Below are 57,671 nucleotides of genomic sequence, written 5' to 3' on the forward strand. Positions count from 1 at the left end.
GGTTAAGGAATATGGCTACAATGCTATCAGTATTACTTAACTCATATTTCTCCACAGCGTAATTGTCAATGCCATTTCTATGTAAAATTTGTTCAATGCTATTAACTTTTGCTTCGCAGAAGCCATAGTTTATAGCTTCTGAAGTAGAGAAGGTTATAACTTGTCCTGCTTTGGTTACGCTATCAATTTCAATGTTTTGATCTACCATGGCTTCTGCTATTGCCGGATCTCTACCATTTTCTTCAGCTATAGATCGCATTGTACTCCGCATATATGACTGGTATTTATCTGGGGCTGCTTCTCCATTTCCGACCACTACAGTTGCTGCCCCAATACTTGCTGCAGGGGCCATGTATATGCTATCACAGGCTATGGAAATTAGTGCACCTGCAGAAGCCGCATCCTTGTTGATGAATACCCACACAGGCTTCTCAAAATTCATGATATTCTCCACTATATCTTTCGCGTCCGTCACCGCTCCCCCGTAAGTGTCCATCTCTATGATCACATAGTCGGCCTCCATCTTTTTTGCATGTGACAGAGCAAGCTCCACATAGCGATTCATCCGAGGATCAATTTCGGCTTTAATATCCATTACCATTACCTTAGACACCAGGCTGTCCTGAGCCTGAAGCTGAGAGCTGTTATAGCCTGCCAGAATCATTAGTAGACCAAAAACAAACAAGAACTTTTTATATATCACTTTTATAGACTTATGAATGCTGTATTTTTGCCTAAAATACTAAATATTAAGAAGGTGGGAAAACTCAAACTGAACTTTGTAAATACATTAAATAGCAGTGTGTGGAATATGCTGATGGCTGTAGATGAAGAGCAAATATTAGTAGAGTGTAGAGACAAATCTAAATTTCAGGTCACTTTTACATTAATAGACTTAACCACAGGCGAGGAAATATTAAAAGATATACGGTTTGATGAAAGGTGGTGGATTAGCGCTAGCTATATATTTGGCCACAAAGTACTGTTTTATACCTTCTCTGAAGAAGATAACCCCGACTTTAAAAATTATTTTTGCTATGATATAGATGCTAAATCCATTGGATGGGAAAAGCATAATTGCAGATTAATTGAAATGAACGACAACTGTTTGTTGTTTCAAATGGAAGATGAAGAAGTCCAAACTGTAGATTTGCTTTCAGGTCTAATTACTGATAATAAAAAGGTAGCCAACGAAAATAAATCTGTTATTAAGCCGTTTTTTTACCCAGAAGGATCTGATCATTTTACCACCGTTAAAAATTTTTTAATCGATCAACAGCATATTCATATCAGTAGGGGAGCTCACTATTTAGAATATGCAGGGTTAATTATAATCTCCTTTTATTATAAGAGCAGCCAAGAGAAATTGGCAAATAATTTGTTAATTTTGACTAAAACAGGGAATCAGGTTATACAAGAGGTTATAGGAGAGGATTTGCCAGGAGTGGCGGATGATACTTTTTTCATTTTTAAGAATAAACTGATTTTCGTTAAACAAAATACAGATTTAACAGTATATCAATTAAGTGATGCATAACGCATGCACACATGATAACTCATTGAACACAAAACATTAAAAATATAAATGAAATATTTGTTGCTGCTTTTTTTGGCTTGTAACAGCTTATTGGTTTTAGGAAATTCATACCCGGCAGATTCTGTGGGCGTTGAAAAGGATAAAGGAAAGCTTTTTATACTTCATAAGGTAGAGGATAAAGAAACATTGTATTCCCTTTCTAGGCGCTATGATGTTTCAATATATAATATCGTTCAGAATAACCCACCGGTAGAGTTTGGGCTAGAAGTGGGCCAAGTGATACGAATACCTTACGAAAAGAAGAAGAAAAAGGAAAAGGGTAGCCAGCCTGCGGCCAAAGAAACACAATTGGCTCAGAATACTACTAAAGAGCTCCCTGAAGATATGGGTGTTAGCAGTAAACAAAGTGCGCCATCTGAAACAATTCATGTAGTAAAAGCTAAAGAAACTATATTTTCTATCTCTAGAATGTACAATGTTACTATCGCTGATCTTAAGAAATGGAATAGCTTAGAAGGTAATATACTAAATATTGGACAAAAGCTGATAATAAAAAAGTCAACACAAGGAGTTAGGCAGGTAGAAGATAAACAGGCTACTACTAATAGAAATACTAACATTACTCACGAAGTAAAATCAGGAGAAACACTTTATGCAATCAGTAGGCAGTACAATGTCTCTGTAAGCGAAATTAAAAAATGGAATAACCTGAATGGCAATGAAATTAGTATTGGACAGCCTCTAATTGTGGGTAAGAAGAAAAATTCGGCAAGTGATGATACTACTACAGAAGCCTCACCTGCTGCTGATAACAGTACTCAAAAAGAAAGCATTAAAAACCCAGAAAGTGAATCTGCTGTAGGTGGAAGTACAGCTCAAAATACAGATAATAGGTCCAGCACTTTTGAAGAAATTGTAGAATCTGGAAATGCGGAGTTAATACCGGGTACTGATGATACAAGAAAATACCTTGCATTACATAAGAAAGCTAAAGTAGGCACTATTCTACGTGTAAGAAATGAAATGAATGGGCAAGAGGTTTTTGTTAGGGTAATGGGTAAGTTGCCTGATACCGGGGTAAATGACAATTTGCTAATTAAGATAAGTAAATCTGCATATGACAGGTTAGGAGCTATTGATGCAAAGTTTAGAGTTACTGTTTCTTATATTCCTTAGAATCCTTTAAATAATCATTATAAAGTAGTGAAAGGATGGCTTTGGCCATCCTTTTTTATTTAATGTGCGCTTTGAATAGATCGTTTAAATGCATAGCTGCATGGTTAGCTCCATCATAAACAGACTCCACTTTTTTGCGAAAATTCCAGATGGTATTTCTTCGTAGATCTAGCATTTGACTCAGCTCATCTAGCGTAAATTGCTGTTCCGCATTTACCGTGATATAGAGGATGTAAAAAGCCTTTTCTATAGGAAATTTGATCCGATGAAAAACAGTATTGCTGGTCACAGATTCATCATATCCACACTTAGTGCATCTTCGCGAATATTTAGAATGACCATCAGAGTACTTATTATTGCCGCACTTAACACATATATAGCCATCTCCCCACTTTAACTTATCCAAAAATCTATAGCAGCTGATCTGATCTGGGAAAATTTTATTAAACTCATCAAGAGTCAGCTTTTTATTGATTAATCGGTCTTGTAGTATTTCTTTTATGTTATTTTTCAACTTCCAATTGTCTAAATCTAGCAATGAATTAATCTTGCTGATCTCCTGAGTCTGCTGATTGAGCTTGGCGTTGGTTTCTTCTAATAGCAAGTTTTTTTCCTCTATCTGTTGAGTCCTTTTTGCTACTAATGATTCCAGTTCTTTATTTACTTTATCTTTTAGTTTTACATTTTCTTGATGCTGATAAATGATCCTTTCTAAGGCTCTATCTCGGTTAGCCTTAAGTATTCTCACTCTATCGCTCAAGGCAAAAGTGAGTAGGAGCATTTCTGCCAAGAAACTGATATGCAGGCTGTAATAAGATGATATAGCAAATGGGATAAAAGAGAGTGTAAGCAATGCTTTCATTAAAAAGCCGAGAAATAGAATGCCATATGCTAGCACAAAAAAACGAGCAGGTTTATAGCCTCGATACCAAACCAATATTCCCATGTAAAAGATTAATGATAAGGGAATGATCTCCATATTTCTCCATTCAAATATGCTGTTATCAAAGACAATAGCGTATATGAACATGGCTACACGCAACCACAAAATAACATTGAGAGCTTTATGAAGCTTTGGCGCTGTATATTTAGAATTCAAAAATTTCTGACCAAAGGTCAAGGCCCAGAATATTATTGAAAATAGCGCTGTTCCATGAGCTATCTGATTCCAGTTTGGTGCATTGGGCCATAGATATTGATAAGCGATTCCATCCACACACATAGCATATACACCCACACTTAATATGTAGAAGGTGTAATAAAGATATTTTATTTCCCTGATGGCAGTATATATTAAGAGATTATAAAGGCTAATAATCAGTATCATGCCATAAAAAATGCCATACAGAAAGTACTCATTAAGAGAATAATACACAAAACGGTTGATGGTTCGAACGGCTATGCGAACATCTGCTTTAGTTTTAGAGCGCAGCATAAAATAACACTCATGCTCGCCAACTAGCACAGGGTCTATCGGTACTTCAAAGTTTTTATGCATAAAAAGCTTATGCTTAAATGGGTAAGTATCGCCAATCACGTGCTTATCATAGCTGCCATTATGGTTAGGGACATAGGCTTCTATATGGTCAATTGTTTGATCGTAAAACTCAATCAACCAATTGGATTGGTTATCCTTATCTACATCAATAACCATTTTTACCCAATACGTTGAATTGGGATCATAATCTTTAATAGCATAGGTGGGTTTATTCTTAAAAAGCTTAGGCTTGTTCTTAATATCCTGAAGGGTTTGTATGCCTGTGGTATCTCTGTAGAACTGTAGTTGGCTCAGTGTAATAATGTGCTCAGAAGTTTCATTGTTTAGATGAACTTCCTGACTTAATGATACGCTGAAACTGCACAAAAATAATATTAAGCTAAAAAAATATCTCCGAACCATACCTTTACCCATGCATAAATGAAGAAGATAGCAATTTTATGAATTTAAACACAGTTATTATTAGCATAAGAATAAATTATTTAGACTAAAGTGCTCACTATTACGGCTATATTAGTATACACGTAAAAAGATCATTGTGTCTATAGTCTATTTTTTAAGATTTGAATCTATCACTTTCCGGGTAGTACTCACCTTTTTATTGGCCTACTTTTCAGTAAATGTACTAGCTGCAGCTCATACTTTTGATATTCCTGAGTCTGATCAGGGCATTAGCATGACTCCCCATTTACATATTCATCAATCATCTACGCATGAAGTCTTGGATATTATAACAGCAGAAAAGAAAGACAATCATACCTTGTTTAATCATATAGATGAATTTGAAAAAACACAATGGCTGGCGTTAACATTGAAAAATAGTAGCGAAATAGATACTAGCTTTAAACTCAATTTCATATTTACAGATATCATTGATTTTTATGTATTTGATGAGCAATATAAACTCATTAAGCATTCGAAAACAGGTGATCTTACTCCATTAAGAGAAAGGGAAGTTTTTTCTGGCATTATGGTTTTTAATACAGTAAATATTCCCGCTAATCAAACCATGCACATCTATGTGAGATTAGAAAGTGTAACGGACATATCTTACCAGTTTAAGACATTTACCTTAAAGTCTATTAATTTATTTCCAGAGCATGTATTTGAACAGAGGTTTAATAAAGAACGCCTTTTTCAAGCCCTATTTTACGGAGCATTGCTCATTATGCTGTTCTACAATATTTTCCTTTATATATCTTTAAAGGTTAAGAGTTACCTCTATTATAACTTATTTTTAGCGTCATTAATCGTTTTTTTAAGTTCTAATTCGGGCTATTTGGCTGAAATATTTTTTTATGATACTCCTCGTATAGATCTGTATATTAGGTTTATTAGTCCAGCCTGTGTTATAATATTTTTCATTTTGTTTAGTGTCGTTTTCTTAGATGTTAAGAAGCAAAATCGAATGCTCAGGCGGATTGGTGACTACTTAATATATGCACTTATAACTGCAGCATTATGCATGGCAGTGGGCATGTGGAAGGCAGGAAGAACTACCATCATTATTATAGCCTTGTTAAGTTTTGGGTATATATTATTTCTATCCATTAGGAGTTTGAAGCGTGGTTATAAGCCTGCTAGGTACTTTTTGGCAGCCAATATACTTCTTATTATAGGCGGAGTGTTTTTTGCGTATGAGCGCCTTAGCGAAAGTGTTCAGAATGAGCTCACTCAGCATGCTATTCAAATTGCTTTAGCCTTTGAAGTAGCATTATTTTCAATAGGTTTGGCCAGCAGGATCAATCAAATAAGAAAAGAATTAGCAGCATCTATATTGGAAAATGAGATACTAGAAAGGAGTAGGGTAGAAGAAAGAAGATTGCTGATTGAAGACAAAAATAAAGCTTTGGAGAAATCTAATCAGGAGTTAGATACTTTTATTTACAAAACAGCTCATGATATAAAAGGGCCATTGGCTAGGCTGCTAGGCTTGAGTTATACTGCTTTGATGGAAGTAAACGACCCTATATCAAGAGAGTATTTTGAGCGATTCTATTATGATTCTAATCACTTAAATACTATTCTTACTCGCCTATCTAAATTGCATGAAATTAGTAATGCTGCAGTAGAGCTAGAGGAAGTGGACTTGATACAAGTCATAGATAAAGTTTTGGATAAGCATAAATCCCAAATTAATAACACCAAGGTTTATTATGAGATAGAAAGGAAACAGGCTAAAATCATGACAGATGCTGTTTTAATAGAATTTGTAATTAACGATTTAGTAGATAATGCCCTTAAATTTAAAAAAGACAATGGTGAAGCGTCTATACTAAGTTTTGTTTTAGGTAAAGAAGATAATCATCTCCAACTGTCAGTTATAGATAATGGAATAGGTATTAAAGATGAAGATAAAGATCATCTTTTTGACATGTTTACAAAGTCAGCCGGTATACATAAATCAATTGGGCTAGGGCTTTATATGGTAAACCTTGTTATGCAAAAGTTAGAAGGCGATATTGTGCTTAAAGATAATGCTGAGGGCTTCACAGAATTCGTAATAAAACTACCCACCAACAGGGGGAAATAAGTTCTGGGAACTAATATCCCAGAACTTGATTAGGTTATTTATAGTTTACACTGATCGTTTTATCCCCAACCATTAGTTGGAATTCACCCGGCTCAGTAACTCTTTTGCCTTCAGCATTAATGAAGCTTAAATCATCAGCCGTAATTTCAAATGTCACTTCTTTTTCCTCTCCAGGCTTAAGGTTTATTTTACTAAACTTTCTTAATCTTCTAAAGTTAGGCGTAAGGGATGCATATACATCTCTAGAGTAAAGCTCTACAGATTTCATACCTTCCATCTTACCTGTGTTTTTAACTTTCACTGAAATAGCAATTTTGTCACTGCCACTAAATGCGCTTTTTTCCACTTTTAAATCATTAAAACTGAAAGTAGTATAGCTCAACCCATGGCCAAATTCCCATTGAGGTTGGTATGTTCCACTGGTGTACTCATTAGGAACATGCTCTCTAATACCTTCAGTAAATTTGAAGTCATATTTTACCAAGTCACCAGTGTATTTAGGGTAGGAGTAAGGCAATATTCCATTAGGATTGTATTCACCCGTCAATACTTGCGCTATAGCTTCAGCGCCTTCGGTAGATGGCCTGTAGGCTTGTATAACCGCTTTAGTACCTTCTTCAAAAGCCGATACTATTCTAGGTCTACCCTCTACTAATATCACTATTACAGGCTTTCCTGTTGCAATGGCTGCTTGTGCCAGCGCTATTTGCCTTTCGTCTATAGTGAGATCATCTATACTTCCAGGGCTTTCGGCATACGGCTTTTCACCCAAACATAGTACAATGTAATCCGCTTTGGCTGCATTACTTTTTAAAGTATTTATGTCATAATTAGCCTCGTCATTATAATCTGCTTTAGATGTGCACATAATGTTTTCCTTCCCGAGCTTTTCAGCCAAAGTGCTCAAAATAGTCTTTGAGTTAGATGGGTATACAGAAGCTTCACTTCCTTGCCACACATACGACCAACTGCTATGTAAAGAAGTTACATTATTGGCTGCCGGACCTGCCAAAAGAACTTTTGTTCCTTTTTTTAGGGGTAATACGTCATTGTTGTTTTTAAGAAGTGTGATAGATTCTAAGGCTGCTTTTAAAGCCACTTCATGCTCTTTTTTGTGATCAATTAATTTAACCGCTGCCTTTTCAGGATATGCATTTTCAAAAAGCCCTAAATCGTATTTCAAATTAAGAATACGTTTAACGGATAAGTCAAGCCTTTCTTCACTAATAGAACCCTCTTTTACTAATTCCAACAAAAGGTCATAAAACGAATAATCTACAGGGACCATACTCATGTCTAAGCCGGCTTCCACAGCAAGCCTAACGGCTTCTTTTGGAGTATCGGCCACTTTGTGCCTAGTGTGCAAACGGATAACATCTTCCCAGTCTGATACGGCTACGCCTTTAAATCCTAGTTCACCTCTAAGAATGTCTGTTAAATAGTATTTACTAGCATGAACCGGTGAGCCATTAATGTCACCAGAATTAATCATGACCGTAGCTACATTAGCATCTACAGCGTGCTTAAAAGGCGGTAATAAATACTCTCTTAAGGTTGTTTCAGGAATGTAAGCTGGAGTTCTGTCCTTGCCACTAGCCGGAAGCGAATAACCGATGAAATGTTTCATACACGCAGCTACAGCTTCGGGTGTATTAAGATCGTTGTTTTGGTAAGCCTTTATAGCAGCTACGCCCATTTGTGATACTAAATAACCATCTTCACCATATGTCTCTTCAAAGCGCGACCACAAAGGCTGACGTCCTAATCCTAATACGGGATCAAAATTCCATCTAATACCACTGGCTCTGGTTTCAATGGCGGTTAGCTTAGCTGATTCAGTAACTAGAGATGGATTACGAGTAGCACCCATACCAATATTATGCGGGTATAGCACAGCATCTTCTATGTAATTAGCTCCATGAATAGCATCTATACCATACAGTACTGGTATTTTGCTTCCTGTTTTTAAAGCTACATCCTGAATGGCCTTCTGTATCTTATGCCACGTCTCTAATGAGTAGGCACTTCCTTTTACATTAAGGATTGATCCAACATGTTTTGTTTCTAAAGCATACTTTAGTTTTTTGGTATCGATTTCGGTATTAGAACTGTTTTTTAATATTAAATCGATAGTCACCTGAGTCATTTGTCCTACTTTTTCTTCCACGGACATTTTCGCTAATAGCTCATTAACCGTTTTCTCTTTTTTAGGATCATTAACCTGGGCTGAAACATGATTTACTCTTATACAAAGAATAAAACTCATGAGTATAGCTATATACATTGAGGGTGCAAATAGCGAATGGTAGCGTTTCATATGATATTATTTTTTAATTTATGTTTTTGTAAATTTTCTGAAATAAATGCAGTTGCGTAGCGGTTAAATTTATCATTTAGCAAGGGTAATTTTAACACCTAATTGACAATAACCAGCTTATAGTGCTAATTTCACCATATGAATAAATATGTAATATTTACCATACTCATATTGCTTGCGACCATAAACGGTTCTCACGCACAATTTTCACCTACAGTGCATAGTATCTCTAATGGCTTGCCACAGCATACCATTACTTCTATTATTAAAGATAATAAAGGTTTTATTTGGGTAGGTACTAAGCACGGGTTAAATAGATATGATGGATTGCACTATAAAACTTTTCATTATACTGATAGTTCGGGAGTAAATAATAGTAGTATACAGTGCTTACTTCAAGACAACAATGGCGACATATGGATTGGCACATACGGAGGCGGTGTCCATATTTATAACTATAAGGATGATACATTTACCATTTATAAGCATCAGGCGGGTGATCCGCACAGTATTAGCGACAACCATATAACTGCATTATTTCAAGACTATGATGGCAACGTATGGATAGGCACCGAAAAAGGAGGGTTGAATAGATTTATTCCTGAAACTAAAAAGTTCGTAAATTATTTATCAAATAATATTGACCCTCGAAGTCTTGCTAACAATACTATCACTTCCATTAATCAAGACCGTAGGGGTAATTTATGGATTGGAACATTTGGTGGCGGCATCAACCTTTACAATAATACAAACGATAATTTTTTAACATTCAACGTAGAAAATACAGCTACGTTACCAAGTAATGTTATCCGCTTTATTTATCAATCTAAAAACAAAGGGTTACTAATTGGTACACATCAAGGGGTGAATCAGTTGGTATATCAAAATGGACAGTACTTTTTTGAAAAAATCACTTTTGTTAATGATGAAATAAGTCATAAGCTGGAAAATAGCCGTGTTATTAGTATGTGTGAAGACATGAATAACAACTTATGGATTGGCACTGAAAACTCAGGATTGTTTTATACCAACAGCGCAAGGAATTTACTTAATCATTATCCACGGATTCCTGTAGCAGAGACGCTGAGCAGCAGCAGCTCTATATGGTCTTTATATGCGAGTGACGACAATATTATATGGATAGGCACATTTAACCAAGGGCTGATGAAGATTGATCCTAATGAACAGAAATTTAAATATAAATATCAACAGTCGCCCTATCCTGGTGAAGGGCTTAGTTATAACCTTGTTAGTTCTTTTGCAGAAGATTCATCTGGCAATATATGGATAGGTACTGATGGGGGAGGTTTAAATTATTACAATAAGCATAATCATAAGTTTACTTCTTATACTACTGCTAATAGTTCTTTGAGTAGCAATGCTATTGTAAGCTTGTTAAAAGATAAAAAAGGCAGTTTATGGATTGGCACTTGGAATGGAGGTATTAACATAAAGAAGCAAGGGAGTGATAAATTTGAACAAGTAAAAAAAGACTCGCCACAAGGTACTTCAGGTAAAGACATCTTTAAAATATATGAAGATTACAACGGTTATATCTGGATTGCCTCTTTTAGGGATGGGCTGGATATTTATAACCCTAAAACTAATGAATTTCATCACTTGCCAGATATAAAAATCAATCCTATCGGCATAAGCGATTATAAAGTAAGAACCATTATTCAAGATAAGAAAGGCAATTATTGGATTGGAACAGAAGGTGCAGGTATCAATAAATTTACTATCAATGCATCTTTTGAAATGGTATCAAATGAATACTATTCTGCAGGAGATAAGACTAATAGTGGCTTGCCCAATAATACTATTACATATTTATTTGAAGATAGTGAAGGAACGATATATGCTGGCACGGAAGGCGGTGGCTTGTATTACTATGACGAGCGAGATAATGCCTTCGCTCCAATAAAGATCAATGATCAGTTGAAAAATAAGGTGGTGTATGGCATTCTTGAAGATGACCATAATACCTTATGGGTTAGCACTAACGATGGACTAGTACGCTATAATAGGACCAGTGAAATGGTACATATATTCCATGAAGGCGATGGTTTACAGTCTAATGAGTTTTATAAATCAGCTTGCTATAAACTAAAAAACGGCAATTTGTTATTTGGTGGAATCAACGGATACAATGAATTTACCCCATCTGATATAAGACTCAATCCCAATAGACCTGAGGTTGTTATAACAGACTTCCAGTTATATCGCCAGCATGATGATCAGCGTATAATTCCCCAACCTTTTAATGGGAATATACTCAACACATCAACGATTAGTCTTCATCCAGACCAAAATGATTTTTCAATAGAATTTTCAGCTTTAAATTTCTCTCAGGCGTCTAAAAATGAATTTGAATACCAGTTGGTTGATTATGATAAAACATGGCAAAAGGTAGGTAATAGAAGGCAGGCATATTATACTAATGTGCCTCCAGGAGATTATGTCTTTAAGGTGAGAGCTTCTAACAATGATGGTTTATGGAGTAAGGAAAGTGCTGAAATAAAGCTTCGCATAGACAAACCATGGTACTTTACTAACTGGGCTTATGGCATATACTTATTAATAGTTGCTGCGCTACTGTTCTGGGCTAGGCAGTCTATAATTAATAAAGAAAGGTTAAGGGCACAATTAACCATGGAGCATGTAGAACTAACCAAGGCACAAGAGGTTAGCCAGCTGAAAAGTCGCTTTTTCGCTAATATATCGCACGAATTCAGAACTCCACTTACGCTGATCATTAGTCCATTAAAATCTATGTACTTAGATGAGACAAAAGCTAAGTATAAAAAGCAAATTAAGATGATGATAAGCAATGCGGAAAAACTTCTTGATTTGATTAATCAAATATTGGATCTATCTAAGCTGGAGTCCGGCAATATGAAACTGATGAGTAAAAAGGAGGATATAACTCAATTTGTTAAAACTGTGGCTTTTTCCTTTTCAGATTATGCTGACAAAAAGTATATCACGTTCAAGTTAGATACTCCATCAGAACCATTATATGCAGATGTTGACAAGAACAAATTAGAGCGTGTACTTAGTAACTTAATCTCTAATGCCATAAAGTATACACCCGAATTTGGCGTTATTACTGTTTCGTTATCCGATAGAAAAAGTGATATAGAATTGACTGTCAGTGATACTGGTATAGGTATGGATCAAGATGAAATACCACATATTTTTAATCGGTTTCATACGCAACATGGCAGTGCCACTAGTGGTACGGGCATTGGCCTTTCACTGTCCAAAGAGTTAATTGAATTACATAATGGTGCTATAGAGGTCAAGAGTAAAGAAGGAAAAGGGAGTAGTTTTATCATCAGTCTCCCTAAGCAACAAAAGAATATAGATGGAAATGAAGTAGTCCATTCAATGCCTCTACGGCACGAAGAGCATATTGAAAGCGAAAATAAGTTAGACCATGAGGACAATGAGCTACTAGATAATGAAACTCCAGAGCGAGAAGTACCACTAATTTTAGTAGTAGAAGACAATGATGAAATGAGAGACTTTATTCGCGACTGTTTGAATAATAACTATCGAATAAACACTGCTAAACACGGAAAAGAAGGTTTAAAAATGGCACAGCATTTAATACCAGATATGATTATATCGGATGTGATGATGCCTGAAGTAGATGGCTTTGAGCTGAGTAAAAGACTTAAAACAGACATCAGGACAAGCCATATACCTTTAATTTTACTAACAGCAAAGGCGTCTACGGACAGTCTGCAGAAAGGACTTGAGGCAGGTGCTAATTACTACATCACTAAGCCGTTTAACCCTGAGATATTGCAGTTACAGATCAAAAATCTATTGGATATACGTGAGGGGTTCAAACAAAGGATTTTATCCAATAAGAATATTAACCTGGAGCCAAAGCAAAAGATCATTACTACGAAAGATGAGAAGTTCATTGAAAAGGCTGTAAGCTATGTAGAAAAGCATATGGAAAACAATCAGCTGCAAGTTGAAGATTTAGCTAAGCATTTGGGCATGAGTAAAATTCAGCTTTACAGAAAATTAAAAGGACTAATTGGACAAAGTGCAAATGAATTTATACGCACACTGAGACTAAAACGTGCAGCTCAGCTATTATTAGAACAAAAACTTACTGTTGCTGAAATAACTTACCAAGTGGGATTCAATGACTTACAATATTTTCGTCAATGTTTTAAAAAACAATATGGAATTACCCCTTCATCATATGCTCAGCGCGGTCAATAACGCACCTAAATCGTAAGAAAAATTGTAGGTAATTAATTTTCAACGATAGAATTAGCTATTTTATTACATATTAGTTTGAAATTCAGTACATAATTCATATTTTGCAAACGTTTGAAATTTAATTGTAACGATTGCAGTATTAATGCAGTTGAATTTAAGTTCTCAAACAAAGACTAGACGGTATTTCTTTCCCTCATGAATGAAATACAATAAATAGCTACTGGATTAAGTGTTCAATCGCTAATTGATATTTAATCGTTTGACAAACTGTGTATACTGTTTACTAACACTCGTGAACAGGGGAGAAGCTCTACCCAAGTTTCTCTTATTTTGGATTTGATGACTTCGAGAGGAAACTCTCAACCTAGACCCAATGAAAGAGACTGTGACAAACACAGTCTCTTCTGGTATATTGCAGGTGCTAGCAGTAATATTTCACTTCCATTCTATTTTATTAACTACCTTTTTTAAAGTAAAACAGTAATTATATCCTTTTATAGGCAATAGAGCTTGCTTATTCTGATTTGATACAGCGTTAATCAATTTAAATTTTATAATTAGTGAAACCTTTATCGTAATATTACGATAATATAATTATTAAACTATTAACTTTAAAACTCCATCATATGAGAATCTCTGAATTAAAATCTATTCTAGAAAAATCAACAAATATTAGTTTTGTGCTTCCAAACGGTGGTCTTGTGCCTAGTCACTTTCATGTAACTGAGGTTGGCAAGATTGAAAAAAACTACATTGACTGCGGAGGAACGGTAAGGCATGAAACAAAGATAGGGATGCAATTATGGGAAGAGAATGATTACGACCACCGCTTGCACCCTGAAAAATTATTGCATATACTTTCACTATCGGAGGAAATATTAGGTTTACCCGATGAGGAAATTGAAGTGGAATATCAGGGGGATACTATCAATAAATTTTCATTGGAATTTGACGGCAGTCAATTTTTATTGACATCTACGTTTACTACTTGTTTGGCCAAGGAAAGCTGTGGCGTTACGCCTAAAAAGAAAGTAAATCTGGCTGACTTAAAAGAAGAGAACCAATGCACCCCGGGAGGATCTTGTTGTTAAGCCCCTGTTAAAATATGTTGAGTATTCTTAATCCATTGATCGATTAAAACGTTTAGTTGTATAGAAATATACTACAACTAAATCATATAATAATGGCTATACAAAAGACCTTTAGATTAGGTGGAGAAATAGAAATTAATAGACTAGGTTATGGTGCTATGCAACTAACAGGCGAGGGAGTTTGGGGAGATACACCAAGACGAGAACTGGCAAAACAAGTATTGCAAAAAGCAGTAGCTAGTGGAGTTAATTTTATTGACACGGCTGACGCTTATGGACCTGAAACCAACGAAATACTAATAAAGGAAGCATTGGAGGATCAATACAAAGACGTGTTGATAGCTACCAAAGGAGGCTTTGAGCGTACAGGGCCTAATGAATGGGTAATGAATGGCAACCCTGAGCACATTAGAAAGGCTATTGACCAAAGTTTACAACGTTTAAATAAAGAACAAATAGAGCTTTGGCAGTTGCACAGGATTGATCCCAAATACGCTTTGGAAGACACTTTGAGGCCTGTAGAAGAGGCTGTAAAAGCGGGTAAAATAAAATATGTTGGTCTCTCTGAAGTTGGTGTGGATGAAATAAAGCAAGCACAAGGAATATTGCCCATAGTTAGTGTTCAGAATTTGTATAATTTGGGTGAGCGAAAATGGGAAGAAGTAGTAAAATATACTGCTGAACACAACATAGCTTTCATACCTTGGTTCCCTCTAGCCAGTGGCCCAGAAGGTCTTCAAGAAAAAGTAGGAGAAATAGCAGCCAAACATGGGGCAACTACGGCACAAATAGCTCTAGCATGGCTCATGAGAAAATCAGAGAATATATTATTAATACCTGGTACACACTCGCTAGAGCACTTAGATGAGAATTTGGCTGCCGGTAATATTACTTTGACAGATGAGGATTTTGATACCTTGGACAGGTAAATACGCAGCGATTAAATGCGTACTAATTAGTAAATTATAACTCGGATCCGTTTATAACTAATTAATAAAGTTATAAGCGGATTTGGTATTTAAACGATTTCAATAAGCTAATTTGATGTTCATAACTGAATACTATGAGCCATATAACTATTATAATATTAGCAGCAGGATCTTCCAGTAGGATGGGAAGTACGATTAAACAATTGCTTCCATTTAATGAGAACTCCTTTCTGGGTAATACCATAAACCTGGCTGTAGAAAGTGATGCTAATGATATTTTATGTGTCTTAGGAGCTTATGAAGAAGAGATAAAATCCTCTGTTGATTTTCAGCAATGCAAAACCATTATTAATCGCAATTATAAAGAGGGGATAGGGAGTTCTATTGCGTACGCAATGAAGCATGTTAATAAGACAGATGCGGTATTGTTTCTTTTGGCTGATCAGCCTTTATTAACTGTTGACCTAGTTAATCAATTAATTAATAGCTTTAAGTCAAACACTGACTTTATCACGGCAACACAATATGAAGCTAACAATATTGGAGTTCCAGCTATATTTCCGGCAGCATTCTTTCCTAGTTTAGCGCAACTCACGGGAGATAAAGGCGCTAAGAAAATCATCATGAGCAATAAGGATAAGGTTAAACTTGTAACTGCAGCTAATGATAGTATGCTTATGGATGTGGATACATTGGAAGTTTATGATCAATTAGAAAATAAAAAAAAGCCGAGAACTTAATCTCGGCTTCTCAATAAATTAATTGATATTATTTTACTTTCAGTGATCTTACCATTTGTTTGTCATTACCTTGAGCTTTTAGTAAATAAATACCTGGCTTAAGGTTAGCAACAGAAATGGTTATTTGATTAGCTCCACTTAGTGATTGCTGCTGCATCACCTGACCTGATAAAGACATAATTGTTAAATGGTCAAAATCAGAAGCACCTTTAATGGTAATTTCATTTGAGGTTGGATTCGGGAATACATCGAAGGCTGTACTTACTTCATGGGCCTTGCGAGCAGATGAAGCACTGTTAATTTCAGCGTGAGACCAGCCAAACGGGCCTACATAATGAATGTAATAATATCCATCGATCTTGGCTGGCATAGTGTTAGACCATGTATTAGTGAAGTCCACTCCATTGATTGTCAGCTCATCCAAGTTCCATGAATTTACAAAGCTTATGTCATCTGAAGTAACATAGCAAAATTCTCCAACACCATCTTGAGCTAATGGTAAAGAAACTTCCGTAGGGTTTTCACAATCGCCAGTGTTGGTGCTTTCTATAAAGTTAGCAATTACCTCCATGTCTGCTGTAACTGTTACCACAATAGGGTTAGTACTTGTTGCAACATCTCCAGTCCAGTTATCAAATAAGAATCCTGCTGCTGCAGTAGCTGTAATGGTTACTAAAGTACCCTCATCGTAAGTGCCTCCAGCAGGGTTGAGCGAAATGCTACCGCTACCTGTTACAGATGTAGTGATGGTAAATTGCTCGGCTACTTCATCCGTAACTATAATGGACGCAGTAGAGGTGTAACCACCATCATTAGTTGTAACGGTTATTTCTGCGCTACCTGCACTGATACCAGAAACAAGGCCTGCACTATTTACAGTAGCCACGGCAGGGTTGCTCGATGTCCAAGTTACAGATTTGTCAGATGCATTAGCTGGCATTACTGACGCAGTTAACTGTATGTTCTCATTAATTTTAATCTCTCCTGATAGAGGCGATAGCTGTACACCAGTAACATCAACGGGTTCTCCTGCAGTTGGCTCAGAACCAAACGCCAATTCTCCATCAACATAAAGCGGAATGTGAGGTGTCTGTATTAATGAAGAACCTAAATCTTGATAAGACCAATCGTTAGTAGGATCCCAAGCGCTTGTTGGTGCCTCATAAGGCAATCTCACTCTCATTTGAACTTCTTTACGTGATTCTCCTTGACCTCCAGGCCACAAGAATATATCAGAGTTAAGAGTTACTTCTGTATAATAGATATTACTACTTGCATCCCAAGGTTGTAAATCTGTAAATGATGCTACTCCGGCATTATTAGTGCTGACTACATAATCAGATGCAGAATAACCTGCGGCAATACCTTCTGAGATATCGATGAATAAACGGAATGCATAACTATCTGCAATACGGGCAGGCCAAGCACTATGGTTGTATACCCAAACAGCGTATTCGGAGTGTGTACCTCCTTCAGCATTTAATTTGGCTTCTGTAAAAAATTCGTCTGTTGGCGTTTCTGCTACAGGGAAGTTACTAAGTGCGCTACCTCCAATATCTGATGATAGCTTTGACATTACACCTGAAAAAGCTGCGTTATAGTCTGTAGCTACTTCATTATTTACATAGTTAGAACGTTCGTCCTCATAAGTATCATCACTGTTTGGTCCACCTACTAAGGCTCCATATAATGTATGTCTTGTTACTTCTGGTGGTCCATTCTGATTGTTAGACCAGCAACCATGAGCCGTTCTGTGGTGTGGATTTAGTGGAGGATTGGTTCCAAAACCACAAACATAACTGCTGTTTCTTGGGTTGTCCCCTAGGGCATAATTAGCTTGTGCAATGGCAAAGTTATAATACTTATCTCCTTTTGATGATGTAGTAGCATCGTTATAATAGTATAACGCTAAAAAGCTAGTGTTTATACTATAGCGTAGAGCTCCCCAAACATCCAAATATGCAAGTCCGCCAGGAGTATAGTTTATTCTTTCACCATTATAACCGTCAGTCCAGTAGTCCAAGTGTCTCTCGATATCTGTCTTGTATTCAGCTTCTCCTGTTATCTTAGCCATCAAAGCATAACAACCGTAAGCTTTATCATCCCAAGCAATACCCCATTTATAAGATTTGGCACCACTTTGTCCTTCATTACTTAAGTTGGCATAGTATGTTTTTGCTTTAGTAAGGTAAGCTTCATCACCTGTGGCTCTGTACAACCAAATGGCTCCCCAAACTAATTCATCATTATAACCACTAAAAGAGCGGTAATAACCACCGGCATCCGTTATAGCATCAGAGTATACACCTCTGTAGTTATCAGCGAAATCATAAAGCTGAGTAGCATGAGATAACAATGTAGCTGCATATGCAGGGTCACTGTCAGCAAATACCATACTTGAGGCAGCCATAGCAGCAGCTGTTTCAGCAGCCAGGTCAGAACCAGGGTTGGCTGCATCGATCTTATAACTAGGTCTGGCCATCTGCATCACTTCTGCAGAACCCCACCAAGCATGGTCGGCACCACCATTACCTACTTGACCATAAAATTCATTAGGGGCGGTATGACATTTGATGAAATAGTCATTCACCCATTTTAGGTTATTTTTTAAGTGCTCCATCTGGCCGTTATCCTCATAGCCTTCTGGAAAATCTACTCCTCCCCATGCCAGCATAGTAGCAGAAAAGGCCATCGGGAAACCGAATTTCACATGGTCTCCAGCATCATACCATCCACCAGTCAGATCTAGCCCCACATCAGAGCCATCGTCAAGTGCAGAGTTAGCGCGCCATGTTACACGGTTGGTGCTATTAAGCTCTCCCGACTGTTGAACTTCATAAAAAAACATCGATTTTTGCAAGGCTTCAGCATAATTATACTGTGCCTTTACCAAGGGGCAGCTCATCAGGTAGACGAGCATAAACAAAGTTAAAATTCGCATAAAATAGTTGGTTTATTAAAGTGATTAATTAACATTCGTTTTATTGATCACCTATGATTGTATGCTGGCTTTGGGTTTCACCAGTATGCAATTCACCCATTACCATTATAAATATGGATATCTAATTGTCCGAAACTGGCCCGCACAATCATTAACATATTAATATATTGATAATCAAAGATTAATGCTGTGCTTGCTAGTTGAATGAAGCATCAAGAAGTGTAAATAGCAGCGTTTGAGTGCATTTGATATTAGATTAATCATTGGTAGCTGGGTATAGGTTGAACATATATTCAAGAGTTGAATATAAGTATTTTTGCCTAAAAGTGTCAATTTTACACTCAAAAAAATAGGGTTTCTTAACGTATGTAATTATTACTTAGTCATGAGAATTTAAACTCTTTATTTCATAATATTTTGGGCGCCAATGTCTTAGGTCGTAGGCCTGATAATGTGGTTACCTGCTTAAACCCCTGTTTCTAAATTAACTATAAATGGTCATGATATTTTGTCTTCATTAAACCTAGTTATGTTCCATAACCAGTTCAGCTTTTCATGAACTTCATTAAATATAATTAAGGAAATTGGGTGCTGCATTTCTCAGTTAAAATAGTTATATTAATATATAACCTTCACCCCCAAGTTATGAGGCTCACTACTAATTACATATTATTAATTGAAGACGATACTGATGATATAGAAATGAGTAGGTGGATTTTAGATGAAGCAGATGAAGAGATTCTTATTGCAAATACAGGCAAAGAAGGATTGGATTATATCTTTCCACCGCATCAAAATCCATTGGTATCTATTTCATGCGTGCTTCTAGATCTAAATTTACCTAAAATGAAGGGCGAAGAGGTGCTCGAAATCATTAGATCCAAATTCACAAAGCAAGACTTGCCAGTATATGTTTTTATAGCAAGTCATCATGAAATAGATTATATGCGTGATCGATTAAAAGAGGCCAATGGCTACATTATTAAGCCTCTTACCCGAAGAGTATGGAATAACATTTACCAAAGCCTTTGACTTGCTCAAACTGCCTTTTGCCCTTCTGATCTTAAGGCATAATATGCTAGGCCTTTATCTGTAAGAATGTATTCTGTTGACAAAGTATTAAGATTATTTACTTCTACAAAGCCGTGCTCTTCACAATATTGAATAGTGTCTCTGGTAGTAAGTGTGTAATAATCAGAAGTAATGTTATCAACCTGAATCTTCTTTTTACTATCTGGTTGCGATGTATTAGACATAGCAAGCACTTGTAAAAACTCGAATACGGTCAAGTTCTCCTTTAATTTTGATTCTGTAATAGTCATGTCAAGAGTTCGAAGGTGCGAAGTTATACTTTTTCGATTAAATGAAAAACGTGTCGATAACTAACATTGAAATATTTTCATAAAATAGATATTAATAATATTTCAATGAATCTACATATTAAAGCATGTAAGTTGTCTATTAAGACTTATAAGTTTTCATGTCTGTACTCACTATGAATGTAAAATAAAATATATAAAATTAAAATTAGTATTATATTATTTATTTAATATATTGTAAAAACATTTGCGGCTTAAGTAAACTCAAATAGGTTTAAGCTGTTATTTTTTAATTTATTTCAATATTCATTAATATGGAAGAACAAAATTCATACACAGAAGTATCGACAGAGGGCTGGGGATCAAGAATCATGGGCTCAATAAAGTCGGTATTGATAGGTATACTTTTATTTTTAGTATCATTCGTGGTTTTATGGTGGAATGAAGGCAGAGCTGTAAAAACTGCCAAAGGTTTAGAAGAGGGGGCCAGTAGTGTAGTGTCAATTAATTCTGATCCGGTAACTAGTGATCACTCTGGGCAATTGGTTCATATGTCAGGAGTTGTAAATACACCACAAAACCTAAAAGACCCAGACTTTAATGTAGATGTTAATGCCATTAAGCTTAGAAGGAGAACTGAGATGTACCAATGGGTGGAGGAAAAAGAATCTAAAAAAGAAAAACAAATAGGTGGTAGCGAAAAAACCACAACTACATATAATTACAAAAAGGAGTGGAGTTCTCAGCTTAATAACTCTGGTGATTTTAAAATTCAGGAAGGGCATATTAATCCGGATGCATTTAGGTTTAATGGATATGAACAAAGTGCATCAGCAGCTACCATTGGAGCGTATAGCTTGTCAGAATCTTTGGTTAGCAGACTAGGAGCCTACACTGCATATAATGATTACATAGTGGATACAACCAAAATAGCCGGAGCCAAAGTGATCAACGGAGGCGACCCAAATAGCGCAAAGAAGGTTTACATCGGTTATGGTAATTCTAATGCACCTGAAATAGGAGACCAGAGAGTATGGTTTGAAGTAATAAAACCAGGGGAGACATATAGCTTAATAGCCCAACAAAATAATGAAACATTTGAGCCATACCGTACTTCTACGGGTACCAGCATTCAAATTATTTCTAAAGGTAATATCTCTGCTCAAAATATGTTTGAAACTGCTCAGTCTAAAAATACAGTTATGACATGGATACTACGAATAGTGGGCCTAGCCATGATGTTTTTTGGGTTGAGACAAATATTTGCGCCATTGGTTGTAATTGCTGATGTACTACCGTTTTTAGGCAACTTATTAGGTATGGGACTGTCACTATGCTGTGGAGTTATTTCATTCACATTATCATTCATAACTATAGCTATAGCTTGGATTTATTACAGACCGATACTAGGCATATCTCTACTTTTAATTGGAGGGGGAGCTTTTGCTTATTTTTATATAAAATCTACCAAAAAGGAAAAGGCTGCTACAGCGGCTGGTTGAAATAGTAAATTGTATTTGTAGTTAAGCGTAAAAAAGCTCAGAAGTTACTCTGAGCTTTTTTCGTTTAAATGTTTATGCACTTCAAAGTTGGGGTTTACCCATAGGGTGCTATATTGGTGGCTGCTGGACCTTTACTAATCAGTACTGTATCAAAGTCATGATTTAACTGCTTTAATAAGTTAGAGATATCAAAATCAGGTAGATGATCGAGGCAAGTAATTACTAAATTTTTGTTTATTGTAATGTGAGGATGGTCAGCTAAGTCACTGTCCAAGGCATAGCATAACAATTGAGGATCTAGTGCAGCAGTTCTAAAATCCCCCTGAAATTTGTTGGTAACATTGGTTTCAGCTTCATTACCAATGAGTTTAACGGCAGTGTTACTACTCATTGGCCCATTGCCATGCCTAGTTTGATAACACCTGCTGACAAAGTAAATGTTTACATCCAAATTACTACTTTCCCAATAAGTCTTTAATATTTCGAAAGCGTTTAGCGAGGTAGTGTTACTCCATGTGGTATGAGGATATATGCCATGTTTAGTATCTAGCAAAATACCCTGACTACCTTCAAAAATCATGTGATCATAATCATTACTTATCTGATCAAATTTCTTTACCGTATAAAAAGGCTTTATTTTCTCACACGCCTCAGAGAATTCAACATCATTATAATGCTCTAATTCTTGTAAAAATATACTCTTAAGGTCAGAGGACTTATCTTTAAGAAGATCGAGGTAGTAATTTTTTATACTTAACAATCGGTTTTCCAGCACCCAACTGTATGCGAGGTCTTTAGCAAAAAAGTATACTTCATTTCTATTGCGCATGATAGTAGCGCCAAAACCTAGCCCACATGAGCCATGTTGATTAACTTTCTCTATCGCCCTATTGTAGGCTATGTCATAAGCGGTAGTGACCATAGCCAGCGGATCTAAGATTATCTGGGGTCTATATTGTTTTAAAAAGTTTCCTTCCAGCAGAATGGCAGGAGGGAAGAGCGTACAATAAGATGAATAAAATGTAGGCACACCTCTTAAGGTACCAGAACCGAAGTTGCTAAAAGTGTGCGTAAATCCATTAAGTGAAACGGTATGCCCCACTTGGTGTCCTCCTGAAAATCGTACAACCAAACTTGATTCAGGGTTAAAAGATGCCAAATAATCAGTGGTTAAACCTTTTCCAGCATCTCCAAACCCTAAGTCTATTACTATGCTACATGTAGTCATTATAACATGTCTTCTATTTCAATATCGTCAATACTATTGCTAGTATCCGTGCTACCATAATTAGGTTTAGAGTGGCTAATTACTACATCTGCTATTCTTTTGGCTACAGTTCTAAAATCTGGTATTTCCATAAAGTTTTCACCTAACAATTCCTTCCAATTTCCCTTTCGCACGTCAGATTTAGAATATTCATTATGTTCTAAGTGAAGGTGAAAAATATTGTACTTTTCTTGGGCTTCTTTAATAATCTCGCTGGTGCTTACAGTTCTGGCTTCTTCAGCAGGTGTATATCTCTTAATGATATCAGCAGGTATTTCTTGTGCCACAGGCTCGTCACCTATAGTGAATAAAAACCCTTTTTGTCCTCTTTTTTCAAAGCAATCAATGGCAGTATGTCTGGCTGCAAATAAGTGAGCCATATTGTAACTTTCGCAGTTGTTACCTCCGCCACCGCCTTCAATAAACACTTTGGTCAACCACCTATCGAGTAATTCTGCTGATGATTCAAATTGACCAACTTGCAATGGAGCTGAATCGTAAACGAAATCACCAATACCGAGAAATAGTACTTGGGGGTGTTCTATGCCTGCTTCCATCAATGAGCCTATAAGATCGGGCAGCGTTTCTTTAACTATGAGCTCAGGCAGTACGCCCATGCTACCGGTTACATCTAATGCCACTATAATAGAAAGTGTTTCCGGGTGCTCTTCAGAGTCCCTTGATTCTCTTAATGAAATAGACGCTGGATCCATTTCAGGATCTATTTTTACTGAAGTAAAGATTTCACTTCTACTTTTATTGCTGTATCCTTTTGAAGCACTCAACTTTCGAAATGCTTCATAACTGAATCTTCCTCCTCCCATTATTATAGTATGTTTAAATCTTGTCCAAATAAATATTTATATCGTTTCGCAGCCAAATCAAGCTTTATCTCCAAATTTCTGATTTTAACAGCCATTTCAAGATCTTTATTTACGTATTGTTGAGCATCAAAATCAGAAGCTAGTACTAGGCTGTTAGCATCAACCGGGCTTAGATCTAGCATATTTTCCTGGTCTCTTTTTAATCTTTTTAAAAGCAACGATAGGTCTTCTACCTTGCGCCTGTACATCAACTGAGCATCTTCAACTATGGCATTTGCTCGATCGTCTCGTATTTTGTCATTATTGCGTTTTAGAGAACCTAAAAACGCTCCATTATCAAGGTTGTCATCCATAACTTTTTTGATTTATTCTTTCAACAAATTTATGGCATGTATGAAATAAAGCAATCACTGTATTCAGGTATTTTGCCAGATTAAATCAAATAAAATCACTTAATTGCCTGAAGTCAACAAAAGGTCGGCTTTGTACAGAATATAATTATTTTCTGAATAGATAAGAATGCAAAAAAAACTCCCAATCTTCTCAGCTTAGATTGGGAGTCAATACCTTTCAGATCAAAAAAAGAGTATTTATAGCTATAGAGCATGAACAATATAAATACTCACCATTTTGCAATATGTATTTGTATTTATTCTTTTCCTATGGTGTCTTCAAACATCTCATATATGCGTCTATACTCATCCGCCCAACTAGTGGCTTCAATAAAACCATGCCTTTCTAGAGGGAAAACTGCTAAATCCCAGTTTTTCTTTCTCAACTCAATCAACCTTTGTGACAAACGAACAACATCTTGAAACTGCACATTTTGATCTATCATACCATGTAGCATCAGCAATCTTCCCTGTAAACCTTCTGCATAATTGATAGGTGAACTGCGCGCATAAGCAATGCTATCTGCAGTAGGAGTGTTGAGAATATTGGCCGTATAGTCGTAGTTATAGTGCGCCCAGTCTGTAACAGATCGTAAGGCAGCACCAGACTGAAAAGTTTCTGGAGCCGTAAACATGGCCATAAGTGTAATGAAACCTCCATAAGAACCACCATAAATACCAATTCGGTTTTTGTCGATCCCTAGGTTTTCTACAAGGTATTGTGCGCCATCTATTTGGTCTGATAGATCTTTACCGCCCATATGCCTATAAATTCCAGTTCTCCAATCACGACCATAGCCATCACTGCCTCTATAGTCAATATCCAAAACGGTGTACCCTTGGTCAGATAATAAATTATGGAACATATACTCTCTGTAATACAAACTCCACCAATAATGCACATTCTGAAGATACCCCGCACCGTGCACAAAGATTACAGCCGCACCGTTGCTTTTGTTTGGCTTATAAAGTCTGGCAGACACATCAGCACTATCACTAGCTTTAAAACGAATTACATCAGGTGCCTTCCAATTATAAGCCTTAAAGTCATCAGTTACCGAATTAGTGATTTGAGTCATGGTTGCCCCTGGCTGATTTTTCATAATGAATAGCTCCCAAGGTCGATTACTATAAGAATGAAGTACAGCCAAAGATTTCTCATCAGGAGAAGTATAGGCTCTATTACCACCTTTTTTTGTAGTAATCTGGATCATTTTTCCTCCACCGACTGATAGTTTATAAAAGTGGTTTTCATGAGGTGATTTGGCGTTACTTTGAATATAAAACCATTTTTTATCTTTTGATAGCTGGGCACTTCTAATTTCAAATTGCCCCTCAGTTAAAGGTTTCTTCTCATGGTTGTTGATGGAATAGGTGTAAATATGAGAATAACCTGTTGCTTCTGACTGAAACCAAATGGTCTCTTTGTTTAACCACCCATAGTTCCCAGGGTGAAAATTCCATGAACTAATACCTGGGCCACCAATCCACGCATCATCATGCTGACGGTCTATCAATTCTAATTTGCCAGTGTTTAAACTTAACAACATCAACCATCTGTCTTTATTGTCCAGTGCTCTAATATCTACCAAAGCCCGACCATCTGGCGAGTAAACCGGGCCATGAATCACCACATTTCTTGGTGTTTTATAGTATGAGGAGTCAGCACTATTATATTCTTTGATGTATTCAGGTTTATCGTATATGCCTTCTATTTGTTTGGTGTCTACTGTGAAAACCGTATCATTTTTAATGTCATATATGGCCATTTCATAGGTATCTTGGGGTGAGGAAACCTTAGGCCTAGAATGCCGCTGAGAAGTATATCCGCTTTCAGTGACAAAGTCTGTAACATTGGTCGATGGAGTATGTACATTATGCTTTAAGCGATAAGTCACATAATTCAAGTCAGGACTTATTGCAATGTTTGATATCTCTCTATCTCCCAAGTATATTTCTTTGGGTCTTTTTTGCTTCAATGAATCCCTTAAAACCTCATATGCTTCTGACCTTTGCTTTCTTTCGTTTAGCACGCCAAATAATCCCATTTGTTGATTTTCCAGCCATTTGTCTTCATTGCCTTTGATGGCAGTTTTTAATTTTTCATGATTGATAAAATTAGTAAGCTGTACTGTTTCCCCATTTTTCAGATTCCAACTAAATAGATTATTTGATCTTTGATAAACCAATGTCTGATCATTTTTATCAAAAGAAATAACACTTTCCTTTTCGATTGTATTAGTAACAAGCCTCGCTTTTTTGTCTTTAATGTCCCATAGATACAAGTCTCCTTGCTTATCATATGCCATCAAATTGCCCGAGTGATTGTAAAGGCCATCCGGTATTATGTTGCGCTGCTCATCAAATGTAACTTCGCTAATTTCACCAGAAGCAATCTCTACCTTATATAAACTTCTTATGGTTTCCATTTTAGGATTCCAAGAGAAGTAAACATACTTGCCATCTTTACTCCATTGTATATCTTCAGGAAGATATCCTACATAACGTTCACCTTTCATTATCTCATTGAGCTGAAGTGAAGACGGCTGTTGAGCCAGAGCAACGGTAGTGCTAAACAATAAAAACAATAGTAATTTTTGCATAATATGAATTTAAGCTATAAAGATAGTTAATGGCCATGATGTCATTAAAGGATGTTCTTTAAGCGGGTAATTGCTAATGCTAATTGGCTAGACACTAGTTATATAATAGACTTTATATTTAAAATCAAATCACTTATATTTGTATTAAATAAAATTATATAAAAATAATCACACTAATAATGTTTATTTGGTCTAATTATTCATGAATTAAATAGTCATAATTATGGAAGAGCACATTCGCAAAACACAGTATCAGATTAATGATGTTTCACAAAAAAAGGCATCATTAGAGGCAAAAGGCGGACTTTCCAAATTCTTTTCTTATAGCAAGATTTGTAAAAAGTTGTCTGTTTTAGAAGAAGAGCAATTTAACTCTATTGACAATTATTTAATTCAAACTGACAAGGATTATTCAAACACCGTAAATGATATATATGATTTACTTGCCACCGATTATATAGAATTTAATGTATATACTACTCCCGTTAGCTTTTTCGGGTCACACGCTAAAGCCTTAGAAGGCACCATATTTCCTAATGGGTATAGTTATACAGAGTCGTTAAATTCAGACTTTCCAATAACAGCTTGGGAAATATATTCATTTGCGCAGTCATTTTTAGGTAGCGTAAACCACTGGGGCAAAGTACAAATGAAGAAATCCGAAACTTCATATGATTTTTTAGGCAAGACACTTCCTCAAAAACTTGCTGGGCATGTAAGTTCGAATGGCACCATTGAAATTAAAACCATTAAGACAAAAAGAGAATTAACAAATTCATATATGATTGGAAAAATTATAGCTAATCATTTCAATTATGATGAAAGTAAAAATGAACGCTTTCAGGAAAAGAGAGCAATTATTAATCAAAAATTGTATTCCTATTGGAATCAGCTTAAAAAAGAAGCAAAATAAGCATAATATAACTTTCAACCTAAATAACCATTTTTAATAATTATGAGAGGGACTCTACCTTCAGACGTTAGTACTTTATTTGATTTTTTTAATAGTGTATCGCCTCTATCCAGTGAAATTCATAATGATGTAATTGAGGTTCTTCACCGGAGAGCTTACTCCAAAGGAGAAACTATTTTAAGTGTAGGGCAAGTAGATAATAAATCTCAATTTGTAATTAGAGGGGTGGTTTTACAATCAGTATTTGATGAAGATGCTCCTGTGACTGTAAATATTACCCCCGCTGGTTTACCATTCAACAGTTTGAAAAGCTATATAGAAGGTTCTCCTTCCATAGAAACACATGAAGCGCTTACAGAGGTAGAGGTATTCTATATTCTCAAAAAAGATCTTGAAGCGCTTACTAAAAAACATCATGAATTTTGCTTATTCATGTTCAAGCTGCATGAGGGTATTTTAATGGACCGTGAAAATAGAATGTTTCTTTTGCAATATCGCCAACCCAGCAAGAGGCTAAGATTATTTATGGAAAATGTAGACCGAGCCAACGCTATATTGCAACACACACAAGACAAACATATCGCAAGCTACCTCAATATGACCCCGCAGCAATATAGTAGAGAAAAAAAGAAATATTACCGTGAGGTAGTGGTGTAACCATGAGTAAGTTACTTCCTGGCAACTTTTCATAAAACAAATAAGTGTTGTTTTGCAGATTTAACGATTATCTCACACATGAAACAACTATTGATTTTATCACTATTACTTTTTAGGCTAACAATTTCTGTTGCTTTTGCGCAATCAGATACTTTATACATGGATTATCGCTACAGTATTACGGACTCTAAATCCAGTGCTGAATACTATATAACTAAACCCATAGAAAATAAATCAGGCTGGTTAACGCAAATGTATTATAAGGGTGGTCGATTGATGACTGAAGGCCTTTCAACTAGCAAATCGTTGATAAAATATGATGGTACAGTAAAAAGATATTATGCAAATGGAGCGATACAGGAAAAATCAGAATACAGTAATGGATTAGCTGTACAATCCACTTTCTATGATGACGCTGGTCGAAAAATAGGCAGTGGTACTTACTCGGGATTAAACCCTAATAATGGAACTTTTCTCTTAGCGCGTGAAGAAAGTAACGTAGTTATTAATGTAGAAAATGGAAATTTAAAAAAAGCTATAAAACACATGAAGGCTCCTAACAAAGGAGCTAAAGAGATTACTACCATTATACCCCATAAAAGCAGCCAAGAGCAATGGTACAGAGTAATTAGTTACGGAAAGAATGGTATGTTAATTAGCAATGGCACCATTCACAACCAATCACCATGGGAAGGTACTTTTTCTCAGATGAGGCATGATCCATATAGCATTTATAGCAAAGAGTACTTTCACAACGGTAAGCTGAAATCAAAAAAAATCTATTATTCCAATGGAAAGCTTCAGGAAGAAAACCTATACAGTAATAATAAGCAAACGTTAAAGGTTTTTTATTCCGCTAAAGGAGACGTTATAGACACTCTATTCTATAGAGAGGGTTTTCCATATGTTGGCCTAGAAAGAGAATTCTTTTATAAAGAGCCATACCCCAAAACAGAATACACATTATACAAAGGAGAAAAACATGGAGTTTATAGGAAATATTATAATAATGGTAGATTAAGAGAGAAAGGCCAGATGTCTCATGGTCAAATTCAAAATTGGGTAAACTATTATTCGCCAAATGGAAAACATTTTTGCAAAGGTTATTATAAAGAGGGCAGACCCTATGAAGGTGGGTTTGTTGTAGATGTTCAAGTGGATATAGAAGATGAAACACACGCCTACATACATAGGATGGAACAATACCACGAGGGTAAAGTCACTAAGGATATAGAGTATTTCTCTAATGGGAATCATTTCATCAATGATAAAACACTGAATTTAGAAACATTTTTGAATGCAAAAGGTGATACCATTAGCTCTGTTAGCTATAAGGGTTATTACAATATTGAAAATGGTGTTCGCTTTAGGTGTCACCCCAGCGGTGTGGTGAAAGAAAAGGTAACATACAGTAATGGAAATTGGGTTTTGGAGGAAAAATTTAATGAACAAGGTTTATTAATAGAGGTTACGGAAAGATCTGAAGACAGTAAACCGACTAAGAGACTTTTATATTATACGAATGGAAAGCTAAAGGACCAGGTCACTTACACCGATTACTCTGGAGGCACGCGTCATACTTATTATGATAAAAACGGAAAAGAACTAGCTCAATTTTATGACAAATATGGTGATGAAGACGGGACTGAAATCTTCTTTAATGAAGACAGAATATATAAAATGGCTTATCATGAAAATGGAAAACTTGTCAGAAATAAAGAATTTGGTTTAAACGGGATCATATTATATGATAGAACTGATAATGGTAAAGCGTATTTTTATAACTATTGGGGTGAGATCATAGGAAAAGGAATATACAAAGATGGAAAACCTTATGATGGTGATTTCTATACTTATAAAGATGGTAAAATATATGGTTTAGCACAGTATAAAGAAGGAGAACGAAACGGAGCGTTTTTAGAGTATGCATACAAATCTATTGACCTTAATTTAACCCCAGTTTCAGAAAACCACTATAATAAAGGAGAACTACATGGGGTGAGTAAAAAGTATTATGAGGGTGCTTTACTTCAACAGGTAACTTATGAGCATGGACTTAAAGCAGGGAAAGCTACATTCTATGATAAAAATGTGGGGGTATTAGCAGAAGGTTTTTATAAAGCAGGAAAAGAGTTCAATGGTTCATTTTGCAGCTACAATAATGCAGGCCTCCTTTTATCTAAGCAAACATATAAAGAAGGGGTTAAGACTGATGACATAAAATATGATCACAAAGGCCAGGTAATTAATAATTAGCACTAGCTAAATACCGGCTAAACATGAAGTTACTTCCGTTATTATCTGGGGGTAACTTTTTTGCTTTTTAAAATTCGTTGTTTTGCCACAAATTGAAGCAAGAGAAGACAATGAAACGCACCATTCTATTTTTCACAATATTTCAGGGAGTATTCGCCATGGTTTCTGGGCAGTCGATTGATTATCGCAAACATGCCAGTAATGAGAATGATATAAAGAACTATTATCGCTTAGATAGTCTTGTGCAATATGGTTTAGATATAGACAAGAACACTTGGGATTTACCACAACTAAAGCAAGTATACGAATATAATGATAGCAACCAGGTAGTCTCTTCAGAATTATGGAATTGGGATTTAGCAGAAAATGAATACAAGCCTGCCAGCAAAGAGACAAACGAATATGATGCTGATGGCCTTTTATCTGAGACTACATGGTATATTCCAAATACAGAAGGTGGCTGGATCACCTCACAAAGGGAGTCTTATCAGTTCTCAGCTACAGGATTACTCGAGGAAACTAATCGCTATGCGTATGACATTATCTCTTCATGGATGTTTGTAGAGAAAAACAAATACCAGTACAAAGACGGTCATATTGACAATAAAGTAATGTATTTACCAGGTTTAAATACTGGTGATGAGTTAACTCGATTTATGACTTATATATATTCTTTTAGAGGACCATACATATCTACAACTTCAGTTTTTAGACATGATAGAGATGGAGATAAGGAAGTATATCACACCAGCTATAATTATGATTATTTTGATAAAATGTTCATTGAAAGAAATTGGATATATAATGAAGATTCCAGCAAACTGGTAATGGATTTAGTAAAAGGCTATAATTATGATGATAATGATCATTTAACTACCATCACTACTATAAATTATGTAAACGGGCGGCCCGATTCAAAAATGAGAAGTGATAATTACCATTTTAATTTGGACATCACTAAAGAAAAGCTATTGCTACCAAAACTAGATGATAGGGAGGTTAAAGCTTTTCATCATATGGTAATGGATAAAAACATAAGTATATATAACTCCAACACAGAAAGATATGATAAAACAGGAGAAGTAAAATATTACTATACAACCTTGAAAGATCATCAACCAGAAAAAAACATAACCGATATTCCAATAATTAATGAGAGCATAAAGCTTTACCCTAATCCAACATCGGGGAGCATTATGTTTGAATTGCCTACTGGTAATATTTTTAATATTAAAATCATCAATAATATGGGGGTAGAAGTTTTTAACTCCACTATTGAAAATAACTCCATAGATATAAGAAGGCTAACTACAGGAATCTATTATTACGAAATTGAAGGTGGGAATAGATTTAAAGCAGGCCGTATTATCAAAGAATAACCAAGAACATACTGTGTTAACTAAACATAACCTAAGGTTGGGCAGACTTCCATTGCTCAACCTTTTTTCATACTAAGTTTGGTTTTACTAAGTGACTAGAGATGGCCAAGTTATTAAAAAGCCCAAATAGTAAATGACTATCAGGTATAAACCTCAAAATTATTCAAGCAAAAAGCAGATAAAATTAAATAAAAACGCATTCATCTAAAGGCTTCTAATTCAGCTCTATAAAATTGGTTTATCTCCTTGTGGATGATTTACTGGTTAATTGGCTCAGTAGATAATTTTTATAAATTATTTATCTTAACAGCAAGTTTTTCCCTGATCTCCATAAACTATGAAGCCCGTTACACATTACACTAAAAGTGGACCAATAAATATTGCTTATCAAACCTTTGGTGCTGGCAGCGTAGACTTAGTGTATATTCCTGGATGGGTATCAAACATTGACATGATGTGGAGCTGCCCAGAATTAGTCAGTTTCTTTACAGAGTTATCAAAAACAGTTCGACTTATTTTATTCGACAAAAGAGGTACAGGCCTCTCCGATAGAGTTGTAGAGCTCTCTACTTTAGAAGAACGTATGGACGATATCCGTGCCGTAATGGATGCGGTAGGCTCGGAAAAGGCCATTCTTTTTGGACATTCAGAAGGAGGCTCTGTATCAGCTTTATTTGCGGCTACTTATCCTAATAGGACTATATCACTAATTACTTTCGGAGTTTTTGCCAAGAGAAGATATGCCGCAGATTACCCATGGGCTCCAACTGATGAAGAGCGGCAGGTGGTTTATGATATGATAGAGAACAGCTGGGGAAGTGGTGAAATGAACCTTGCATCATTAGCACCATCAAAAGCTAACGATGAAGAGTTTATGGAATGGCTCTCTAGTTATTTTCGCTCAGGTGCCAGCCCTAGTGCCGCTATGGTGCTTACTAAAATGAACACCGAAGTAGACATTATAGACATATTAGGCTCTATAAAAGTCCCTACATTGCTCATGCAACGCACTCAGGACATTGACGTTAAGATTGAAGAGGGCCACTTTATAAAAGAACGTATCGCAGGAGCTAAATTCATCGAATTTGAAGGTGATGATCATTTATTCTGGGCTGGTAATACTACCGAGGTACTTGATGCGATGAAAGCATTTATTAAAGAGGATCAACCCTCTAAGGTGTATGACGAACAGCTTTTTACTATTGTAGGGGCTAAAATAGTTGCTCAAAACTCGCAACATAAAGAATTGATAGGTCAGATAGTAGCACAATATAGAGGACACATTTCTAGCTTTGATAACAATACCTTTTTGCTTGCTTTTGAAGGGCCAACAAAAGCTGTCAACTGTAGCACAGCACTATTGAAAGCTTTAAACCGCCATCAATGTCAATTAGATTGCGTGATACACATTCAAGAAGGAAATATTAGTGAGGTGGCTGCTGATGACAATGACGTAAAGCATGCTATCATTTCCATATTAGAGCAAGCTAGTCCAAATGAAATACTAGTCACTCAAACGGTAAAATATTTACTTTCTGGAGCAGGGTTCAATTTTAGAATTAGTACTGCTAAGTATATATCAAATGATGGCGATATACTGGAGCTATATCATGTTAGTGACCCTAATTACTCTTTTGAAAATGGCTCTATTACCACAATGCTGCCAAGTACTCAGCATAATTCTTTCCTTGAAAATGTGCTAACAACAATTGAAAAGCATCTTAACACTGATTATTTTAATGTTGATAGCTTGTGTAGAGAACTAGAAATAAGTGAGCGTCAACTGCAACGAAAATTAAAAACCTTAACTAATAAGTCTCCAAATCAATTAATATCATCAGTAAGGCTGCATAGAGCTAAAGAATTATTGATGAACAATCAAAACAACATATCTGAAGTAGCCTTCCAACTCGGTTATTCAAATCCGTCATATTTTTCCAAGTGTTTCAAAAAAGAATTTGGGATCAGCCCCTCAGAGATTCAGTTAACCAACTAATGCTAAGTTTATTATAGCATGCATTAAACAAGCAATATAAAACACTCTATATTGCTCTACTTATATCAAGAGTATATGAGGTCGGATTTTGACCAGAGCCTGTCGGTAAATTGCATAACATAGGCGGAATTTTAATAACTACTAGGTTATATATATAACTAATTTTGCTTTATATAAAACAATTAAATTAATGAATTATACTATAATTAATTCTACCTAGAATTAATTATAAGTGTGATCAGTTCGTGATTTTAAACATATAAAGCAATGAAAAGATTAAAATTAAACTCTAAGAAACTCAATTACGCTATCGCAACAATTGGCTTAACCGCTGCGATAACTCTTTCTGGCCAGCATGCACATGCCCAACGTGTACAAGAAAAAATTGGAGGTGGGAAATACGGAAGCAAACACGATGTATTAGTTATTAACAATGACTTTTCCAATAGCGATTGTGGAATAAGACTTCAAAATAACGACAATGGTTATTTCATATGGCAAAGACAAGCAGATAATAAGTTACGTATTTCTTCTGGAGGTGATGGCCATAATGGGCCTATGCAAAATGATCTCTTCCAAATGGATTTCACGGGGAATATGGGTATAAGAGGGGAGTTATTTAATATCAATAATTCTACACTTATTGTTTCAGATAACCTTAAAGTAAAAGGTGCTTTGAATCTTACTGGAGCCATTACCAGTACTAATAATAAAGTGAAAATTAACGATGCATTAATAGTAACTGGAAACATTTCTAATGACACAGGCCTATTAACGATAGATGACGACTTAAAGGTCAATAACAGCCTTACAGTCAATAATAAACTCACTATCAATCAGACTTTACTGACTAAATCTACCAGTTCATTTAATGATAAATTAAGCATAACTGCCGGAGGGTTAGACGTTACAGGAGCTGCTATTTTTAACAACAATATGCAAATTAAAAATGGCATGGAGGTTACAGGCCCTGTTACTTTTAATAACAATATGACCATAGCTGGTGAGATTTTAGCTAATGCTGTTACACTTAATGTAGGCTCTTTTCCAGATTATGTTTTTGATGATAGCTACCAACTGATGCAACTTCATGAAGTAGAATCATTCATTAGCCAGCACAAACACTTACCTGGAATGCCTTCGGAAGCAGAGGTATTGGCTAATGGCATGGATGTAAGCCAAGTAAACCTGTTATTAGTAGAGAAGGTGGAAGAACTCACATTACATACCATTTCGCAGGAAAAGGAAATAGAAGCGCTAAAAATTGCTTTAGCGGAAGTTTTACAAAAGTTAGAGAACAGATAATTTATCACTGCTAAAGTAAAATATCATGAAAAAGTATCTTATACCCTTAATGTTGAGCTTAGTTTTTAGCAAAGTATCAGCACAAGAGGCTTACAAGGCATTTACACTTGAGTTAAAAAGCTCTGATAAGTGCATTACTTACACTAATGGCATTTTAGTAATGAATGAAAAGCATGAAGAAGCGAATCAATTATCACAACTTTTTACTATAAAACGTAATGAAGATCACTCGGTGTTAATTGTCTCTTCGGCTAACAATGCTATGTTTATCAAGCGTGATGGCAACCAGGTGATGGCTGCCACTTTTGAAGAATCCGATTTGGCAGATTACAAATGGAACATCAACTACGCAGGTAATGGCTATATCAACCTCACCAGCACATCCAATACCGATTTGTCGCTTCACGTCTCTGACGGCCAATTTCAGTTAGCAACACCTCCTAAATTAGTCAATAGTAGTGATGCTGCAGCGGATCAATTTCGGTTTAAAATGTCGGCACACGCCAATACATTTTAGGTAAAACATACACGCTTTTAGGATGAATTTTTAACTCGCTCACAGCGAGAATGGAAATACTTTGCCTAAACATTAGCATGATTAAGAATTAAAATAATAAAAAAATGAAATTAATAATTACTAGATATATAAGGGTGTGGAGTTCCTTACTGGTATTTATACTGCTTGGCTTTAACGCCAAGGCAGTGGATCCCGGGGTACTGCATATGCTAAAAAATGAGTATAATTCTTATTTCAATCTCGAAGTAGATTTGAATTCGGATTTATTACAGAATGAAAATGTAGGAGCTATAGGGGAGGCTACTATTGAATTTTGGATCAAATCAGCCGAACCCGGTAATGATTGGAGACTAACTGACTTATCTGACAATGGCGAAAACTTTAGCTTATCTATGCACGATGAGCATTTTCTAAAGCTGAAAGCCAAAGATCAATCGTACACTATTGATTTGTCAGCAGAAGTTAGTGCAGGCACATGGCATCATGTGGCCTTGGCCATTTCCGATAATGCTTCAGAAGCTAAAGTCATAATCAACGGTAAAGAATATGGGGTCTATGAGGTTAATCTCAATGATTTGGTAATTAGAAGTCTTTATTTCTACAAGAAGAAGGAGGCAGAAATATTTTTAACTGAAATAAGATTATGGTCTTCGAGCAGAGATGCCATGGACGTGAGTATGGACCGTTGGCAAACTTACGTAAGAAAAGGCAATTTGGAGACGCAAAAACAATCTGGTTTAATTAGCTTATTGGCGGATACTAATATCGATTCCCCTTTTGAACACGTGCAATTGCCAGGATTAACTAATGTTAAGTGGAATAATTACATTGGAGCGAATCATATAGCCAGTGGGGTAAGCAAGTATAAAAACACCACATTGTTGGAAATAAGCCAAGACGCAAGCCATCCTATTTTAAATAACAACATTATATTTTTAACGGCTAGCAAAGGTAAAGACATTACAGATCCAGAATCTAAAATTGATTTGAGATGGAATCATGTGAAAGACGTTAATGGCTATGAAATTAACCGAACAGACATAACTACAGGTCAAGTAATTAAAAGAACTGTGAGCTATGCTGGCAACCCTGAACTGACTTATCATGATGCAACGGCTATTCCAGGAAGGCTATATGAATATAAAATAGTGGCTAATGACATTGATAATATTATTTCTGGTGTAGATCAAGGCTATGTATATTACAATGGAAGTATCGAGGGAAGAATCAACTCACAAGTGGGCAATAAACCCATACAAGATGTAGAGGTTACCACAACACCACAATGGAAGCAAGGTGCAGCTTTAAAATTTAATGACAGCAATCAGCAAATTACGGTAAACAACGTAGCTGTTTTTCGTAAAAACGCTGATTATACTATTAGTTTCTGGTATAAAGGGAGCTTGAGTACAGGCGTTAATGGCATATATCAATTAGGCGATAGTAAGATAGAGGCCAATGGTAATCAAATGCAAGTTGTTATAGGAAATGAAGTAAGGCTAACCAATACCATTCCTGATAATAAATGGCACCACTATGCAATTGTATTTGCTGCTGAAGGCTCCATGTTTATTGATGGTGCATTAGCTGAAAATAATTCTCAAGCAAACCTATTAAACATTCCGGCTAATAATGTTTATTCATTTCAAATCAATTATAACACCGCCAACGAATATGAACTAGATGAATTCCGTGCATGGGACTGGAATTTAGAGCAGGCAGCGAGCCGCTTACCTTGGTTTTACAATAGCTATTTAGCAGGTGACGAAACTGATTTGATGCTCAACTACAGGTTTGACTTAAAAGGAACTTCAAAAATATATAACCTGAGCGAAAAATGGAGAGCGGATTATTATACTGGTTATGCGAAAAATGACCTCACCTACAACTCAACTACTATAGAGCAAATAGATTTAGTTTATAAAGCTAAAACTAACATGAATGGAGACTATTTTATAAACAACATAGCTTATGACACACAAGATCAATCCACTTTTCATATTATACCATTTAAAGATATAGAAGGGTATCCAGATCTACAGCATCAGTTTGATCCGGGTGTTTATACCATAAACCTAAAGTATGACACTGATTCAAAAGAAAAATATCAAAAAATTCAAAATTTCATTGATATTTCACAAATGCCAATTTCCGGATTATTCTATTATTACGAGCCTTCAGAATCCAATGAAAAAATACCGGCTCCAATGGGTATTACTATGATGGTAGATGGAGTGCCACAATCAGAAGAAGAAGCCTTGAGTGATATCAATGGCAACTACCTTATATATTCAGCTCTTGGTAACAAAACATTTAAGGTGAGCAATCCTAATGTATTGACCTATACTACCGGAGCTCAATCTTTACAATTTAGCGGATCATCTTATGCAAAACTTGATAAAATCCCTAATCATGATAAAAATGAAGGTACTTGGACAGGCTTTATAAAAAAATCGAATAACGGTAGTTTGGAACAAACTATTCTCAATATTGGTAATGGTTTAGAATTAAAGATTAAGAATAACACTCACTTAGTCTTGACTAATTTGGTTGAAAATGAAGATTTAATTTTTATTGACAATGCTTTAAACACATCAGATTGGATGTTTTTTGGGTTAACCTATCAGGCAGGGATATTAACGTTGCAGGTAGGGAATAATGAACAAAAAACAGCCTCCGCATATACTTACTTACCCAACCCTAATTTATATGTAGGTGCCAAAGTCGAAAATGACTCTTTATTAACGCCTTTCAACGGATATTTAGATCAATTAGAATACAGAGATACGGTATATGCTAACGATGATATCATAAAAATTAAAAGTGGTAAAATATCACCTCTAGATGCAAAGCATTTAAAATTATCTTATAGCTTTTCAGGTAATGACAGTACGTTTAGGGCCATAAGTAGTGCTCCTAATTCACATAATACAGTACTTAATTTATATGGAGCTTTAAAAACGCAGTTTGAATCAGTTAACTATCAGAAATCTTACAAAACCAATTATGTTCCTGCCAATGAAGATGAAAAATTGGCTGCAGACATTGTAGATGAATCATATACTACAGAAGTACTGAGTCCAAAATCTGAACTTGATTTTGAAATCACAAATAGATACAGCTTCACCGGCTATATTGAAACTCCATGTGGTTATGGAGCAGGAGAGTGGTCCGGTAGCATCAAACGAACCGACTTACCTGTGGGGTATACCTTTGAAAAACAGATTACCAAAGCAAATTTCAATGAAGATAATACCGTTTTTGGTGTGGATGGTTTAGTTCCAGGATATTATAAAGTAAAGCTTGTCAATCAGGACAATGGTCGTGTATTAGAAAATTTCAAGACCATAAAAATAGATTCAGCCTCATTTCTTTATGAATTTGATTGGAAGAATCCGGTGGCTGGCGCGACCTCTATTTATGCCATATCTCAATCTGGCAAATATGATTCATTAATTACTCCATTATGTAATGGTGTTTATGCACTAGAAAGTGGTGTATCATATGAAATGGAAATAAAATCATTTGAATTATACGGCCAAGATACATGTATGATTAATCAAATAGAATATACGGCTAGTGGTGATTTAGCCCAGGCTGATGAATATTCAGGAGAAATTAATGAAGGCGGAAAGACCCGTATGATATTTACTGCAGGCACGCCTAATTATAGTGCTCCAGCTACTCCGAGAAAATTAACATTAACGCTGACAAGAACAGGTGGAATTGTAGAACAATTCAATGCCGAAATTAAAGCTTACATTACTGGTAGTGAAATGACTAGCCCTAACTTCACGATTGTAAACCCTGATGTAATGACTGTTTTACATGATCCTCCAGGAGACAATAGTTATATTACCTTAAATTCAGGAACTACAATTAGCAGAACTATTAAACACTCCATCAATAGTGAAGTGAGCTCAAACTTCGGATTAGAATTTGGAAATGAGTATAACAATTCTGTGTTGATAGGCGGCTTTGTAGGCGGGGTTATTAATCAATTGCTCAAATCGAGAATTTCTGTCACTACTTCAGCTTCTGTTAATCACGCAGAAGGAGGTGATTGGACCACAACTCATAGTTCTACTATTAAAAACTCTATCACTACTAATGCAGCTCAAGATATAGTAGGTGAAGATGCTGATGTATTTATCGGTAGAGGGCAGATTATGACTATTGGGCAAGGAAGAAAAATAGTGATTCAAGCATGTACTCCTATACTAGAAAATAATAGAGATGTGGTTAAGTTTGACTATACCACACCATTTTACTATACCGCTGCAGGCATTAAGGGTGTGCTACAAAACCAGTTAAAAATCATTGTAGAAGATCCTAATTCGTCAGCGGAGCAAATAGCAGATGCTAATACGGAATACAATAAATGGTTATCTATTCTTACAGAAAATATAGATAGAATTAACAATATTGACGAGGCTGCTTCATTTACGGATTCCTTCTTTACTGGTCACGAGGAGATAGATGATCCAGAAAAATTTACTATCTCGGGAGATGATGAATTTTCATTTGGAGGAAAGGTTAATATTCAACTGGATGTAAATACTACTGAAAACCAAGGAAATACTTATAACAACTCCACCAAAATTGGTAGTGGTTATGCATCTAGCTCAAATGTAGCCGCAGTTGGATTCCTTGCAAAATTAACTTCATCAGTAAATCTTTCTGTTGAACATACTTACAGCAATGCTTACCAAGATGAAAAAGTAAAAGGATATACCATCAACTTGTTAGACGATGAAGTATATGACCACTTTTCTGTCGCTTGGAAAGCCGACCCTAAGTACGGCACGCCCATGTTCAAAACATTTGCAGGCCAATCTAAATGCCCATACGAATCAGGTACAGAAAATAGGGAAGGACTGGAAATGATTGCATTAGGGGCAACAGATCAAACTGCTGCTGTAGGAGAACAAATTGATTATCAACTAAAATTAACCAATACTCAACTTGCCATAGATAATCAGAAAAAGTCTTATGTTTTAAGTGTTGATAATGCTTCAAATAATGGCGTGACAGTTTTATTCAACGGAAATCCTTTTATCAATAGTCAAACTTTTACAATGCACAAAGATAGTGCTGCCACACCTGTAATAAGCATAATTTCCGATCACAGCACCGAAGAGGAAGTGATATTGAAATTTATGTCGGCTTGTGAAGCAGATGGGGGATCTTTACTTTTTAGTATGGATAAACTGAGCAATGCGAAGCTGTTTGCATCGGTTAATCTTAAGGCAAGGTTTGTTGCTCCTTGTGTAGAAGCTATAACAGTAGCTGCACCAGTCAACAACCATGTGATTATTAAAGGGGCTCATAATATTATTCCTTTCAGGTTCAAGGTGGTTAATCCTGTAGAAGGACTTACAGGTTTGAAAGTAGAATATATTGTAGAAGGTAGCAGCGAAATCCAGTCACTTCCTCCTGGTATAACCTTAGATGACGAACATAAAGATGTTCAGGGTTTTTACAACTATAACATTAACGTGGCTGCGTTACAAGATAAAACCAACTACCAATTCAGGATTACACCAGCGTGTACATCAGGTACAAGTGATTGGGGAAAAGATAAAACACCTAGTGAATGGATTAACATTAGAATAGATAAAGAATTACCAACCATTACAGGAGTTAATCCTGCCAATAATACGGAGTGGAAAACAGGCAACAGTATCATAGTGAATTACAATAAGGTATTAAGTACTGTTGTCCCCAATAATATAACCTTAGATATGGTTAAGAATGATGAAGCTACACCCAATATTCCTAAACATATTACAGTTAGTGATAGGCAGTTGGTAATAACTCCTACTTACACTGATAAGGATTTGGAAGGTGGTATGATTACGGTAAACATTCCTAAAGGAGAAATAAAAGACATCTATGGCAATGGAGCTGAAGCATTTACATGGAGCTTCCTGGTAAATAAAAATCCTGTTACTTGGGAAAGTGCTAATATTCAGAAAACTGCCCCATTAGGCACAGATATTAACTTCAGCTTAGGCATAAGGAATGATGGAGTGCTTCAAAGCTCTTACAAATTAGTAGATTTCCCTATTTGGCTAAGCGCTACCAACAAGGAGATAGATCATGATTATAGCTTATATGGCAGCGGATATCGCGATCAAGTTAATTTTGTAATATCTAACTTAAATACTGAAGGCATCTACAATCATATAGTGCAGGCTGAAACTCCAAATGGAATAGAATCTTTTAGACTTGAAGTCACCGTAACGAGTCAAAATATTATGGCTAAGGTATCTGAAGTCAATGATGGTTTTGTTGCTGTGCCTAATGATCTACAACTAGAGCATGTTGAAGCCGAAATAGGAGAGGAGAGCATAGCAACTCAAATCAATTGTTATCCCAACCCATTCAAAGGTTCTACTACTATAGCATACCAGCTTACCAAGTCGGCAGATGTACACCTTATGATTTTTGATATGATGGGCAGACAAGTGAAATCACTAGTTCACGATCAACAAACAGAAGGTAATTACGAATATGTTTGGGAAAGAAGTACTAATACTGAACCTGGTGTATACCTCATTAAGCTTATGATTAATGATAAAATAATACATCATAGAGTATTGGCAGAATAGTTATTTTAATCTATTGTAATCTTTAATTAAAGCACCTTAGCACACCTAAGGTGCTTTTTTATTCAAAATCCGTATAATTATTTAGTAGAATAATTTAAAATATGCATCTTTATTTGTTCAAAGGATAAAACAATGGTTCAAATTCTTACCAGAAGAGTGGTACTTGGGTGTATATGCACTCTATTATTTCTAACCAACAGCTTAAAGGGTTTTGCACAAGAGTATACTAACGAAATTTATGCCGGAGCAAGCTTCACTGACTTCGTACACATGGGGTTTAAGAAAAAACTTAAAGTCAATGCAGTGGGCCTGCAAGTAGGATATTTTAAAGATGATATATCTGACATATATACCTTGGCTATAACAAACGAGTTTACACTTAGCACATCAAAAAAATATGAAGGTGAGCCATGCTGGTACGTCAAGCAACAGCTTACTTACAACAAAGAAAAAAACACAGAAAATTACTGGGATAGATATTTTTTGGAATTATATGCAGGAAGAAACATACACCTCTCAAAAAGATTTGGCTTCCGGTTCGAGACAGGTCTCTGGTTCACTGTATCGGAAAGCAAAAATCGAAAATCGCTACATAAAAATAGTGACGATTCATCAGGTTATCCCATTGTATTCCCCAACCTAAGGATACAATTGTTTACCAGATTTTAAATGTGCTTAAACTATTCAATACCTGACTGTATGCAAAGTGTTTTTGACTTCAATACCCTAAACCATTGCTGCGAACTAAAACTTTAGGGTTTAAAGCTTCATGCATCAGCTTACTGTCTAATTTTTTTGCAAAAAAATATATCAGCAGAACCATTCACTTACTATTATTCATATATTAACATAAATACTACGATTAAACCCTATTACAATAAGATGAATAAAATAGAGATTTTAAGCTGTCACCAAAATTATAATAATGCTAAGGCCAAATACATGGCTCAAATTGAGGATTTTGATGAAGGTGATGATGATGACACCAATGAAGTGATAAAGGCTCATTTGAAGAAAATGGTTGATTTAATTGATTCAATGGCCATCACAGATGACGCTGAAATTCAAATTAATGATGCTTGTAACGAACTTAACGACTTATTGAATGGAAAAGCTCCGATACAATCACTAGTTTTTCATTTTAATGCTGTAGAGGGTGAAATTCAATTCAGCACTTACGGATCTCTAGACCTTAATAAGCTGCAACCTACCGAGTTGTCTTTAGGTAATAAAATAGACAATGAAGTGATGGGCCCCATGGGACCTATATCTTTTTGCAACTACTATGAAATATTGGAAGATGCCGTCTATTTTGATGAATTAGAAGAATGCAGTCTTGATGATGAGAATGACTACCTCCGAGAATTATGTGGCCTAAAGGCTTTGGCACTTTTTGAAACTATTTTTTCCTGTATCAATATGCCCAAACGTTTAACACACGCCAGCTTACTTTTTCCATTTTACATCTATATTCAAGAACACGATGGAGGATTTTCCAATAGACTAGACATTATAGAAAACTGATTGGGCATAAATTTTGAATAATTCAACTACACTTTCATCGGTTTAATGAAAAACCTGTAAGCTGACTTTAATATTTTTATATTTTAAATATCTGTCACTTCAATATGCGCACCGAAAGACTTCTAATATTCGATTTGGATAATACTATTTTTGATACTAATTCTATCAGTCATCATCATGTAGCGCCAGTGATAGGTAGTTTCAAGGCTAGTATCAGTTCATTATTTCCTGTTTCGATGGTTGAGAGAATAATTTCAGACGTCTGGATTTACCCTTTTGATCATGTGGCGGAAAAATATGAATTGAAAGACTCTATACGAGCCCAATTCTCTAAGGCAATTAATACCATTGATTACAAGCTTGACATAAGCCCTTACCCAGACTTCAAATTGATTGAGCAAGTAGAATCAGCACGAATTTTGGTTACGACAGGGTTTGAAAAACTTCAGCAAGCAAAGATAAAAGCGCTTGAATTAGAACACCTTTTTGATCAGGTGTATATTGATGAAATTGATAGTCAACATAGGATTTACAAAAAGGGAATTTTCCAAAATATTTTAAAATGCTATAATTTAAGCTCCAATAGCATTTTTATAATTGGTGACAACCCCTATTCAGAATTAAAGGCCGGACATGAGCTTGGCCTTACCACTATACAAGTAGCTAAGAATCAACAACAACAGTCAGCTTACGCCACACACTATATTAAGGGGTACGATGAATTAGTTAAAATAGTAGAATAATTTAGTACTTCTTGAAGGATTAGATTGCTGAAAATCATAGACTTGTAGCTCTCTGATGTTATTTAGGCATTTGAATATACAACAGAGAGCACGCAGGGGCACGTGCTATGGTCAGTACCTATGTAATAAGCACCCGCTTAAAGTCCATTAGTCAAAAAATAATATGGGAGTATCCAAATTCTATTTATCGCTAGCGCTATTATTAACCACCACTTTGGTAGAAGCGCAAAATACATTTAAATCCAATTTTCTCAATTTAGAACAATCTTCTAAAGCCCAAATGAAAATTGATTTTGAAGATAATAATGGCCGCGATGCATTTTTGCCGATATCTATCATCAAAGGTATGTCAGATGGTCCAGTTTTTACTATCATTGCTGGTGTACATGGATATGAGTATCCTCCTATAATGGCAGTACAGGAATTATTACGAGAGATTAAACCAGAAAAACTTAAAGGAACATTGGTCGTAATACCGATTGCTAATACATCGTCATTCTACACCCGCACACCATTTATAAATCCACAAGATCAGAAGAACCTCAACAATGCATTTCCAGGTAAGGCTAATGGTACCATTACAGAACTTATAGCTAATTATATAACCACCAACATCATCCCTGTAAGTGATGTTTTTCTTGATGTGCATGGTGGAGATGCCTGTGAAGATTTGTTACCTTTCGTGTGCTATTATGACAACAAGAAACATAAGGAACAGACTGCTTTAGCAAAAAGCCTATCTATAAATAGCGGTTTTCAATACGTAATTTCTTACCCTTACACCATTGCCGATACCGAACCAGCCAAATATGCATTTAAACAGGCTGTACAAGATGGAAAAACCGCATTGAGTATCGAGTGCGGTAAACTAGGAAATGTACAACCAGAAAATGTTACCTTGATTAAAGAAGGCATTTACAATATGCTTGACAATATGCAAATGTATGAAGGTAAAAAAGGCCCTCATTCGGATATTGTATACCATAACAATCAAGCTTACATTAAGGCCACAGTGAGCGGTATTTTTTATAGCAACTACAAGGCTGGGGACCATGTAAAAAAAGGAGATACTGTAGGCTATACTACCGATGAGTTTGGAGAAGTGCTAGAAAAATACACAGCCCCGATAGACGGCATTATACTTTATAAACTGGGGACTCCACCAATCACTTTGGACGATACTGTAATGTGCATTAGCACCCTGGAAGGCAGTTAAAACAATAATTTAAAGAAATTAAAGCATAGGGAGAGAAAGCTGGTTTTAGTGTTTATTTGCTGTTATTCATCTTTATATATTGCGTAGCCGTAATGCCTCTTTTGTTTTTGTAAAAGTGAGAAAAATGACTCTCATCATTAAAACCAAACTCATCAGCAATCTCTTTAATTGAAATCCGGCCTGACGCCAGCCTTTGTTCGATGAGCTTTATACGGTATTCATTAATGTAGTCTCTGAAAGAAATATTAAACTTCCTTTTAAAATAGGAACTAAAATAAGCAGGCGAAATATTAAATTGACTGGCCACATTGGCCACTTTTATGTTTTTCGGATTATAGATATGCTGATGGATGTACGCGGTTAATTTTTCCTTTGCCGGCAGGTTATGATTAATGTTTATTAGCATTTTACTCATTGTCTCTTTGATCATACCAAAAATGGAAAGGATTTGGTAAAATACTATGGGCGAAGAAGCTGCATCATTACTTTTTTGATAGAGCAAAATGTTATCGATAGTAGTCCGTAGAATAGTTCTCACCTCTGGATTAAACTTTAAAATCGTTTCGTTTAAGCTCTTATTATTCATTATACTTTCTGGGCTGAAACCCATATGGCTATAATAGTTCCTTTGCTCAGCATCATTAAAATAGCTGTCTGTAAATTTTATGGCTATTATTTTAGTTTTTGTGTCGGGCTCAAAATGATGTGTATCTTCCTGAGATATAATAAGTAAGTCTCCTGAGTTATAAGGTAAACTCGTTTTATTCAACAAATGCGTACCACTACCTTGATATATAAATGCTAATTCATAATAATTCTGACTATGATATTGCTGTGGTAACTCACTATCATCCAACTCCTGAATATTAAGCCTGTAAAACTGATTTAATTTAAGCATTGTCAAGTAGAATAAAATTTGACATAAATATACAAGTCATTGCTATTTTTATACAATCTATACCACCTCTTATCAAGTTAATTTTGTAGCTAAATATTAAGCTTACCACATTAGCTTCTCTTAACAATGATAAATTTTATACTTATTGCATTCAGCATAACCGCTGGGGTTATTTTTCGATATGCCAACCTTATCCCCAAAGACGCACACAAAAGTATTAACACCTGGGTGCTCTACCTTGCACTACCCGCTGTATCATTTAAGTATATACCTAAAATTCAGTGGAGCACAGAAATGTTGTTTCCAGCTATATCTACTATTATAGTATGGCTAGGCAGCTGGATTTTTATGGAGGTTTATTGTAGATACAAAAAATACAGCCAGCGATCTCGAAGCACATTAGAAATAGCCAGTGGCTTCAGCAATACATCATTCATTGGCTTTCCTTTGATAATGGCCTACTATAGCGAAAAGGATTTGAGTATAGCCATCATCTGTGATCAGGTCCTCTTTGTGCTATTGTCTACGGCTGGCATTGTATGCGCTGTAAAAGGAAATCGCTCAGAAACGGAGGGAGTCAAAGCTTCAGTTATTTTTAAACGGTTAATAAGCTTTCCTCCATTAATAGGTTGCGTATCAGCATTAATATTATCTTTTGTAATTGATTTGAGCGCAGCCGAAATATTTTTTGACAAACTAGTAGCTACAGTAGGACCATTAGCTTTATTTTCTGTTGGCTTACAATTAAAATTTAAAGGCTGGCAGCAGCAGATTTATCAAATATCTATGGCCACGGTGTATAAACTCATTTTGGCTCCTGCATTGGTGTTGCTCGCAGCGCTATTATTTAATGTACACGGTCAGGCTGCCCGCATTAGTGTGTTTGAGGCTGCAATGCCTACACTAATTACTGGTAGCCTTATTGCCGAGCAATTTAGGTTAAATTCCAGACTTATTAACCTCATTATTGGGGTAGACATTGTTATAGGATTTTTTACCACCGGCATATGGTCATACGCCATGGAGGTGATTAATTTATAACTAATGGCGCAATTTCACAGCCTAGACAACCCAATTTAAAGAGTAAAATCTATAGTTTATTGGTTTTCGCCCCTTCATAAGGTTTGAAAATAGTGTTATGGCAAGATAAAGCTGGTATTAAACAAAATAATTTGTATTGTCTAAATACAGAGAAAGCTATAATAAACACAAATAATTATTAGATTAAGCAATGCTATGCATAGATATATCTCAGACCTATCATTTTAAAATGATATACCACTAATTTATTCCATCACTTTAGATAAAATATAGTTTAACTCATTTATATTAGTGACAAATACATGATAAAGTAATATTTTTACTGAACTTAATCTTATATGAAGTAAAATGCAATGCATAAACAGCTAAAAATAAGTGCATTGCTTATAATTGAATTGAAATATGGAATTAAATTTTTCAAAGGAAGATCAAGACAAAGCTAACCTAAAGGAGGAGTGGAATAGACTGGGAAGTCAGTATGCTAACAAGATCAATGAAATGGTCGAGTTTGGAGAAAAAAATGGTTGGGAGAATTGGGAAGGAGAAGAGCCTGAAGACAACAGAGATCATTTAACAGATGAAGTCATCAATCTGCTAAAGGAGGCAAACAAAAATGATTCAATCGAAGAGTTTAGAAATGATTATCCACCAGCACATACTCCTTTAATAAAGATTTTTAAAGCTAAAGGTCAAAGTATTGAACAACTGCATTTTGTTGAAAACGATAAGATAATATTTTTTACTGGGGCGGCTTATCAGAAAAGACAAGCCTATGTGCTCAACGGCAAAAAAATAATTGAACTAGATCCGTCAATTAAAGCCATTGGCAAGTCTAAGAGGAATAATGTCTTTGCCATAGCGTCCAATAATCAAATTGTAACAACGCAAGGATGGGAAGGGAGTATCATTCAAACATTTGAGTTATCAGAAACTAAAGGATTAAAAATAACAAGCCTGATACCTTTTAATGATGGGCTTAGGATTCTTTTAACCACTTCTGAAGGTATATATATTATATCCAACAAAGATGAAAAGATGGTTCACCCTGTGCCTGATTTAGAAGATGACGAATTGACTTCTTATATAGATATGGAGAACGCTACAATCTCTAATTCTAATGAATATATAGTTGTAGGAGATCAATGTGCCGACCATAGAATTTTGAATCAAAATGGAGAAGAAATCGGAGAAATTGGCCCCCAATCTTCTTACCCGCATTTTTGTCTTTTCTCAGCAGATGATAAGCAGTTAATTACTAACTCTTGCCATTTTTATAACGGCATGACCATTGGGGTATCAACAGAAAACTTAGATGGTTTAAAGGTTGAAGCTTATGAAGAAAGTGACAACTATAAGGTCATTGATGATGGCATGCGGGTGTATGCAGGATTATCTACCAAAGACTTATACATACTAGGAGATGCTTACGGATATATCAGAGCTTTCAACCAACAAGGGCAGTATGTATGGAGACATTTTCTTGGCTCTACAATAGGCGGTATGGCCATTTCTGATGATGAACAGACATTATGGGTAGGTTCATGCACTGGTATGGTTCATAAATTACGATTAGGAAAAGGACATAGAGACAGCCATACAATTGGAAATGGAAATCATTATGAAGAGTTTAGGTTGATCTTATGGAAAGATGAACCAATAATGATGTGGTAAAAAAATGAGTAGCCCGTACCGCTTCGCATTGAATCAACGCGGGCTCCTCACAGCAAGTAGGGTAGGAGATCTTAATAAGCAGTTAATTGAAGCTTAGAAATTACCAATACGTATAAATGACTAGCTTGCATTAAAAGATGGAAAAAATCATTGACAAATACCTACAAGAACTAATAGATGCCGAGTTAAATAAGCTTCCATGTCATATAGTGTTAGATATGGCAGACCCTAACCAAGATGAAAACGAAGAATGGCAAACATGGAATCCAATTAAAAGTCAGGCTACTGATGAGCAAATTAATGAGTTTGAGTCACGGCTAGGTCACATGCTTCCCGAATCTTACAAGAGATTTTTAAAGTACAAACATTTCTACGAACTACAAATTGATGAATGTTCATTTTGCGAACACCCCTCAGGAATTTGGAGAGCGTCTTTGTCCGAAATGATTTTTGATGGATATCCTCGTGAGTTTTTAATAGATAAAGGCAAGATACCATTTGCCCATTGGAGTGACTGGGGATTACTATGTTTCGATACTACCACTGACCACAAAGGCTTTGACTATGCCATAGTTTTATGGGATCATGAGATGCACAGCCATTTCGAGCCAAAGTATATTAATTTTGAAACTATGATCTTTGAATTGGATAGAGAAGCAGAGCAAAACGCAAATTGACAAGGTGTAGGATTACTATACTGTAGTAAAATCTTTTCTGATCAGCTGAACAACTATAATTAATGGAAGCACTTTTCCATTTCATATTCGAACTTATAAAGATCTCCATTTTGGGGACTATCTATGCAACCTTTATTTTTGGTATTTCTTTGATACTAGGTAAGCTTAAGCCTAAAAGTTGCTTTTTTAGATTATCGAAGAAGAAGTTTAAATTGTGGTTTTTAAGCGGTTTACTTATTTCAATAGTATTTTTTGTACAAACTAGAAACAAAAATGTTGATAAACATTATTTGACAATCACCAAACATTTGTAAATAACTTGAACGATCTTAAATAATTACTGATTCTGCTACACCAAATAATAAGTGAATATTATACGTATAATATCCGCATAATATACCGCTAAATTAAATCACTCATTTAGAGTAATATATGGTTTAATCAATTTAAAGTTGATTACTCTGCATTATAAAATAATATTTTTACTTAACTTAATTTTATTATAGATGTATAAGGGACATAAATGTTCCCTTACACGCATGTTGTAAACCATTAAGAAGAATGAGTTTTTTAAAGAAGATATTTTCAGGAAGTTCAGATTCGGCTTCTAAAAGACAGTACCTAGCTGGATGGGAAGTCCAATTAGATGGACAAGAGCATTACACTAGCTTTATCAAAACACAGTTAGTAGACAAAAGAACTGCTGAAAACCTCGGTACTTACATTGAGTTAAATTTCGACTCAGAAAATCTTTTATCTAATGCAAAATTATATTCAGAAGGTGTTCAAGAAACTTCTGGGCATTTGTTTGACAACTTGAAAATCAATGAAGCTATAGACAAGTTGAAATATGAAAATTTAACACCTAATGACTTGTATGACTATCAAGAGTCAAATAGTGGTCTAAATTACTTAGGAGGTGAAATTCCAAGTGACTTTAAAATCCCTGAAAACAAATGTCCTGGTTCATTTCAATATCTTGGTAAATTAAGTCAACAGGATCAAGCATTCACTTGGCTACCATTTGATCTACACTTAATCTGCCCGATTTATCTTGACATAGATAAAGTTTGGATTGACTATAAAGATCCATTAAACCCAAAGATTCTTAATCAAGAAGAAATAGATTCAACTGGAACTGCATATGATGATCTCAAGTCTGATTCATTCATAATCTTTGAACAAAAAAAGTTTAAGACTAATAAATCTTCTGAATATGGAATAACAGGTGTGCCAAATTGGATTCAATATCCAGATATTCCTCTATGTCCTGAATCTAAAAGAACAATGAGATTCCTTTGTCAAATTGGAGACTATATAGATGTGAAAGTATCAAAAACCAATGTTCATCCAGAAGATGATTGGTACAAGCAATATTTTGAACAAATGAATTTTTGGAGTGATGGTGACTTATTTGTTTTTTTCGAACCAGAAACTAAAATCGCTTGCTATTTCATTCAAAACACATAAAAAAGACGGTTTACTACACGCTGTATATTTCATGGCTGGTTAGTGGTTTTCGAGGCTTTGGTTCTTCGAAGAAACCCCGTCAATCAGCAAGATTGACTAGCTTCGGAAGACAAATTTAGCGAGTCAATCTTGCTGATTGACTCCGTGGTAAACCGAAATTTCACTACCTTGAATTCAGCCACGAAAACATACAGTAATCGTTAGGGGGCATGACTGCAACTGAAAGATATGAATCAACTTACTGAATTCCCGCAAGAAGTAATTCAAGAAATTAAGTATTACGTTTATCGGTTAATAGATCCCAGAAACGGAGAAACCTTTTATGTAGGAAAGGGCAAAGGAAACAGGGTTTTCCAACACATGAAGGGGGCTTTAGCTGCTAATGAAAAGGACGAACTTGAGGATAAACTTCAAACGATACGAGAAATTCACAACGCTGGACTTGATGTAATCCACGTAATCCACAGACATGGAATGGATGAAAGCGTGGCGTTACAAGTTGAAGCTGCCCTTATTGATGCATACCCAGAGGTGAACAACATCCAAGGAGGAACGGGAAGTAACGAATACGGACCAATGAACGCCCTTGAAATTGTGAATAAATATGCTGCAGAAGAAGCGATATTCGAACATAAAATATTAATGATTACGGTAAACAAGAGTGTTACTCAAAAAGGGATCTACGATGCTACCAGATTTGCATGGAAACTTGGAACAAAAAAGTTAAAGAAGATAGAGTATGTTGTTGCTGTTGTTCAGGGAATCATTATTGAAGTATTCAAACCATCTAAATGGATGGAGGCAACTATTGAAAACTTCCCTGAATTCCATGTCGATAGAGAAGGTAGAACTGGCTTTGTCGGAACTCTGGCTGAACAGCACATTCGAGAACTTTATATTCGAAAAAGGGTTCCACCTAAATATAGAAAGAGAGGAGCTGCGAATCCAATTAAATACACTTTCTAAACGCCCCCTAACATTTGCTATGAACGGATGGAGTTTTATCTGTCAGGATAATCTGTGGGGTATTGGAAAGTCCAGCACAAATTTTAATTTTGAAATAAAATCGGGGCTATTTGCGGTACGAGAGATTAGTGCTTTCTAATCGCCTATTTTTCATATACTAACCGTTGTACATCCTTAAAACCATGAAAAAGATACTACTGATAACCATCATATCAGCTTTCCAACTCGTCTCTTTCGGACAGTCAAAGAATTTCATCGATCAACCTTATATCGAAACAAACGCGAAGGTCGATACTTTGGTAACACCAGATGAAATCTATCTAACGATATCACTTACAGAAAAGGATACCAAAGGAAAGGTGTCAATTGAGGAGCTTGAAGCAAAAATGGAAAATACCCTACAACAATTAGGCATAAACACCAAAAAGGATTTAACCCTCAACGATCTTGCTAGCAACTTCAAAAAATACTTCCTGAAAGACCAAGACATTCAAAAATTCAAAACTTATACACTCATGGTTCATGATGCGGTAACGGCAGGGAGAGTCATTGTCGAACTTGAGAACATTGAAATATCGAATGTTTTGTTGGACAGAACTGAATATTCGAGAATCGAAGACTTAGTGTTAAACCTAAAATCAAGAGCAGTTGCAAAAGCCAGGAAACAAGCTGAATATTTAGTTGAACCGCTGAATCAGAAAGTAGGTATGGCAATTCACATTACTGATGAATCGAACAACTACATAGTTGGTCAACTTCAAGGTAGAGTAACAGGAATTGTAATGCACGGCTATTCTTCAATGAAAAGTAAAGAATTCAAACCAGCCGACATTGAATTCCAGAAAATCAATGTGGAGAGTAATGTATCTGTCGTATTCAAACTTGAAGAATAAGGGAGTACAACAAGTTCTAGCAGCCATGTACCGCAGTGCTTTTCTGCGAGATTTGTGCAATTTGATTCACTCAAAACCCATTTTGGAAAGTGATAAAATTTTAGTTCTGTTACAGTTTTGATTGACGATGTATGCAGCGCAGTTCTTCGTAAATTTTATTGTACCGGTTGGGTAATTCACTATTTTAATGGTAATAGGCTCGGTTCAAGTACTCATCTGCTAGCCAGACGTTAGCGATAAAAATGGAGAACATAGATACAAACCCGATTCGTTTTTGAGCTCTTTTTTCATTAAGGCTGGATTTTCTTTAATAGAGATTGTACAAAAAATTAATCAGATTCTAGGTGATCGATGTTAAAGAAGTTAGATGCATGTTACTATGAAATGTTTCCAGCCTACTCAGGAGCAACTATGAACACTCAAATTGCCTTCTAGGAATTCCAGCAGAGGAATGAGTGGATATATTTTAATAAAAAGACATGAAATCTTATCGAAGAATATTATTTGTATGTTCAGCAAACAAACAGCGCTCAAAACAGCGGATGCCTATTTTTCTGCTAAATATCATTTGAGTAAATATCAATTTGCTTCAGCCACTGGGTTATGACAACACAGGGAGGTTATTACAAATCGACAGAAAAAGAACTTTGCAATTACTGTTTTAAAAGGAATACAGAAAAATATTGTAAAAAATATAATATCCCGAACGGAGAATAAAACGCCAGCCACAACAACAGCTGTAAATAATTGCCGGCTTAAGCAACACCAAGTAATAAGTGCATATTAAGCGTATAATATATCGCTAATTATATGCCTAATTTACAGCGACATATGATTTCAGTAATTTTAAACCTACCCAAATACACTATAAATTTATATATTTACTCAACTTAATTTTATCATTGATGTATAAGGGATATAAATATTTCCTTATACGGGTATTACCTGCAACCTAAAAAAGCATACCAATGAAAAGCACAACTATCTTCACTGCAACAGTTTTATTTATGACAATCATTGGATGTAACCAAACTAAAAACAAATCGCTGTTAGAAACCTGGTAGTGTGGTTAAAATAGCATCTTGAACTAAAAAATGCCAAGTATACATTCACAAAAGAAGAGTGAATTAAAAAATAAAGTTCTTTTTAAAGTGTAGCACTTCTTCAACTTTATTAAGAGTTGACCTAATTAATAAAACCTTTTTTTTCGCCTAAAATTAAATTTAATCATGATACTAAGAACCATTCTTTTAGTAGCTTCTGTTCTGTTAAGCTTAAAAAGCTCGGCTCAATGTGTGGTGCCAGATGGAGGATTTGATGATTGGACCACATATGATAACGGGGTCCATATATATGATATTCCCAAATATTGGAATGAAAGTCTCGTTAACGTATTTAGCCGGCTAGCGTACGGATATGGTTTTTTTAATAAATACTCTGAATCTGATGCCAATGGATTAGCCCTGCTTGCAAAAAGACAATATTCAAATCGAAATAACGGGTTTATTAGATTTGAATGTAATAGTGTACCTCTAAAATTAAAGGGGCGGTATAAATTTTCAGGATCAAATATTGCTTCAGAGACCGATACACTTATTATAGCGGTACATTTTGCATCTTTACCAGATACCTTAACTAAAATAGAGCTTAATCACACAGATTTACCTAATTTGAATACACGATTATTCAAAACCACTAAACCACAAATAAATTTTGCTGATTTTGAAATTGATTTGAGTACCATTTCTTCAGAGAGTGAGTTTAATTATGTTTCTATACACTTGATGATTCAGGCTGGAATTTATATTAATTCATCAATTGCCACCGCTGTTTTCGATGACTTTGAATTTGTGTATGATGAAAACCAAGGTGAGGAAGAAACCATCACTGGAGTAGAAGAAAGTTATGCTAAGCCATTGTTGATCTACCCTAACCCCGCTAATGATATCTTAAAGGTACAATGCAATAATAAATCTTTAGTAACTAGCTATTCAATCGTTGATCTTACGGGTAAAGTATTAGGTGAAGCAGAGCATATCAGTGAAAATTTCTTAATTATCGCAATCGATGATTTACCATCCGGACAGTATTTTCTTAAACTAATCACGGATAATAAGGAAAATCAAATTTTAAGATTCATTAAAAGTAATGATACTGTTGATGTCGCGCCTTAAGCTGACATCATTCATTATTTATATTTAATTTACAATTGATACAACATTATTAATTTAATATTCTTAAAATTTAATAAAAATATAGCACCAAAATACACATAAGCAATAGCTGATTAAATGCTATTTTGAAACATAAAACTATAAAACCAAGGTCGGTTTAGTGGGCTGGAATCCGCCATTGCTTTTATTAAGAACATTGTCCATAATTGAAGTAAAACGAGAATAAATGAAAAGTATAATTTTGATTTTATTGATATTAATTCCCATTGTTAGTTTCGGACAAGCCGAAAAGGAAGCTTCGAAAAAAGTCTCGGATGAATTTGAGAAATACTTCAATGCCAACGAATATGACAAGGTTTTTGAGTTGTTCTCAGCAGATATGAAAAGTGCTTTACCAATTGAACAAACAACTGATTTTCTAAAAGGGTTGAAAGCCCAAGCGGGAAAAATTCAGAAAAAAGAATTTGTAAAATACCAACAGACTTATGCCTCATACAAGACAACCTTTGAACGAGCAGTTTTTGCGGTAAATATTTCCTTAGACAATAATGCAGAAATCAATGGTCTTTTGGTAAAACCATTTAAAGAAGACAACCTTCCCAAACTTGAAAGAAATGTAACTAAACTAATTTTGCCTTTTAATGGAGAATGGACAGTATTTTGGGGCGGAGATACAAAAAAATTGAACTATCACATAGAAAGCGAAGCTCAAAAAAACGCATTCGATATTGTCATTACAGACAAAAATGGAAAAACCTATAAAACAGACGGAAAAACTAACGAAGATTATTATGCTTTTGGAAAAGAATTGATTGCACCTTGCGATTCAGAAGTGGCTTTGGTAGTTGACGGAGTAAAGGATAACACTCCTGGCGAACTAAACCCAATTTATGTTCTTGGAAATACGGTAGTGCTTAAAACAGCCAACAATGAATATTTGTTTTTCGCACATATTAAACAAAATTCTATTGTTGTAAAGCAAGGGCAAAAAGTAAAACAAGGAGAATTATTAGGGCTATGTGGAAATTCTGGAAATTCATCAGAAGCTCATTTACATTTTCACATTCAAAACGTGGAAGATATAAACAAGGCTACTGGAGTAAAATGTTATTTTGACGAAATAATTGTAGATGGAGGATTGAAAAAAGACTATTCGCCAATAAAAGGAGAAAAAATCAAAAACGAATAAAAGCTACTGGCAAAAAAGCTCTAAGCAATTTCAGGTTCTCGTCTAGTTCTGAAAATCTGTGAGGATTTTTAGTTTGGAGTGTATTGTAAAAGTTGAGTAACACTATTTGTAGACCTGACTTTTATGTTTTGATGGTAGTTCTAAGGATTGAGTTACCGCCATGATGGGCATGGTGGCATAATTGCCAATAGTTTTTGTTAAGGCTAAAATGGCTATTTCTAGCATTTCACAAGTCTCACAAAACGCTTTATTATTTAATTTCGATTCCGAAACTCACTTGGAGTTATACCCACTTTCTGTTTAAATAGCCGGTGAAAGTGCTGCGGATATTTAAAACCTAATTCAAAGGCAATTTCCTTTACTGATTTACTGGAATCGAATATTTTGTCTTTGGCCAATTCTATTAATTTAGTTTGGATATATTCCTGAGCAGATTTTCCGGTCTCTTTTTTTACCAATTCTCCAAAATAATTGGCGGATAAATGCAACTGATCAGCAAAGTAAGCCACCGTTGGCAGGCCTTCCGTGTATGGTTTTTCAGAATTAAAATAGCCATTCATCAAATCTTCAAATCCCGCCAAAATACCAGTGTTTATATGTTGTCGGGTAATAAATTGTCTGTCATAAAACCGATCACAATAGTCTAATAATAGACCAA

40 protein-coding genes (2 of these 40 running past the window's edge) are annotated in these 57,671 nt (G+C 35.5%); 29 read left to right on the forward strand and 11 right to left on the reverse strand.

The features are described from left to right. Positions 1-664, reverse strand: the 5' portion of a protein-coding gene (locus ACXACQ_RS16535; protein ID WP_474978486.1) for an NfeD family protein. It extends 659 nt beyond the left edge of the window; the window shows 664 of its 1,323 coding nt (coding positions 1-664); the start codon lies at positions 662-664; its stop codon lies off the left edge, out of view. 93 nt (positions 665-757) lie between these two features. On the opposite strand from ACXACQ_RS16535, the gene ACXACQ_RS16540 reads away from it, so the two are divergent. Together ACXACQ_RS16540 and ACXACQ_RS16545 are read left to right on the forward strand one after the other, a co-directional pair. Then, entirely contained in the window at positions 758-1,537 is a 780-nt protein-coding gene (locus ACXACQ_RS16540) for a DUF4905 domain-containing protein (RefSeq protein WP_474977074.1), read from the forward strand. A gap of 48 nt (positions 1,538-1,585) precedes the next feature. Continuing rightward, positions 1,586-2,713: a LysM peptidoglycan-binding domain-containing protein gene (locus ACXACQ_RS16545; RefSeq protein ID WP_474977075.1), complete on the forward strand. Its 1,128-nt coding sequence runs from the start codon at positions 1,586-1,588 to the stop codon at positions 2,711-2,713. 55 nt (positions 2,714-2,768) lie between these two features. On the opposite strand, the gene ACXACQ_RS16550 is transcribed toward ACXACQ_RS16545, so the two are convergent. After that, the gene (locus ACXACQ_RS16550; protein ID WP_474977076.1) at positions 2,769-4,577 is read right to left on the reverse strand and encodes a 7TM diverse intracellular signaling domain-containing protein; all 1,809 of its coding nucleotides are present in this window, start codon (positions 4,575-4,577) and stop codon (positions 2,769-2,771) included. 172 nt (positions 4,578-4,749) lie between these two features. Here ACXACQ_RS16550 and ACXACQ_RS16555 point away from each other — a divergent pair, with 172 nt between their 5' ends. Further along, complete coding sequence (locus ACXACQ_RS16555; RefSeq protein ID WP_474977077.1) at positions 4,750-6,744, forward strand: sensor histidine kinase; 1,995 nt, start codon at positions 4,750-4,752, stop codon at positions 6,742-6,744. A 34-nt stretch (positions 6,745-6,778) separates the two neighbouring features. Here the strand turns inward: ACXACQ_RS16555 and ACXACQ_RS16560 are convergent, their stop codons facing one another. Next, complete coding sequence (locus ACXACQ_RS16560) at positions 6,779-9,010, reverse strand: glycoside hydrolase family 3 N-terminal domain-containing protein (protein ID WP_474977078.1); 2,232 nt, start codon at positions 9,008-9,010, stop codon at positions 6,779-6,781. A 189-nt stretch (positions 9,011-9,199) separates the two neighbouring features. Here ACXACQ_RS16560 and ACXACQ_RS16565 point away from each other — a divergent pair, with 189 nt between their 5' ends. The 4 genes from ACXACQ_RS16565 (at position 9,200) to ACXACQ_RS16580 (ending at position 16,066) form a co-directional block, all read left to right on the forward strand. Next, complete coding sequence (locus ACXACQ_RS16565; protein WP_474977079.1) at positions 9,200-13,306, forward strand: hybrid sensor histidine kinase/response regulator transcription factor; 4,107 nt, start codon at positions 9,200-9,202, stop codon at positions 13,304-13,306. Positions 13,307-13,932: 626 nt separating this feature from the next. Beyond that, the gene (locus tag ACXACQ_RS16570; protein WP_474977080.1) at positions 13,933-14,397 is read left to right on the forward strand and encodes a DUF6428 family protein; all 465 of its coding nucleotides are present in this window, start codon (positions 13,933-13,935) and stop codon (positions 14,395-14,397) included. Positions 14,398-14,489: 92 nt separating this feature from the next. Next, positions 14,490-15,326, forward strand: coding sequence for an aldo/keto reductase (locus ACXACQ_RS16575; protein ID WP_474977081.1), 837 nt, complete (start codon positions 14,490-14,492; stop codon positions 15,324-15,326). 134 nt (positions 15,327-15,460) lie between these two features. After that, positions 15,461-16,066, forward strand: coding sequence for a nucleotidyltransferase family protein (locus ACXACQ_RS16580; RefSeq protein WP_474977082.1), 606 nt, complete (start codon positions 15,461-15,463; stop codon positions 16,064-16,066). A gap of 28 nt (positions 16,067-16,094) precedes the next feature. Here ACXACQ_RS16580 and ACXACQ_RS16585 read toward each other — a convergent pair whose 3' ends face one another. After that, on the reverse strand, positions 16,095-19,007 hold the full coding sequence (locus ACXACQ_RS16585) for a glycoside hydrolase family 9 protein (protein WP_474977083.1): 2,913 nt from the start codon (positions 19,005-19,007) through the stop codon (positions 16,095-16,097). Positions 19,008-19,652: 645 nt separating this feature from the next. On the opposite strand from ACXACQ_RS16585, the gene ACXACQ_RS16590 reads away from it, so the two are divergent. Then, on the forward strand, positions 19,653-20,039 hold the full coding sequence (locus ACXACQ_RS16590; protein WP_474977084.1) for a response regulator: 387 nt from the start codon (positions 19,653-19,655) through the stop codon (positions 20,037-20,039). A gap of 5 nt (positions 20,040-20,044) precedes the next feature. Here the strand turns inward: ACXACQ_RS16590 and ACXACQ_RS16595 are convergent, their stop codons facing one another. After that, positions 20,045-20,329, reverse strand: coding sequence for a hypothetical protein (locus ACXACQ_RS16595; protein ID WP_474977085.1), 285 nt, complete (start codon positions 20,327-20,329; stop codon positions 20,045-20,047). Between the two features lie 311 nt (positions 20,330-20,640). On the opposite strand from ACXACQ_RS16595, the gene ACXACQ_RS16600 reads away from it, so the two are divergent. Beyond that, entirely contained in the window at positions 20,641-21,828 is a 1,188-nt protein-coding gene (locus ACXACQ_RS16600) for a TMEM43 family protein (RefSeq protein ID WP_474977086.1), read from the forward strand. A 94-nt stretch (positions 21,829-21,922) separates the two neighbouring features. On the opposite strand, the gene ACXACQ_RS16605 is transcribed toward ACXACQ_RS16600, so the two are convergent. The 4 genes from ACXACQ_RS16605 to ACXACQ_RS16620 all read right to left on the reverse strand — a co-directional run bounded on the left by ACXACQ_RS16605 (position 21,923) and on the right by ACXACQ_RS16620 (position 26,914). Next, the gene (locus ACXACQ_RS16605; RefSeq protein WP_474977087.1) at positions 21,923-23,056 is read right to left on the reverse strand and encodes an adenylosuccinate synthetase; all 1,134 of its coding nucleotides are present in this window, start codon (positions 23,054-23,056) and stop codon (positions 21,923-21,925) included. Beyond that, positions 23,056-23,919, reverse strand: coding sequence for a hypothetical protein (locus tag ACXACQ_RS16610; protein WP_474977088.1), 864 nt, complete (start codon positions 23,917-23,919; stop codon positions 23,056-23,058). The genes ACXACQ_RS16605 and ACXACQ_RS16610 overlap by 1 nt, the downstream gene beginning before the upstream one ends. A gap of 2 nt (positions 23,920-23,921) precedes the next feature. Next, positions 23,922-24,272: a hypothetical protein gene (locus ACXACQ_RS16615; protein WP_474977089.1), complete on the reverse strand. Its 351-nt coding sequence runs from the start codon at positions 24,270-24,272 to the stop codon at positions 23,922-23,924. A gap of 296 nt (positions 24,273-24,568) precedes the next feature. Further along, the gene (locus ACXACQ_RS16620) at positions 24,569-26,914 is read right to left on the reverse strand and encodes a S9 family peptidase (protein ID WP_474977090.1); all 2,346 of its coding nucleotides are present in this window, start codon (positions 26,912-26,914) and stop codon (positions 24,569-24,571) included. Between the two features lie 223 nt (positions 26,915-27,137). Between ACXACQ_RS16620 and ACXACQ_RS16625 the strand changes: the two genes are divergently transcribed. From ACXACQ_RS16625 to ACXACQ_RS16680, 12 genes are all read left to right on the forward strand, one after another. Continuing rightward, positions 27,138-27,827 carry a hypothetical protein gene (locus ACXACQ_RS16625; RefSeq protein ID WP_474977091.1) on the forward strand — a complete coding sequence of 230 codons (690 nt, stop codon included), beginning with the start codon at positions 27,138-27,140 and terminating at the stop codon, positions 27,825-27,827. 42 nt (positions 27,828-27,869) lie between these two features. Next, the gene (locus ACXACQ_RS16630; RefSeq protein ID WP_474977092.1) at positions 27,870-28,484 is read left to right on the forward strand and encodes a Crp/Fnr family transcriptional regulator; all 615 of its coding nucleotides are present in this window, start codon (positions 27,870-27,872) and stop codon (positions 28,482-28,484) included. Between the two features lie 78 nt (positions 28,485-28,562). Further along, the gene (locus ACXACQ_RS16635) at positions 28,563-30,740 is read left to right on the forward strand and encodes a toxin-antitoxin system YwqK family antitoxin (RefSeq protein WP_474977093.1); all 2,178 of its coding nucleotides are present in this window, start codon (positions 28,563-28,565) and stop codon (positions 30,738-30,740) included. A 110-nt stretch (positions 30,741-30,850) separates the two neighbouring features. Continuing rightward, positions 30,851-32,119 carry a T9SS type A sorting domain-containing protein gene (locus tag ACXACQ_RS16640; RefSeq protein WP_474977094.1) on the forward strand — a complete coding sequence of 423 codons (1,269 nt, stop codon included), beginning with the start codon at positions 30,851-30,853 and terminating at the stop codon, positions 32,117-32,119. A 337-nt stretch (positions 32,120-32,456) separates the two neighbouring features. Beyond that, entirely contained in the window at positions 32,457-34,115 is a 1,659-nt protein-coding gene (locus ACXACQ_RS16645) for an alpha/beta fold hydrolase (protein ID WP_474977095.1), read from the forward strand. Between the two features lie 267 nt (positions 34,116-34,382). Beyond that, complete coding sequence (locus ACXACQ_RS16650) at positions 34,383-35,420, forward strand: hypothetical protein (RefSeq protein ID WP_474977096.1); 1,038 nt, start codon at positions 34,383-34,385, stop codon at positions 35,418-35,420. A 25-nt stretch (positions 35,421-35,445) separates the two neighbouring features. After that, a complete protein-coding gene (locus tag ACXACQ_RS16655; RefSeq protein WP_474977097.1) occupies positions 35,446-35,937 on the forward strand; it encodes an RICIN domain-containing protein in 492 nt (163 codons plus the stop codon). 104 nt (positions 35,938-36,041) lie between these two features. Then, positions 36,042-42,551, forward strand: coding sequence for a LamG-like jellyroll fold domain-containing protein (locus tag ACXACQ_RS16660; RefSeq protein WP_474977098.1), 6,510 nt, complete (start codon positions 36,042-36,044; stop codon positions 42,549-42,551). Positions 42,552-42,683: 132 nt separating this feature from the next. Continuing rightward, complete coding sequence (locus ACXACQ_RS16665; protein WP_474977099.1) at positions 42,684-43,220, forward strand: hypothetical protein; 537 nt, start codon at positions 42,684-42,686, stop codon at positions 43,218-43,220. 213 nt (positions 43,221-43,433) lie between these two features. After that, positions 43,434-44,075, forward strand: a complete 642-nt coding sequence (locus tag ACXACQ_RS16670; protein WP_474977100.1) for a hypothetical protein — start codon at positions 43,434-43,436, stop codon at positions 44,073-44,075. 104 nt (positions 44,076-44,179) lie between these two features. Next, entirely contained in the window at positions 44,180-44,818 is a 639-nt protein-coding gene (locus tag ACXACQ_RS16675; protein WP_474977101.1) for an HAD family hydrolase, read from the forward strand. Between the two features lie 163 nt (positions 44,819-44,981). Further along, on the forward strand, positions 44,982-46,034 hold the full coding sequence (locus ACXACQ_RS16680; RefSeq protein WP_474977102.1) for a succinylglutamate desuccinylase/aspartoacylase family protein: 1,053 nt from the start codon (positions 44,982-44,984) through the stop codon (positions 46,032-46,034). Positions 46,035-46,086: 52 nt separating this feature from the next. On the opposite strand, the gene ACXACQ_RS16685 is transcribed toward ACXACQ_RS16680, so the two are convergent. Then, positions 46,087-46,932, reverse strand: coding sequence for a helix-turn-helix domain-containing protein (locus ACXACQ_RS16685; protein WP_474977103.1), 846 nt, complete (start codon positions 46,930-46,932; stop codon positions 46,087-46,089). A gap of 126 nt (positions 46,933-47,058) precedes the next feature. Here ACXACQ_RS16685 and ACXACQ_RS16690 point away from each other — a divergent pair, with 126 nt between their 5' ends. The 8 genes from ACXACQ_RS16690 (at position 47,059) to ACXACQ_RS16725 (ending at position 57,013) form a co-directional block, all read left to right on the forward strand. Beyond that, complete coding sequence (locus tag ACXACQ_RS16690; protein ID WP_474977104.1) at positions 47,059-47,973, forward strand: AEC family transporter; 915 nt, start codon at positions 47,059-47,061, stop codon at positions 47,971-47,973. Between the two features lie 402 nt (positions 47,974-48,375). Continuing rightward, entirely contained in the window at positions 48,376-49,644 is a 1,269-nt protein-coding gene (locus ACXACQ_RS16695) for a hypothetical protein (protein ID WP_474977105.1), read from the forward strand. A 137-nt stretch (positions 49,645-49,781) separates the two neighbouring features. After that, positions 49,782-50,321: an SMI1/KNR4 family protein gene (locus tag ACXACQ_RS16700; protein ID WP_474977106.1), complete on the forward strand. Its 540-nt coding sequence runs from the start codon at positions 49,782-49,784 to the stop codon at positions 50,319-50,321. 561 nt (positions 50,322-50,882) lie between these two features. After that, positions 50,883-51,791 (forward strand): hypothetical protein, encoded by a 909-nt coding sequence (locus ACXACQ_RS16705; protein ID WP_474977107.1) that lies wholly within the window; start codon positions 50,883-50,885, stop codon positions 51,789-51,791. A gap of 228 nt (positions 51,792-52,019) precedes the next feature. Then, entirely contained in the window at positions 52,020-52,757 is a 738-nt protein-coding gene (locus tag ACXACQ_RS16710) for an LEM-3-like GIY-YIG domain-containing protein (RefSeq protein WP_474977108.1), read from the forward strand. Positions 52,758-52,939: 182 nt separating this feature from the next. After that, the gene (locus tag ACXACQ_RS16715) at positions 52,940-53,650 is read left to right on the forward strand and encodes an SIMPL domain-containing protein (protein WP_474977109.1); all 711 of its coding nucleotides are present in this window, start codon (positions 52,940-52,942) and stop codon (positions 53,648-53,650) included. Between the two features lie 1,229 nt (positions 53,651-54,879). Next, positions 54,880-55,824: a T9SS type A sorting domain-containing protein gene (locus tag ACXACQ_RS16720; RefSeq protein WP_474977110.1), complete on the forward strand. Its 945-nt coding sequence runs from the start codon at positions 54,880-54,882 to the stop codon at positions 55,822-55,824. 226 nt (positions 55,825-56,050) lie between these two features. Continuing rightward, complete coding sequence (locus ACXACQ_RS16725; RefSeq protein WP_474977111.1) at positions 56,051-57,013, forward strand: DUF3887 domain-containing protein; 963 nt, start codon at positions 56,051-56,053, stop codon at positions 57,011-57,013. 254 nt (positions 57,014-57,267) lie between these two features. Here ACXACQ_RS16725 and ACXACQ_RS16730 read toward each other — a convergent pair whose 3' ends face one another. Continuing rightward, on the reverse strand, positions 57,268-57,671 hold the end of the coding sequence (locus ACXACQ_RS16730) for a helix-turn-helix domain-containing protein (RefSeq protein WP_474977112.1). Its footprint extends 493 nt past the window's final position; the window shows 404 of its 897 coding nt (coding positions 494-897); its start codon lies beyond the right edge, outside the window — the gene reads right to left on this strand; the stop codon is at positions 57,268-57,270.

This window comes from Fulvivirga sp. AWR4_260, assembly GCF_056158185.1.

Bases quoted from the DNA above. Each gene is read 5' to 3' on its own strand.
- ACXACQ_RS16545 (WP_474977075.1), top strand. From the start codon at position 1,586: ATGAAATATTTGTTGCTGCTTTTTTTGGCTTGTAACAGCTTATTGGTT.
- ACXACQ_RS16560 (WP_474977078.1), bottom strand. From the start codon at position 9,010: ATGAGTTTTATTCTTTGTATAAGAGTAAATCATGTTTCAGCCCAGGTT.
- ACXACQ_RS16565 (WP_474977079.1), top strand. From the start codon at position 9,200: ATGAATAAATATGTAATATTTACCATACTCATATTGCTTGCGACCATA.
- ACXACQ_RS16570 (WP_474977080.1), top strand. From the start codon at position 13,933: ATGAGAATCTCTGAATTAAAATCTATTCTAGAAAAATCAACAAATATT.
- ACXACQ_RS16575 (WP_474977081.1), top strand. From the start codon at position 14,490: ATGGCTATACAAAAGACCTTTAGATTAGGTGGAGAAATAGAAATTAAT.
- ACXACQ_RS16580 (WP_474977082.1), top strand. From the start codon at position 15,461: ATGAGCCATATAACTATTATAATATTAGCAGCAGGATCTTCCAGTAGG.
- ACXACQ_RS16585 (WP_474977083.1), bottom strand. From the start codon at position 19,007: ATGCGAATTTTAACTTTGTTTATGCTCGTCTACCTGATGAGCTGCCCC.
- ACXACQ_RS16590 (WP_474977084.1), top strand. From the start codon at position 19,653: ATGAGGCTCACTACTAATTACATATTATTAATTGAAGACGATACTGAT.
- ACXACQ_RS16595 (WP_474977085.1), bottom strand. From the start codon at position 20,329: ATGACTATTACAGAATCAAAATTAAAGGAGAACTTGACCGTATTCGAG.
- ACXACQ_RS16600 (WP_474977086.1), top strand. From the start codon at position 20,641: ATGGAAGAACAAAATTCATACACAGAAGTATCGACAGAGGGCTGGGGA.
- ACXACQ_RS16605 (WP_474977087.1), bottom strand. From the start codon at position 23,056: ATGACTACATGTAGCATAGTAATAGACTTAGGGTTTGGAGATGCTGGA.
- ACXACQ_RS16610 (WP_474977088.1), bottom strand. From the start codon at position 23,919: ATGGGAGGAGGAAGATTCAGTTATGAAGCATTTCGAAAGTTGAGTGCT.
- ACXACQ_RS16615 (WP_474977089.1), bottom strand. From the start codon at position 24,272: ATGGATGACAACCTTGATAATGGAGCGTTTTTAGGTTCTCTAAAACGC.
- ACXACQ_RS16620 (WP_474977090.1), bottom strand. From the start codon at position 26,914: ATGCAAAAATTACTATTGTTTTTATTGTTTAGCACTACCGTTGCTCTG.
- ACXACQ_RS16625 (WP_474977091.1), top strand. From the start codon at position 27,138: ATGGAAGAGCACATTCGCAAAACACAGTATCAGATTAATGATGTTTCA.
- ACXACQ_RS16630 (WP_474977092.1), top strand. From the start codon at position 27,870: ATGAGAGGGACTCTACCTTCAGACGTTAGTACTTTATTTGATTTTTTT.
- ACXACQ_RS16635 (WP_474977093.1), top strand. From the start codon at position 28,563: ATGAAACAACTATTGATTTTATCACTATTACTTTTTAGGCTAACAATT.
- ACXACQ_RS16640 (WP_474977094.1), top strand. From the start codon at position 30,851: ATGAAACGCACCATTCTATTTTTCACAATATTTCAGGGAGTATTCGCC.
- ACXACQ_RS16645 (WP_474977095.1), top strand. From the start codon at position 32,457: ATGAAGCCCGTTACACATTACACTAAAAGTGGACCAATAAATATTGCT.
- ACXACQ_RS16650 (WP_474977096.1), top strand. From the start codon at position 34,383: ATGAAAAGATTAAAATTAAACTCTAAGAAACTCAATTACGCTATCGCA.
- ACXACQ_RS16655 (WP_474977097.1), top strand. From the start codon at position 35,446: ATGAAAAAGTATCTTATACCCTTAATGTTGAGCTTAGTTTTTAGCAAA.
- ACXACQ_RS16660 (WP_474977098.1), top strand. From the start codon at position 36,042: ATGAAATTAATAATTACTAGATATATAAGGGTGTGGAGTTCCTTACTG.
- ACXACQ_RS16665 (WP_474977099.1), top strand. From the start codon at position 42,684: ATGGTTCAAATTCTTACCAGAAGAGTGGTACTTGGGTGTATATGCACT.
- ACXACQ_RS16670 (WP_474977100.1), top strand. From the start codon at position 43,434: ATGAATAAAATAGAGATTTTAAGCTGTCACCAAAATTATAATAATGCT.
- ACXACQ_RS16675 (WP_474977101.1), top strand. From the start codon at position 44,180: ATGCGCACCGAAAGACTTCTAATATTCGATTTGGATAATACTATTTTT.
- ACXACQ_RS16680 (WP_474977102.1), top strand. From the start codon at position 44,982: ATGGGAGTATCCAAATTCTATTTATCGCTAGCGCTATTATTAACCACC.
- ACXACQ_RS16685 (WP_474977103.1), bottom strand. From the start codon at position 46,932: ATGCTTAAATTAAATCAGTTTTACAGGCTTAATATTCAGGAGTTGGAT.
- ACXACQ_RS16690 (WP_474977104.1), top strand. From the start codon at position 47,059: ATGATAAATTTTATACTTATTGCATTCAGCATAACCGCTGGGGTTATT.
- ACXACQ_RS16695 (WP_474977105.1), top strand. From the start codon at position 48,376: ATGGAATTAAATTTTTCAAAGGAAGATCAAGACAAAGCTAACCTAAAG.
- ACXACQ_RS16700 (WP_474977106.1), top strand. From the start codon at position 49,782: ATGGAAAAAATCATTGACAAATACCTACAAGAACTAATAGATGCCGAG.
- ACXACQ_RS16705 (WP_474977107.1), top strand. From the start codon at position 50,883: ATGAGTTTTTTAAAGAAGATATTTTCAGGAAGTTCAGATTCGGCTTCT.
- ACXACQ_RS16710 (WP_474977108.1), top strand. From the start codon at position 52,020: ATGAATCAACTTACTGAATTCCCGCAAGAAGTAATTCAAGAAATTAAG.
- ACXACQ_RS16715 (WP_474977109.1), top strand. From the start codon at position 52,940: ATGAAAAAGATACTACTGATAACCATCATATCAGCTTTCCAACTCGTC.
- ACXACQ_RS16720 (WP_474977110.1), top strand. From the start codon at position 54,880: ATGATACTAAGAACCATTCTTTTAGTAGCTTCTGTTCTGTTAAGCTTA.
- ACXACQ_RS16725 (WP_474977111.1), top strand. From the start codon at position 56,051: ATGAAAAGTATAATTTTGATTTTATTGATATTAATTCCCATTGTTAGT.